This is a genomic window from Aeribacillus sp. FSL K6-1121 (assembly GCF_038003725.1).
In the GTDB taxonomy this organism is placed as follows: domain Bacteria; phylum Bacillota; class Bacilli; order Bacillales; family Aeribacillaceae; genus Aeribacillus; species Aeribacillus composti.
Map to the genome: position 1 here is coordinate 1 of NZ_JBBOPS010000002.1, position 47,443 is coordinate 47,443.

The 47,443-nt window shown below is 32.9% G+C and carries 48 protein-coding genes and 1 pseudogene; 45 read left to right on the forward strand and 4 right to left on the reverse strand.

All coding sequences use genetic code 11. The features are described 5' to 3' along the window. From NSQ61_RS19675 to NSQ61_RS19870, 42 genes are all read left to right on the forward strand, one after another. Nucleotides 1-312 (forward strand): recombinase family protein (locus NSQ61_RS19675; protein WP_340808225.1); only part of this gene is annotated, 312 nt, incomplete at its 5' end. Nucleotides 313-384: 72 nt separating this feature from the next. Further along, the gene (locus NSQ61_RS19680) at nucleotides 385-738 is read left to right on the forward strand and encodes a ribbon-helix-helix domain-containing protein (RefSeq protein WP_340808227.1); all 354 of its coding nucleotides are present in this window, start codon (nucleotides 385-387) and stop codon (nucleotides 736-738) included. Next, a complete protein-coding gene (locus tag NSQ61_RS19685) occupies nucleotides 735-935 on the forward strand; it encodes a hypothetical protein (protein WP_340808228.1) in 201 nt (66 codons plus the stop codon). The genes NSQ61_RS19680 and NSQ61_RS19685 overlap by 4 nt, the downstream gene beginning before the upstream one ends. 140 nt (nucleotides 936-1,075) lie before the next feature. Next, nucleotides 1,076-1,549, forward strand: coding sequence for a hypothetical protein (locus tag NSQ61_RS19690; protein WP_340808229.1), 474 nt, complete (start codon nucleotides 1,076-1,078; stop codon nucleotides 1,547-1,549). A gap of 425 nt (nucleotides 1,550-1,974) precedes the next feature. After that, on the forward strand, nucleotides 1,975-2,259 hold the full coding sequence (locus NSQ61_RS19695; protein WP_340808230.1) for a hypothetical protein: 285 nt from the start codon (nucleotides 1,975-1,977) through the stop codon (nucleotides 2,257-2,259). A 505-nt stretch (nucleotides 2,260-2,764) separates the two neighbouring features. Continuing rightward, nucleotides 2,765-3,001: a hypothetical protein gene (locus NSQ61_RS19700; protein ID WP_340808231.1), complete on the forward strand. Its 237-nt coding sequence runs from the start codon at nucleotides 2,765-2,767 to the stop codon at nucleotides 2,999-3,001. A 54-nt stretch (nucleotides 3,002-3,055) separates the two neighbouring features. After that, nucleotides 3,056-5,530 (forward strand): isopeptide-forming domain-containing fimbrial protein, encoded by a 2,475-nt coding sequence (locus NSQ61_RS19705; RefSeq protein ID WP_340808232.1) that lies wholly within the window; start codon nucleotides 3,056-3,058, stop codon nucleotides 5,528-5,530. 265 nt (nucleotides 5,531-5,795) lie between these two features. Beyond that, a complete protein-coding gene (locus NSQ61_RS19710; RefSeq protein WP_340808233.1) occupies nucleotides 5,796-6,125 on the forward strand; it encodes a hypothetical protein in 330 nt (109 codons plus the stop codon). Nucleotides 6,126-6,157: 32 nt separating this feature from the next. Continuing rightward, nucleotides 6,158-6,307 carry a hypothetical protein gene (locus tag NSQ61_RS19715; RefSeq protein WP_340808234.1) on the forward strand — a complete coding sequence of 50 codons (150 nt, stop codon included), beginning with the start codon at nucleotides 6,158-6,160 and terminating at the stop codon, nucleotides 6,305-6,307. A 103-nt stretch (nucleotides 6,308-6,410) separates the two neighbouring features. Beyond that, on the forward strand, nucleotides 6,411-6,791 hold the full coding sequence (locus NSQ61_RS19720) for a hypothetical protein (protein ID WP_340808236.1): 381 nt from the start codon (nucleotides 6,411-6,413) through the stop codon (nucleotides 6,789-6,791). 21 nt (nucleotides 6,792-6,812) lie between these two features. Then, the gene (locus tag NSQ61_RS19725; RefSeq protein WP_340808237.1) at nucleotides 6,813-8,021 is read left to right on the forward strand and encodes a CpaF/VirB11 family protein; all 1,209 of its coding nucleotides are present in this window, start codon (nucleotides 6,813-6,815) and stop codon (nucleotides 8,019-8,021) included. 23 nt (nucleotides 8,022-8,044) lie between these two features. Then, nucleotides 8,045-8,890, forward strand: coding sequence for a hypothetical protein (locus NSQ61_RS19730; protein WP_340808238.1), 846 nt, complete (start codon nucleotides 8,045-8,047; stop codon nucleotides 8,888-8,890). Continuing rightward, the gene (locus NSQ61_RS19735; protein ID WP_340808240.1) at nucleotides 8,887-9,642 is read left to right on the forward strand and encodes a hypothetical protein; all 756 of its coding nucleotides are present in this window, start codon (nucleotides 8,887-8,889) and stop codon (nucleotides 9,640-9,642) included. Before NSQ61_RS19730 ends, NSQ61_RS19735 begins: the two co-directional genes overlap by 4 nt. 21 nt (nucleotides 9,643-9,663) lie before the next feature. Continuing rightward, nucleotides 9,664-10,026, forward strand: a complete 363-nt coding sequence (locus NSQ61_RS19740; protein WP_340808242.1) for a hypothetical protein — start codon at nucleotides 9,664-9,666, stop codon at nucleotides 10,024-10,026. A 15-nt stretch (nucleotides 10,027-10,041) separates the two neighbouring features. After that, nucleotides 10,042-10,188, forward strand: coding sequence for a hypothetical protein (locus tag NSQ61_RS19745; protein WP_340808244.1), 147 nt, complete (start codon nucleotides 10,042-10,044; stop codon nucleotides 10,186-10,188). Between the two features lie 15 nt (nucleotides 10,189-10,203). Next, nucleotides 10,204-10,425, forward strand: a complete 222-nt coding sequence (locus tag NSQ61_RS19750) for a DUF5415 family protein (RefSeq protein ID WP_340808245.1) — start codon at nucleotides 10,204-10,206, stop codon at nucleotides 10,423-10,425. A gap of 36 nt (nucleotides 10,426-10,461) precedes the next feature. Next, a complete protein-coding gene (locus NSQ61_RS19755; protein ID WP_340808246.1) occupies nucleotides 10,462-10,725 on the forward strand; it encodes a TrbC/VirB2 family protein in 264 nt (87 codons plus the stop codon). 69 nt (nucleotides 10,726-10,794) lie between these two features. After that, nucleotides 10,795-13,179, forward strand: coding sequence for a hypothetical protein (locus tag NSQ61_RS19760; protein WP_340808247.1), 2,385 nt, complete (start codon nucleotides 10,795-10,797; stop codon nucleotides 13,177-13,179). 15 nt (nucleotides 13,180-13,194) lie between these two features. Next, nucleotides 13,195-15,810, forward strand: a complete 2,616-nt coding sequence (locus tag NSQ61_RS19765) for a VirD4-like conjugal transfer protein, CD1115 family (RefSeq protein WP_340808248.1) — start codon at nucleotides 13,195-13,197, stop codon at nucleotides 15,808-15,810. A gap of 18 nt (nucleotides 15,811-15,828) precedes the next feature. Further along, nucleotides 15,829-18,474 (forward strand): pLS20_p028 family conjugation system transmembrane protein, encoded by a 2,646-nt coding sequence (locus NSQ61_RS19770; protein ID WP_340808249.1) that lies wholly within the window; start codon nucleotides 15,829-15,831, stop codon nucleotides 18,472-18,474. Nucleotides 18,475-18,602: 128 nt separating this feature from the next. Continuing rightward, nucleotides 18,603-18,911: a DUF5592 family protein gene (locus NSQ61_RS19775; RefSeq protein WP_340808250.1), complete on the forward strand. Its 309-nt coding sequence runs from the start codon at nucleotides 18,603-18,605 to the stop codon at nucleotides 18,909-18,911. Continuing rightward, nucleotides 18,908-19,531: a hypothetical protein gene (locus NSQ61_RS19780; protein WP_340808252.1), complete on the forward strand. Its 624-nt coding sequence runs from the start codon at nucleotides 18,908-18,910 to the stop codon at nucleotides 19,529-19,531. The genes NSQ61_RS19775 and NSQ61_RS19780 overlap by 4 nt, the downstream gene beginning before the upstream one ends. 17 nt (nucleotides 19,532-19,548) lie before the next feature. Beyond that, on the forward strand, nucleotides 19,549-21,462 hold the full coding sequence (locus NSQ61_RS19785; protein ID WP_340808253.1) for a VirB4 family type IV secretion system protein: 1,914 nt from the start codon (nucleotides 19,549-19,551) through the stop codon (nucleotides 21,460-21,462). A gap of 22 nt (nucleotides 21,463-21,484) precedes the next feature. Then, entirely contained in the window at nucleotides 21,485-22,579 is a 1,095-nt protein-coding gene (locus tag NSQ61_RS19790) for a bifunctional lytic transglycosylase/C40 family peptidase (protein WP_340808254.1), read from the forward strand. A gap of 83 nt (nucleotides 22,580-22,662) precedes the next feature. After that, on the forward strand, nucleotides 22,663-23,277 hold the full coding sequence (locus tag NSQ61_RS19795) for a hypothetical protein (protein ID WP_340808255.1): 615 nt from the start codon (nucleotides 22,663-22,665) through the stop codon (nucleotides 23,275-23,277). Nucleotides 23,278-23,311: 34 nt separating this feature from the next. Next, nucleotides 23,312-23,575 (forward strand): DUF5513 family protein, encoded by a 264-nt coding sequence (locus NSQ61_RS19800; RefSeq protein ID WP_340808256.1) that lies wholly within the window; start codon nucleotides 23,312-23,314, stop codon nucleotides 23,573-23,575. Next, complete coding sequence (locus NSQ61_RS19805; RefSeq protein WP_340808258.1) at nucleotides 23,572-24,402, forward strand: hypothetical protein; 831 nt, start codon at nucleotides 23,572-23,574, stop codon at nucleotides 24,400-24,402. Before NSQ61_RS19800 ends, NSQ61_RS19805 begins: the two co-directional genes overlap by 4 nt. Before the next feature lie 216 nt (nucleotides 24,403-24,618). Continuing rightward, complete coding sequence (locus tag NSQ61_RS19810; RefSeq protein ID WP_340808259.1) at nucleotides 24,619-24,936, forward strand: hypothetical protein; 318 nt, start codon at nucleotides 24,619-24,621, stop codon at nucleotides 24,934-24,936. After that, nucleotides 24,933-25,349, forward strand: coding sequence for a hypothetical protein (locus NSQ61_RS19815; protein WP_340808260.1), 417 nt, complete (start codon nucleotides 24,933-24,935; stop codon nucleotides 25,347-25,349). Before NSQ61_RS19810 ends, NSQ61_RS19815 begins: the two co-directional genes overlap by 4 nt. Before the next feature lie 24 nt (nucleotides 25,350-25,373). After that, complete coding sequence (mobP2, locus tag NSQ61_RS19820; RefSeq protein WP_340808261.1) at nucleotides 25,374-26,909, forward strand: MobP2 family relaxase; 1,536 nt, start codon at nucleotides 25,374-25,376, stop codon at nucleotides 26,907-26,909. A gap of 161 nt (nucleotides 26,910-27,070) precedes the next feature. After that, complete coding sequence (locus NSQ61_RS19825) at nucleotides 27,071-27,319, forward strand: DUF5511 family protein (RefSeq protein WP_340808263.1); 249 nt, start codon at nucleotides 27,071-27,073, stop codon at nucleotides 27,317-27,319. Next, complete coding sequence (locus NSQ61_RS19830; RefSeq protein WP_340808264.1) at nucleotides 27,300-27,785, forward strand: hypothetical protein; 486 nt, start codon at nucleotides 27,300-27,302, stop codon at nucleotides 27,783-27,785. The genes NSQ61_RS19825 and NSQ61_RS19830 overlap by 20 nt, the downstream gene beginning before the upstream one ends. A 1,044-nt stretch (nucleotides 27,786-28,829) precedes the next feature. Continuing rightward, the gene (locus tag NSQ61_RS20415; protein ID WP_445659469.1) at nucleotides 28,830-29,120 is read left to right on the forward strand and encodes a TnpV protein; all 291 of its coding nucleotides are present in this window, start codon (nucleotides 28,830-28,832) and stop codon (nucleotides 29,118-29,120) included. A 2,486-nt stretch (nucleotides 29,121-31,606) separates the two neighbouring features. Then, nucleotides 31,607-34,084, forward strand: a complete 2,478-nt coding sequence (locus NSQ61_RS20420) for a helicase-related protein (RefSeq protein WP_445659470.1) — start codon at nucleotides 31,607-31,609, stop codon at nucleotides 34,082-34,084. Between the two features lie 74 nt (nucleotides 34,085-34,158). Then, nucleotides 34,159-34,647 carry a metal-dependent hydrolase gene (locus NSQ61_RS19840; RefSeq protein WP_340808266.1) on the forward strand — a complete coding sequence of 163 codons (489 nt, stop codon included), beginning with the start codon at nucleotides 34,159-34,161 and terminating at the stop codon, nucleotides 34,645-34,647. Nucleotides 34,648-34,742: 95 nt separating this feature from the next. Beyond that, the gene (locus NSQ61_RS19845) at nucleotides 34,743-35,726 is read left to right on the forward strand and encodes a DUF3991 domain-containing protein (RefSeq protein ID WP_340808268.1); all 984 of its coding nucleotides are present in this window, start codon (nucleotides 34,743-34,745) and stop codon (nucleotides 35,724-35,726) included. Nucleotides 35,727-35,790: 64 nt separating this feature from the next. Then, nucleotides 35,791-37,932 (forward strand): type IA DNA topoisomerase, encoded by a 2,142-nt coding sequence (locus NSQ61_RS19850; RefSeq protein WP_340808269.1) that lies wholly within the window; start codon nucleotides 35,791-35,793, stop codon nucleotides 37,930-37,932. Between the two features lie 101 nt (nucleotides 37,933-38,033). Then, nucleotides 38,034-38,207, forward strand: a complete 174-nt coding sequence (locus tag NSQ61_RS19855; protein ID WP_340808270.1) for a hypothetical protein — start codon at nucleotides 38,034-38,036, stop codon at nucleotides 38,205-38,207. A 141-nt stretch (nucleotides 38,208-38,348) separates the two neighbouring features. Then, nucleotides 38,349-38,750, forward strand: coding sequence for a lysostaphin resistance A-like protein (locus NSQ61_RS20425; protein ID WP_445659471.1), 402 nt, complete (start codon nucleotides 38,349-38,351; stop codon nucleotides 38,748-38,750). Between the two features lie 50 nt (nucleotides 38,751-38,800). Further along, nucleotides 38,801-39,457 (forward strand): recombinase family protein, encoded by a 657-nt coding sequence (locus tag NSQ61_RS19860; RefSeq protein ID WP_340808271.1) that lies wholly within the window; start codon nucleotides 38,801-38,803, stop codon nucleotides 39,455-39,457. A gap of 464 nt (nucleotides 39,458-39,921) precedes the next feature. Further along, nucleotides 39,922-40,986, forward strand: coding sequence for a ParM/StbA family protein (locus tag NSQ61_RS19865; protein ID WP_340808272.1), 1,065 nt, complete (start codon nucleotides 39,922-39,924; stop codon nucleotides 40,984-40,986). Beyond that, complete coding sequence (locus tag NSQ61_RS19870) at nucleotides 40,973-41,230, forward strand: hypothetical protein (protein ID WP_340808275.1); 258 nt, start codon at nucleotides 40,973-40,975, stop codon at nucleotides 41,228-41,230. Before NSQ61_RS19865 ends, NSQ61_RS19870 begins: the two co-directional genes overlap by 14 nt. 21 nt (nucleotides 41,231-41,251) lie before the next feature. Here NSQ61_RS19870 and NSQ61_RS19875 read toward each other — a convergent pair whose 3' ends face one another. From NSQ61_RS19875 to NSQ61_RS19885, 3 genes are all read right to left on the reverse strand, one after another. Continuing rightward, nucleotides 41,252-41,815 (reverse strand): hypothetical protein, encoded by a 564-nt coding sequence (locus NSQ61_RS19875; protein ID WP_340808277.1) that lies wholly within the window; start codon nucleotides 41,813-41,815, stop codon nucleotides 41,252-41,254. A gap of 129 nt (nucleotides 41,816-41,944) precedes the next feature. Continuing rightward, nucleotides 41,945-42,214, reverse strand: a complete 270-nt coding sequence (locus NSQ61_RS19880; RefSeq protein WP_340808278.1) for a helix-turn-helix domain-containing protein — start codon at nucleotides 42,212-42,214, stop codon at nucleotides 41,945-41,947. 91 nt (nucleotides 42,215-42,305) lie between these two features. Further along, nucleotides 42,306-42,674 carry a type II toxin-antitoxin system RelE/ParE family toxin gene (locus tag NSQ61_RS19885; protein WP_340808280.1) on the reverse strand — a complete coding sequence of 123 codons (369 nt, stop codon included), beginning with the start codon at nucleotides 42,672-42,674 and terminating at the stop codon, nucleotides 42,306-42,308. A gap of 719 nt (nucleotides 42,675-43,393) precedes the next feature. On the opposite strand from NSQ61_RS19885, the gene NSQ61_RS19890 reads away from it, so the two are divergent. The 3 genes and pseudogenes from NSQ61_RS19890 to NSQ61_RS19900 all read left to right on the forward strand — a co-directional run. Beyond that, on the forward strand, nucleotides 43,394-44,326 hold the full coding sequence (locus NSQ61_RS19890) for a hypothetical protein (protein WP_340808282.1): 933 nt from the start codon (nucleotides 43,394-43,396) through the stop codon (nucleotides 44,324-44,326). 52 nt (nucleotides 44,327-44,378) lie between these two features. Further along, a complete protein-coding gene (locus NSQ61_RS19895; RefSeq protein WP_340808284.1) occupies nucleotides 44,379-45,167 on the forward strand; it encodes an MmcB family DNA repair protein in 789 nt (262 codons plus the stop codon). Nucleotides 45,168-45,389: 222 nt separating this feature from the next. Continuing rightward, nucleotides 45,390-45,638 (forward strand): annotated as a pseudogene (locus NSQ61_RS19900) (recombinase family protein); the annotation flags it as partial. Nucleotides 45,639-45,790: 152 nt separating this feature from the next. On the opposite strand, the gene NSQ61_RS19905 reads toward NSQ61_RS19900, so the two are convergent. Beyond that, nucleotides 45,791-47,020, reverse strand: coding sequence for an IS110 family transposase (locus NSQ61_RS19905; RefSeq protein WP_027725928.1), 1,230 nt, complete (start codon nucleotides 47,018-47,020; stop codon nucleotides 45,791-45,793). Nucleotides 47,021-47,443 lie beyond the last annotated feature (423 nt).

Genomic DNA, 47,443 nt, shown 5'->3' on the forward strand with positions numbered 1-47,443 from the left:
GTTAAAGTTCATGTATTAAACATGGGCTTGGTAGAGAATACACCAACAGGAAGATTGATATTTAATGTGATGAGTGCTTTTGCTGAATTTGAAAGAGATTTAATTGTTGAGCGTACTCAAGAAGGAAAAGAAATTGCGAAACAAAAACCTGATTTTCGAGAAGGTAGACCAAATAAATATAGTAAGAAACAAATAGAACATGCTCTAAAGTTATTAGAGAATCATTCATATAAGCAAGTAGAAGAAATGACTGGTATTAGCAAAAGTACGCTGATTCGGGCAAAAAAGAAAGCTGAAATTAAAATTATTTAAATAAATCCTTTACTTATAGTTACTATTATTATATAATAAAGTTACTTAAATAAATTATATAAGGTGATTAAAATGGGAGAATTTAGAACTGAATTGATTGGCAAACGGTTCTTTAAAAATGGGGCCATATATACGGTTTATGCTGTTGCTGCAACGGGGTTATTTGCTCATGAAGGTACTCGTATGAATGTTAACGAAAGAGGGGAAGTAATAAATCCGAAATTTTTTTCCTACGAAGACGTGGAAGGAACCTTTATCGGTCCTGGTAGGCCGGCAAAAGGTACGACAAAAAAAGTAAGTCTCACTTTAACTGAAGATATTTGGAAAGAAATTCAGCAAATAAAAAAGGAAAAAGGAATTAGTCAATCTGCAGTGCTTAGAGATATTATCGAACACTATTTTATTGAACAGGAGGTCAGACAATGAAATTAAAAATTTATAAAGAGAACGGAGATTTTGTTATTGAGAGAGTCAATGATTTTAATCATTCTTTTAAGCGTTACTTTCTAACAGAGGAAGGACTAAAAGAGGGATTAGACGCATACAAAGACAAGGTTGATGATTATAAGGTTGAAGCATCTAAGGAAGTTTTCTCTCTTGTCGTGAATCATTTGAACGCATGATGTTGGATGAGATAGAAATAAATTAAATGCGTACTCGATCGAGACGCATTTATTTATTTCTATTAAAAATTTTCTGTTAATATAAAATAAATTTGTGTATTATAATTGTAATGTTCAATAAATAAAGTAGGGGTGGGTTTATGAAGAAAATAATAATTAGCATTTTATCTGTTGGATTGATTTCTTTATTTGTTTATGGATGTAATAGTAGTAGTACTAAATCAAGTTCAAAAATACTTGAAAAAGGAGTTTATCTTGGGAAAAATGCAACAAAAGAGATCATTGAAGTAAGTGAAGATACTACGTGGACAATTAAAAGTGATTTAAAAGACAGCTCAAATTTTAATACCGTCTCGGTATCCGATACCGGGAAAAAAATTGATGAATATCCAGTTGTTAAGCTTACGATTGAAGATACTAAAGGAGATATTGAAAGTTATTTTGGAACGAGGGAAGGTCGAAATTTCCTTGTTGCTAGAGAAAATGATAATGTTTATTTTATAGCTATTTCTGATGAAAATCGTGAGGAAATTGAAAAAAATATTGTAAAAGAAAAAGAGGATAAAATTGCTTATTTAAAACGTGTTTCAAAATATAGTTTTGAAAAAAGATAATTGTTTTTATGTTGTTTTTATGATAATTTGGAACTATAATTATTATTAATCATTTGGTAGAAATGAACTGTTGAATAAATGCGGTTTATTTCTGCACATTTGTGATTGACTGTCCAATTAAAATGTGCAATAATTATTTTAACTTGGAATTAATAGACAATTAAATGATCACCTGTTTATAATTTATAAAAAGAAGGAAAGAGTGACTGTATAAGAACGCCAATTCTTATACAGTCGTAACATTAACATGCGCCTGTTAATGCTACTTTTACTCTCTCTTTACTGTTCACCCATTATTATACTATAACTATTTACATATTGGCAACAAAGTTTCACAGTGGCTGAACTTAAGGGAAAAGGTAGTAGCTGATAATAGGGCTACTACCTTTTTAATTTTATAAATAAAAAGGAAAGGAGAAATGCATATGAATAGACCGCATGATAATTCGTACTGCGGCTGGACTGAGTACGACATCAAAGAGATGGGATGGCAAATTTACACATTCAGCGGAGAAACATATGTGAAAAAAGATTTTCGAGGAAACTTTTTCAATACCCGCACTGGTGAGGTTGTTCCAATTAACAAATTGTTTCGATTTATTCGGAACGTGACAAATAGCGAGGGATACATACTCGCTAAAAGAAAAAAAATTGGGAGCCCATTGTGGGAAGTAAAGCACAAAAAACGATTTAGGGTTCCAGTGTATTAGTTATTAGGTTTATATAGAGGTGTATATTTTTTAATTTGCAAATAATTTTTGATCAATTTCAAAAAATATTTGCTGTTCCTTGAAAACTGCTGTTCTTTGAAAACTGAATATAGGTAACGTACTGCATCTGGTCCTTCACAGATGTTCCCTGGTTGGTCACCAGGAGTACGAGGCGAAAAGGCAAGCAGTAGGAGTAGCATTTGCTACTTCGGTAGAAGGTATTTTTAAAGGTACGTCTTAGGTTTTCTGATCCAATTAGGAATTCTAAGAGAGGTTTTCTGATTCATGCCAGAAATCAGAATTCATTTAGGAGTCTTCGTCATGACCATAGATTATCCATGACCATAGATAATCGATGATTGAAAGCGAAGGGACGCATTGCCAAGATCCAATTTGTTTGGGGAGCATTACTCCTAATAAGGTGGCAACTCAATGCCTGAATGTTGCATTAAAAAATTGTTTGTAAATTAAAGAAATATACACTACTTTTAGAGAGGTATTTATTATGTGGTATGTTGATGTCAGCTTTGTTTCTGGAAAAAGTCGGTCTGTTTGTTTTAGAAGTCTTAGAGACGCTGAAGAATTTTGTGACTCTGTAAAAAGGGGAGCATTTTTTTTAGAATGCGATAAGGGGATAATAAATTTAAATAATGTTGAATGCATATCTGAAATAAAAGAACGTCAGGAAGAAAAAACTGCATTTGATGAATATATGAACAGGATAAAAGAAGCACTTGATTAAATAAAAATAATCGAGTGCTTTTTTTATTTATCACAAAGAGGAGGGGAGCTTGAAATGTTCAAGACATGTAGGTTTAGTAGGTTTATTTTAAGCGTTACTTTAATTATCATTGCATGTTTGATCAATGTTGTTAGAGTCGACGCAAAAATTGTTAAGGTAGATGAATTAGATCATCAGTATACTCAAGGTAACAAAATTACCATATTGAAGAATCCAAATATAAAAAAGTTTGAAATTACAACTAATATTGAATCAAATCGATTTTCTTTATACTCAAAACCTGCACATTCAAATTATGTGCGGGATGAAGATTGGAAAGCATTCATAACTCAAGGTCATTACAAAACTAAAAACTATCATAATTTTCAAGAAGAATATGGTGCGAAAAGTTTTGAAATTAAGAATCCAAAACCGACTGATATTATCAATATATATTATGGAAATATTGGTTTTTATGAAAACAAAGCAATTGACTTGAAAATACAGATTAGCAATATAAATTATGCTGTAAGATCGGGCCTGCCCGATAATGGAGTTGTGTATTTTGATGTATCAGAGAGCCCATATTCTGGCTACGCATACTACAATGCTTCCCATGCTTATATAGAATATTCGTTTTTTTATTCGGATACAGGACAAGCTGTTAATGTTAATGGAAACAGCTTTCTAACATTCAATTCATTAAATGGTTATGGACCGGGAAATGGAGAATTTATAAATTATTTGAATTACGACACATCAGATGAAAATAGTTTAGTAGATGCGTATCTGAAAAAAGAGACAAACGTATCACTACAGTCATTCGATAATAATCCGTATTTTTCTTATGATAAGCCTATATATATAGGCCTAAACAACAATTTCGAGGACAAATTGGGCAGCGATACTTTTACGAGAAATTCGGTATCCTTTCAAATACTAGGAGTAAAACATAAATTTGTTTTTGGTGCCGGACACCATTCTGCGTGGAATGCAGTTTCTAGTTCAACTCTTTTTTCTGTTACAGCTCCAACTCCTACGAAAAATGTAAAAAACACCAGTGGAGAGGACATAAACGGGAAAGATGTTTATTTTAATCAGGAAATTATATATAACATTGGCCAAAAAGTTAACATCTTAGGTCAAGATATCCTTGAAAAATATAAAAGTTTTGAAATTAGGGATAGGTTATCCCCATATGTAGAGTATAAAAATGCAATGCTTATTAGCGAAGATGGAAATGTAATCGAAAATGCAGGTAGTATTACTTATGATAAAAGCACTCATACGGTTAGATTCGTAGCAAATGAAGACTTTCTAAAAAACCGAATGCAATATAATGGAGAGACATATTTTCTACGAATCTATACAAAAGTTTTGTCTGTTAAAGACTTTAATTATGTTGATGGTATTCAAATAGAAAATAAAGGTACATCGATCATAAATTCTATTTCAAAAGACAGTAATATCGTTCGTAATAACATAAAACCGATGCTTGCTGAAATTGGAGTAAAAAAAATTCAAATATATACAGATAGACATGATTTAGGATTGCCTATTTATATTACCTTAGATCCAAGTTTTTTAGGTGCAAAGAACCAAAATGAGTTAAAAGATAAAAATATAGTACTAAAAGTCATTGATAAATCAACCAATCAATTAGTTTTATCAAAAAAGTACGATCTATCTGAAATCCCTTCTTTTATCATTCAAGATAAAATTCCAGGACAATTTCTGAAAACGAATAGTAAATCAACATATGAAGCTACTATATCTACTGAGGAACCAAAATTTATTTCTATTACGGATCCAACTATAAATACAGAGGGCTACACAGCTACAGAAGAGAACATTAGTGTTAAAGAATCTAAATCGTTATCGTATAAAGCTGTGGTTATGACTGAAAGAGTAATTCATCAAGATATGAAAAAGTATTATGAAACAATAAATTTTGAGAATACTTCATTACCTAAACAAAAAACCGGATATGGTTTTGCTATTGATTTTGATATAGAGTATACAAATGACCTGGGGAAAATAGATGATATTGCTATAAATGCTATTGTAGATGATAAACTTGTTGATTCTTACTTAGATTATGATTCAAAACTTGGTTATACAACTATACCACTTGAGTTACTTTCAGCTAAGATATCTGATAAAGAATCTACTTTTAATTTCAAATTACCTCATGTGAATGTAGAGGAAAAAACCGGATATTTATTTACAGATAAACAAGTTCAAGAAAATGATAAAAGAATAAAACATGACTTGTTTGATGGCAAAAGGAAATTATACGTCCCTATTTGGGCTGATTTAGATAAATATGACATTTATATTCAGCCTAAAAATACCATAGGGATCAATAGAGTTAAGTTCTCTGCAGAAAAAACACTAGATGTATATGCCTATATGTATGGACATATAGGTTCAGATACTATTGATAAGGATGAAATTATTATTGAACCTGTTGATCCTCAAAATCCATTTCCAGAAGGGCTACCTGAAGGATGGACTCAAAATGATCTTAATTGGTTAAAAAGAGAGTAAAAGAATTAAAAATATTCTTTTACTCTCTTTTATTTATAAAAAATTAAAAAAGGAAAGGAGGTTGAATGCATATCGCGTTCTGGTACTGTTTGAATCAAGATAAAAAATATTCTGAGTTGAAATTAAGATCCAAACTGTTAAACCTCTTAAAAAGAATTATCTTTCTAAAAACGACATTTTTGGTGATTAAAAAAATGTACAAACGCTATGAAGATGTCCCATGATACTTACTTATTGCAACTCCTTACTCTTTTGAAGGAGGGAAGTGAAAAATTTGGTCATACTATCGTATGATACAGCGAAAAGATATTTAATAATTATGTCGTTATATCTTATTTTGGCTTCAACCCTGATAAAAGGGTTAAGTTTTTTATTAGAAAGTAATTTTTTGTTGGTAGATTATTTGGGGAATTTTACCTCGGAAGATTTAAATTTATCGAAACTTCAAGAGTTCAACTTTGATTCTTTTAGCTTTGAATGGTTGCTTAATGCTTTGAAGGATAAAATAGACAGCTTTTTGGAAAATTTAATTCCTTTAACATTAGGATTTATTCAAACAGGTACAGGATTTTTTGCAATACGAAAAGTTGTCTAATTCAATAACAAGGTAAGAAAGAAGGTGAAAAAATGTTAGATCAAAACACGGATCGTTCCTGGTGGATGATTGGGGCAGTCATTGTCGGAGCAGGTCTAATTGCTGCAGCGAAGATTGCCTTTCCAGAAGTTTTCGATAACGTGATTGATTTCTTCTTATCAAACATTCCTAACTCGATTTAAAGTCGAAAGTGGAAGGGGGAGGAAATATTTTCTCTCCCTTTAATTAATTTTAATTCGAACTAAAACAGTAAGAGAGATGGTGAAAAAGAAAGAGGGATAAAAAGTGAGAGATTATCCATTTATGATCGGTTTGACTTTTTTTGGTATCCTACTTATGATTTTTATCTCTATATTTTATCATAGCAGTTATAGGCAGGATTCTATTGTATTAGGTATGACTGAAACTATACGTACCTCAGCTATTGCAAATGTTGATAATGTTTCTCGTATAAATGAAGGTGAGTTATTTCTTGATATAGAAAAGTTTGAAAAAGATTTTATGAATAGAATCTCTAAGAATAAAAATATTAATCTGAAAGATCCTAAGTATAAATTTGAATATCTTAAAAATGATAATGGTTCTATAAAAGCTATTAGAGTAGTTATTCAAGATGAGGATACTAGGTATCAAGCTACATGCAAGGTTGATATATCAAATTTATAAAGGAGGTATTTTTACTAGATTATGATCAAACCTACTCAACTAAGTAATATTCAAGACGATCTTATTCAAAATCACGCAGAGTTAATTGTTAAGGGTCTACTAGATAAAAAAGCTCGGGAAAAACTAAAATATGTCGTAATTAAGGAACATGGCCATGTTGTGAAAGGAAATGAAGACATAGCTGATTATATTGTTCAGGAAACAGTTGGTACAGGGATTATTGAGGACATTATAAAAGATAAAAGTATAACTGATATTGGTTATAACGGAGTAGATTTAATAATCGAAAGTAACGACAAAAAGAAAAAATATACCGGTGATAGAGAAATTTCGGAAGATTACATTATTCGTATCATTCAAAAATTTGCTAATGCGGTTGGGGAAGATTTTACTCCCAAAAAACCGATTTTGAATGCGGTGTTTGAAAACATCCGTATTAACGCTGTTCATAAAGCTAGAAGTCCGTATGGTACAACAATGAGCATGAGGATCGTGAGGCCACGGCTAGCCTTGAATGAAAATAACTTTAATAAGTTTGCTCCATCGTTTATGTATGACTTTTTTAAATCATCTGTACTTGCTCAGACTAACATCGCAATTTCAGGTGAGGTTGGAACTGGGAAAACAGAATTACAAAAATTATTGATTTCTTTTGTTCCTTTCAATGACAAAATCATCATGATCGAAGACGTACTTGAGTCTCATGTGAAAGAAATATTCCCTGAAAAAGATATTTATTCCTGGACAACCAGTGGAGATACAACTATCACAGTTTTGGTGAAAGAAGCACTACGCAATAACCCAAGATGGATTATTATTTCTGAGACTAGAGGAGAAGAAGCATATGAGATGATTCAAGCTGTTCTAAGTGGACACCATATTGTTACCACTTTGCACGCTGTTAATGCAGCAGCGATTCCACGGCGGTTTGTAAACATGGCAAAAATTGGATATTCTGTATCGGAAGAAACCTTAGAGCAAGATATTAGGAGATATTTCGATTTTGGTGTTCACTTAAAGCGTATTAACTTCAAAGGATATACTTATCGATATTTGTCTGAAGTGATTGAGTTTGGTGAAAAGGACCGTACTATATTTAAACAACGTTTTCATAATGGACAATTGATTTATGAAACAGGAAAGTTGTCGGATGAATTTAGGGAAAAGCTAGAAGAAAAAAATATTCATCTTGATTTTCCTGAAAATGATAAAGGGATAATTATGCTTTAAAAGTGAAAGGCGGTGTTTAAAATTTGCAAGTTGTTACAAGGAGGAATGTAAAGAGGTTAGGTACGAAAAAGAAAAACGTATTGAATGTAGATGAATTAAACGCTTATAAAGCTGCCTATGAAAAACCATTGGGAACAAAAGATTATTTTTACTATATTGGTTATCCAGCAATTTTATCAGGCGTTTTTTCTTTTTTACTACTCTATTATTGGTGGTTATCACTGATTTTCAGCGTGATAGGAGCAATATACGGTTGGAAAACGTTTCTCCCAAAAAGCGTTAAAAAAAATTACGAAGCTTATTCCTTTAATGAAAGGAATAAGTTTGTGAATAACATGACCCAAATACTTACTGATGAGACTAAAACAGTACCGAAAGCTCTTCATTTTGCTAGTCAAAGATCATCTGGTGAATTTAGGGATGATCTTACGAAATTACAAGCCCGAGTAATGGGTACTGATAACGAAATGATTAAAGAGGGATTTCGTGAACTAAGTGATAAATATAGTGACGATGTTATCTTTGTTCAATACTTAGAACAGTTAGAAACTGCCATGTTAGAAGGCCTTGCAAATATTGATACTTTAAAAGATATCAAATCGTACCACAATGATATGAAGAAAAAGCAAAATGAATATGAAGTAAAAAAACAGCGTCATTTACGCGATATGAGAATGCTAGCAGGAGTTATCGCTATCTTTCTTTTGTCTATAACGTTTTCCTTTGGATTTGACACGTATATAAATGCTTTTGCTCGTCATCCTATAGGATGGGTTACATGCGGCATCTATATGTTGCTTATGCTCCATTTTTTTAGGAAGTTCTCAATATATATGTTTGATGACTCAATTTTGGAGGTGAAGCTTTGAAAATTGTTAGTCAAACAGAACGAAAAAAGAAATTTATTCGCTTTGTTGCTGAAAAAGATTTATACCTAATGTTGAGAAATATGGGAAATACTATACAAAAAATCGATAAGTTTCAAAAACAGAGAATTGTTCAAACTGTTTTTGTTTTTATTTTCCTATTTTTCTTTGCATTAGTTTTTTCTAGCTGGTTTTACATGCTAGCTTTTATTGCACCGATTTTTTACTACCGGACAAAATACAGAAAGGTGAAGTCAAAATATACAATTTGGAGGTTCCAAAGAAAACTGCAGTTTTCAAAATTCGCTAGGTTACTTATTCCTTACTTGAAGCAAAGTAAAGGGGAAGTATCTTTATATTCGACATTCAATAAACTTTTACGAAGATTTGATAACCAAGCTGATAAAAACTCACTCTACACACTGATGACAGAGATGAGTAACAAGCCAAACGATATTCAACCTTTTGTTGATTTTGCCATGAGACAAAGTGGCACTGATATGTCAGTATTGTTTATGACGACTGTGTATGATTTTCGTCAATCTACAAAAGATACTTCAGTAATTGATGAATTAGGCAAAATCGCTAGTGAAGAATTAATGAATGGTATTGACGAAATTATTAGATATAAATTACAAAGATTCACTTTTTTCCCTACCAAAATCGTAATGTCTTCGTTCATCATTGTTCTTGGATTCGCTGTATCTGTATTAGTTTATAACTTATCGAATAGTCAATTTTTTTTAGGAGGTTAGTTAGGAGGTGACCTAACGTAAATGACAGAAGGAGCAATTTGGGAATTTGTGAAATGGTTTATCGGATTACTTTTGTTACTGATGCTTATTTCAGTAACTATTTTTTTTATCGAATTGGAAGGCGTCAACTCATATAAACAGCAAGTGAACTATCAAATCGAACGAAAGGGTGGGCTTACTGCGGATGCAGTTGCCTATTTAGATTCTTATTCAAAAACTTATTACAAGGGTCGTTTTACGATTGAAAGCGACAAGCTTAATGAAAAAGTCTCATATGGTGAGATGGTCGACTATGAAATAAAAGGAAAATTTGATATAAAAATTTTCCCTATACCGGATGTTGAATTGACATTTAAAGGTACCGGCGTTTCACAAGTGCGTTAAAAGGTGGGAGGGAAGTTGCTAGAAAATAATGTCTTTCGATTTATTATGTTGATTGGTTCTATTATCGTTGTTTCTTTTCTGATCAATTCATTGTTAGTTCATTTTGATGATGTTAAGCATGTGTTTAACCAGTATTTTTTGCAGCGATTAACAAAGTATTAAAAAGGAGGTTGAAATATGGCAGGAAGAAAGAAAGAAAATCCATTACAAAAGGCTGTTGAACAAATTTTACGAAAAAAAAATCTGGATTATAACGAGTGGAAAAAGGAAGTTATTTACAAAAGAAAATTGGCTGTTATGGCTGATGAAGATAAGGAATGGATACAAAATATTCTAAAGGAAGAGTCTTTACAAGTTATTATGAATGATTTTTTGGAAAAAGATTCTCAAATATCTTAATAATATATCAATCTATCAATGAAGGAGAGTTTAGGTATGAAACATGTGATTAATAACTTACCTTATAACGATTTTTTCTCAAATGTTTCAAATGCAGTTTCTACATTTACGGGAAAACTGCAAGGGATATCGTTAGTCGTTATTATTTGCTGTATTGCAATTACGGGTTTTATGTTTTTGTTTGGTGAAGGACCAAGCCGCACAGCAAAAAAATGGCTCATTTACATCATTACTGGAGCTGTATTAATCTTTGGTGCTTCAACATTGGGTAGTACTATAAAGTCTGTATCTGGATTCTAATTAAGAACGAAAGGGAGGTTAACCTGTTGGTTTCTCCCTTTTTATTTTTAGAAAGGGGATATGTTGTAAATGTTTGTAGTCACTTTTAGTGATATTGATAGAGACATATTGAAAATTAACAAAGGTTTTAAATCGAAAAAGGGCCATTCATTAGTGAAGGCTGAAAATATGTTAAAAGAGCTACATCAAAATATAAATAATACAAAAAAAATAACACTAGTTCTAACAGATACTGATAATGAACTAGACTATATTTTTGAAAATATTAAAATTGATCCTTCTCAATCCATTCCAAACTTACTAGAAATTCTTAATGGGGAAATTTCCTCTTCTGGTCATGAAGATGCCCAGAGGTTAATTAGTGATCTTGAAAAAACTTATCAGATGGAACTGCGTGATCATTCATTTTCATCAAGAGAGGTTAAAAACAAACGTAAGTTAGGAGGATTATCGAAATATCTCAAAAAAGCAAAAAATTATGTAATTAAAAATCCGGATTCTGAATTAGAGAATAATAACAATTCAATCTCAAATTCAAATGATGATTTTGCTGAAATAGAAGAATTACAGTCTTTCGAAAATGATTTTGAAGAAATAACTGAGACAGAAACAGATAGTGATTTTAGCGATTTTGTAAGTGTATCTGAGGAAAATACTTTTAATGAACAATGGATTGAAAATGATTCTGTTTTAATAGAATCTGAAGAAACAAACTTTCACAACCAGAATGTCCCAAGGGAACAAACTGTAGAAAATGAAAATGTTATTGGGGCTGCTGATGATGTAGAAATCGAAATTTATGACGATCTCCCTGTTGCTCATCAGAAGCATCAAGATACGAATCAAGAGGAACAAAGAAATGATGTGGTTTTCCCTACTTATGAAAGTTATTTGGATATGTCCGCAGTAGAAAAAACGATAGAGCGTTATAAACAAAGATTTAATAAAGAACATTTAGTGAAATTTTTAGGAATATCACAGGATACCGATTTAGATAAACTCAAATTAAAGTATGCTATGAATGCATTGGATGAATCAGACTTTGTACTCCTGAAAGATTTTTTCTATAACAGTGTTGAAAATATTAGAGATAAGATACAAAGACAACTGATAGAAGTATATGAATCGTGTATGCTTTTTAATTATGAAGAGGAGGCAAAAAAAAGGGTTGAAGATTCTGTTAATGCGTTGGCAAATGAATTTGAACAAACTTTAGAAAAGTATATAAATGAACAAGAGGATGAATATAATCATAAATTGGAAAAATTTGATTATGAACAAGAAAAAGCTTTACAAGAATTTAAACAACGACAACAATTGGAGAGAAATTCTTTTATTATGGATTTAGATCAAAAAAAATCTTCTAGAATTTCATTGTATAAAGATAATATGCAAAACGACTTTAAGAAGAAAAAGGAAGATCTTATTGATAATAAATCTTCCGAATTAAAATATCAATTCCTCAATCAACTTACAGAAACAAAACGTGTAGCTACGCGAAATTTTGAACAAGAAATTGAATCCGTTATGGACAACATATGGGATAAGCTGCAAGAATCCTTAACTAAGTTAAGAGATGATATTGAAGGTCGTGTTCCAGGATGGAAAGCTGAAATTGAAGAAAAACGGAGATTAGAAGCTGAAAAACGAGAGGAAGAACGAAAAAGAGAAGTTCTAGAATTGGAAAAACAACGATTAGAACTACAGCGTAGACAATTAGAAGAAAGTAACAAAAACAATAGTAACGTTGTTGAGGAAATTATTGATAGAAAGCTAGCTGATTTTGATGGAAAAATAAATCGTTTATTTCAAACTCAGTCTCAGTTTCTTAACTCTAATAGCTTTAATAACTTCCAACAGCAACAACATCATGAAACGCAACAACATCATGAAACGTCAAAAGATAAAAAACTTAATAAATCTGTTAATATATTTTTGCTAAGTATCGCAGCAATAATTATTGCGACAGCCGGGGTAGTCATTGGTAAATCAACTTCAACAGAAGAGCACGTTAATGCTCAGACAATGTCATATGGTGAAATATCCAGAATTATTGATGAAAAATTGAGTGTACAAGATCAAGATTCGGATGCAAAATCAAATCATCAAGAAGATGATGTAAATGATGATTTGGATACACTTTTGATGAAAAAAGAGTATTCAAAAGCTATGAGCCTATATAATGATAAAGAAAGTTTGGATAAAATTGAAACTGCACTTTTTGAAAGTGATGATTTAGCTACATTGATCGTTTTTAACAAAACAAAAGATTCCACGTATGGACCTTTAGACGAAGCTATCCTATCGAAAGATGGGAAAAAGGCTCTAAATATTTATCAAAATATGAATGATGAAGAAAAAAATAATTTGACAAAAAACAGACGGAAAGAATTATCTTTATTGCTATTTGAACTAGGTGAAAATAAACTAGCTAAAAATCTTTTGGCTAAGTAAAGGGTGAGAAATACTTTGTTAAAAAAGATAAAAAAAAGTAAGTATTTGTCACACTCTTATCGATATGATGTAGAGGGAGAAGAACTTCCGAAAAAGGGAAAGATTAATAAAAAAGCGTTGTTGATCTCCGTATCCGCAGCGCTTTTTTATTTGATGCTTTTTAACTTTATATCTAGTTTTTTTAAAAATTTCTTCAACATGATAGCAAAATTAGAGAATCCAACTTTGGTAGATATTTTTAGTGTTGATTGGAGTTTTTTGTTTCAAATAACTAATTTTGTTACACCTGTTTTTAGTTTGAAAGTATATCTTTTGTTGTTTGTTATATCAATAATAATCGGACTACTTGTTTATTCGAAACTGAACTATAAAAGTGAAAAAGAGATTTCCTACGGTCAAAAAGGAGATTCTAGATTTACAACTATAGAAGAAATTCAAGAGCAATATGTAGAGATTCCCGAAAAAGGGGAGACCTTTAAGGGAATTGGAGGGGTGCCGATTTCACATTATAAAGATAAATATTATATTGATACGGATACTGTGAATACTTGCATCTTAGGAGTCTCGAGATCAGGAAAAGGTGAAATTATTATTACTGTCATGATTGATATTTTGAGTCGGGCAGAAACAAAATCTAGTATGATTATAAACGATCCAAAGGGTGAGCTATTTGCGGCTGCCAAAGATACTTTAGAGAAACGTGGCTATGATGTACAAGTCTTAAATCTGCAAGATCCATTACAATCAATGTCGTATAATGTTTTGCAATCTGTAAAAAATGCGTGGTTGGAAGGAAATGAGCAGGAAGCTGGAAAAAGAGCTACTTCAATTGCTTTTTCTTTATACAATAAACCTGATGCAGGGGAAAATAAATGGGCATATGATGGGGCGCAAAACGCTGTAACAGCAATTATTTTAGCATTAGTTGAATATTGTATAAAAAACAATTGTCCAGAAAAGATTACTATGGCTAATGTTGCCGATATGTTAAATGAATTAGGTGCTTTTTACTATAAGGAAAATGAAGATGATTTTATTGAGAAAAATGCCCTTGATGAGTTTTTTAAAAATCTACCTCAAGGTCATGTTGCAAAATTGCGATATGGTTCAACTTCATTTTCTGGTGAAAAAGCTAGAGGAACAATACTTTCTACTGCAAATGAAGGGTTACAACCTTTTATAGATCCTTTATTTGCAAAAATGACATCTAAGAATTCTATTGATTTAAAACAAATAGGGTTTCCTAAATATTTGATGGGTCAACTCAATAATTCATTTATGAATAAACGAATCCATATAGCTTTCCATAAAAATGATAAGGAAAAAACATTAATTGGATCTTATAAGGTGAAAGTGAAGTCGCAAGGCATGTATAATCTCAATTTTGATGAAAAACTTGAAACAGGAGATTTAATTCTAATTAAATATGAAGATGAAAAAGTAAAATATAAATTAATATACGAGATCAAATTTGAAGAAGAAACTGATAAGGATGGAAATGTTATATATCAAAAGAAAGAAGGATGTGAACACCTTCCTGAATATAAACGGGAAGTAACAATAAAAGAGCTTTTAAATACTTTTCCTGGAGTACAAAAAAAATTGCAAATGAGATATTCAGATAAACCTACAGCTGTATTTATGATTATTCCTGATTATGATTCGTCTAATCATACACTAGCCTCAATCTTTACGAAACAGCTTTATACAGAGCTCGCGCAAAATTGCGTTGAAACAAAAGGAAAGAAATGTTTTACAAGAGTACATTTCATTCTTGATGAATTTGGAAATATGCCGGCAATAGATGACATGGACCAAGTCATGACTGTTTGCTTAGGAAGGAATATTCTTTTTAATCTAGTTGTCCAATCATATTCGCAAATAAAAAGAAGATATGGAGATGCAGCAGAAACCATAAAAGAAAATTGTCAAAACCATATATACATCATGTCAACAAATGATGAAACCATTGAAGAATTGTCTAAAAAAGCTGGCCATAAAACAATTATTTCTAGATCAAGCAATGAATCACATTTAGATTTGGATAATAAAATTACTAAAGGTGCAGATCAGCAAAGAATTATTACTTTTGAAAGACTTTCCCAATTAATTGAAGGCGAAACTCTAGTTATTCGTTCTCTGCATAGACAGGATAGGCAACGTAAAAAAGTACGTCCTTACCCTATTTTTAATACAAAAGAGACCGTGATGCCTTATCGTTGGCAATTTCTATCAAATTGGCTGGATACTTCAAAAGATTTGAACGACATCGATATTAAATCAGAACATTCTAACCTAAATTTGGAAAAATTGAGAATAAATTTTGCTGATTTTATCGTTGATGAAAAAGCAAGAAAAATGTATCTTAAAAGAAATCAATTAAGTTTAAATAATGTTCAAAGTCAAGAGAATGTTCAAAGTCAAGAAGAAAAAATTGTAAATGAGATTGAAAAATTATTAATTGATACAGAATTGGATAAAAATACAGAATATTTAATGCATATAGTTGAAAATTATAAAAATTATAAAGTTTTACCAGAAAATAGAGTGTTAATCAATTTATCAGTAAATATTGACAGTCCTACTATTGTGCAGAAAATTAGGGAACTGGCAGAAATGAGGAAAAATTAGCAGAGAAAGGAGTTTCAAATGAGAAATAAGAAAAAAATCATATTTTTTATGCTACCGTTTTTAGCTATAACGGTAGCTTTTTTTATTCCTGATACTGCAAACGCAAGTATCTGGGATTCCCTTTTTGGAGAAGGAGAAGACACAAAAGAGATTGTGAAATTTTTACGCGAACATTCTGAGTGGCTACAATATGCCAGTTTTATGGGAGTAATTTTACATGCTATTGCATGGTTTATTGTGAAAGGTCTTTATGTACTGGTAGCTTTTATGGAAAGCTTGATCCCTGAATCTATGAACTTATTAAATTTTTTAGATGATTCGGGGATGCAAGGTTTGGTGAAAGCTGTAGTTAGTGATCTTGTTGTAGTTCTGATTATTCTTACACTTGTCTATTTAGGTTTTAAAACTGTTATAGCAAAAGAACCTCCGAAATTTAAAAATGTAGGAGTAAATATTTTTATTTCTGCTTTTTTAATTATAGGGCTACCTACCCTTATGGATACCATGGAGGATATTTCCACGAAGTTTTATGATGCAACTCAAAAAAGCAACAATAATGGGAGTGTTTCTAGTCTTTCATGGAATTTAATTCAAAATAATACAGCAGATTTAATGTATGTAGCTGAAAGTAATTTTGATTTAATCAAAAATGGTGCGAATTCTTCTGAGCCAAAAAATAAATTAACACCCGAAACTTTCAAATCAGTTGATCTGAATGAAGTTATTACACCGGATGCGGTCGATAAAATTGACAGTGCTGATCACATTAATAGTCTTAAATATACATTATCGGTAGACAGTCAAGGTAACTTTACAGCAACAAAAATTGATGGAAGTTTATTATCTTTCTTTAGTGATAAATTTGATGGAGGATATTTTAGATATCCTGCAAAATTTTTCCCTATTATTGTTGGTTTAGTTGCTTTATTTGTCGCTTATTTATTTACGATTTTTGTTTTTGCTTCAACAGCGATTGAAATAGGCTTTAAACAAATACTCGCTCCGATCATTTTTTCAACCGATTTAGAATCGGGACAAAGAACAAAAATGGTTATTCAAGATATTGGAAATGCTTTTATGCTTATAGCCTTTACTGGCTTGAGTCTTAAATTATATACTGTGTTTCTTTCTTTTTTAGCTAATAGTGATATTAATATTTTGGTTTATGTAATTGCGATGATTGCAGCTACTTTTATTTTGATTAAAGGATCTAGTACAATTATGCGATATTTTGGAGTTGATGTTGGCGTTAAAGATGGTTTTGCTCAACTCACGGCAGCATTTGCGCTTGGACGTAGTACAGCTAATCTTTTTAGTGCAGGAAAGGGAATGAAGAATCTAAATAATGCAAAAGACGGGTTACAGAAAAATGGTTTACAGGATGCACAAGGAGATGAACAAGGTGAATCTTTAAGAAAAGACTTTGGTAACACATTAAAAAATAGTGTGAATTCAGCCGGTAAAACATTTGGTTACCTAAGAAATAGAGGGGTTAGAGGTGCTGTTGAAGATAGTATTAGAGGATCCGCAGAAAAGATAGGAAACAATATTAGTGATAAGGGAGAAAGGCTTTCTAAAACTCTGAAAGATATCAAAACTCAATGGAACCAAGGTGTTGAAGAAGGGGGTGCAATGGGCCAATCAAATAGAGAAAAATGGCAAGGAAATGAAAATAAAAAAGTTAAATCCATTAATGATCAAAATGGAGATCAATCAGAACTGAATAAAACGTTATCTGATAATGATAAGTCTTTATCGCCTATATCTTCACAAGGCGTCGAAGATAATTCAGCTGTAACTACCCAAAAACAAAAATTACAAAAAGATTTAAATTCAATTGAATCTGAATCTAATAATCTTAAATCTAACAGTGGTCCTGATTTAGCCGGAACGGCTCGGTTTAAAGCAGAAGAGATAGAAAATCCAAAATTCAATGATAAAGATACTATTCAACGAATGAAATTGAGTCCTTCTACACCTTCTATAAACGAATCACAGGGCGTTTCAGGAAATATGAAGATAAATACTTCACAGGTTTCTCCATCGGTACAGAAGATTTTACAACAAGTTGAACAGACTTCTTTTACGAATCCTGAAATTGCTAAACAAAGTCTAATTCAAGAAGTTCAAAGAGGTTCTTTTGGTAATAATGAAGTAAAACAACGAATTATACAGGAAGTTGAACAATCAAGTTTTCCTACACCACAACAATTAGAGCAAAATGTTCGTCAAGTACTGACAGCTGCAAATGTTCCAGGAACGACACAAAATGCAATTCAAAAAGTGATTCAAGAAGTTCAGAATACTTCTCAAAATCCGGAAACAGTTAAAGCTAAAGTGATTCAAGAGATTCAAAATGCTTCTTTCGGTAATGATTCAATCAAACAGTCAGTTATACAAGATGTTCAAAAGGCATTTACAGCTACGCCGGAGCAAATTCAGCAAAATATTAAACAGTCTGTGGAAAACATTATAAGTCACTCCGGTTCCGGTATCGGTAGTGTAAATACAGAACAAAAGGAAATAAAAACAGTAGTTGAGAGTAATATCGTAAATCAGGAAGTTAGTAAAAAAGATAAATATTTTGGATCTCTAATAAAAGATGAAGAGAATAATGTAAAAAGCAAAAAACCTTCTAGGTTTGATAAGTTTTTTAAAAGTTAGGTGAGGAGTTTCAAAATGTGAAAAAAGGCGACAAAGTATTGGTTCGTGTCATTAATAATCATTCGAGTTTTGTAATCAATTAGTTTAGAGGGGGAAATCCGATTGGAATATAGAGGGAGGGATTAAATATGTATCGTAACCCTAAAAATACAAAACAGGAAATAAAGTTATGGGCTTTTTTCTTGTTGGATATAGGGATAGTAGGAGGAATGCTTCTCCTAGCTAATTACATCAACAAAATTGTCCCAATATCGGCAACTATGCAAATTGTAAATTACATTTTATTTGCATGTTTTGGAATATTTTTATGTGCCCGAAGCCCAAGTTATCCAATAGACAGAAATTTTAAACTTATATTTTATATTTTCAGGATGGATAGAAATAAATACCATCCAATAGATATAAAAGATTTTAATAAAAGGAGCGATTTAATTTGAAGGTAGCTGAGAGTAAGAAGTATCATCGACAAAAATCATTGTCTGATACTTTTTTTTCTTTATTTAGAAAAAATGACTTGCCTATTGTAGATGTTATTCCTTACAAACGAATTACAGATGAGGACTATTTAGTTGATGGATTCAATGAATATCAAGCATATTTAAAAGTCACGACAACAGATTTAATTTCTTTAAATGCGAGTGATTTAAAAAAATTTATCTATCAGTTATCTACTTTGTGCCGACTATATACGGATTGTTTCAAAATTCTATCAATGACGTATCCGACTGAAACAAAGAATCAGCAACTATATTGGAAATCAAAAATTAGTGAATACAGAAAAAAATTATTAAGAAATCTCAGTGATACGGAATATAAGCGATACCAATCTATGTTAAAGCTCGCTTCCGATAATCTGAGAAGAGTGACGTGGGTGGAAGAACAACTTTCTGAACTTACTTTTTTCATCGTAGTCTATGGAAAAAACAAAAAGGAATTGGATAATCACGTAAGGGACATGATAAGGTTTGGCGGTAAGCCGTTCTCTTTGAAACTCGTAAGACGCGACGAATTAGAAAAGATAGTTTTTAAATTAAATAACATGAATACGGAAATTTAAGTTAGGGGTGATTCAGGATGAAATTAACAGAAAAAGATAAAATACGACTGAAAGAACAAGGATACGATTTAGAATTCATCCAAAAGATTCAACCAAAAGGTGGAATTAGGTTTGGAGAGAAATATGTGTTTACCGGAGACGGATATATAGGCTGCCTTCATATATATTCATTTGCTGAAGACGTTAGCGAACTTTGGTTGACAGCTATCATGAACAATGAAAACACTGTAGCTACATTTGATGTAGCAACGAGTAATAAAGAGGAAATTATTCGGGATATAAATCGATCGATTGGCGAACTCCGAGATCGTGCGGAGACTGCCAGAACAAGTGTAGAAAAACAAGATGCAACGTATGAACTGCACAATCTGCGAGAATTCGCTCATCAGATTACACAAGGCGGAGAAGTCGTAAAATTAGTGCATGCTAGAATTTATGTTTATGATTTTTCATTGGATGCGCTAGAAAAGCGCATTAGCGATCTTAGAAAAGAGCTGAATGGGCTGAATCATAAATCTTGTATCTTTCTTTTCCAAACGAAACAAGAATGGTTGTCACTATTCTCTAGCTATGATCAACAGAAAGTATATCAAATTGGACATTCTGCGGTGCTGCCTTCATCTTCTATAGGTGGAGGGATACCTTTTCATCATAAATCATTGAAGGATCCTCGAGGTATATATTTAGGACAAACTTCAACTGGCGGCGCATTTATTTTTGATCCTTTCTATTCGACTAATACTAGACGTAGCTTTAACGGCTTTGGACTTGGAATGATGGGTTCAGGTAAATCAACATTTATGAAGATGTTAGAAGAGGGCCTAGTAGCAAAAAATTGTTTTATTAGAGGTTTTGATAAAGCTAGAGAATATTATGATTTAGTTAAATATCAGGGGGGGAAAATTATTGATCTGAGTGGCGGCGAAGGTATGATAAATCCCTTGGAAATTTTTGCTACCAAAACGGATGTAAAAGGAGAAAAGGTTGATGAATATGGTTCATTCATGCAACATTTATCTAAAGTAGCTAATATGATTCGATTCTTAAATCCAAGAATTACAGAAATAGAAATCACGGAGTTTAAAAGTTTATTGAGAAATTTTTACATTGATTATGGATTATTAACTCCTGATTATCGCGAACATCCTGAAAAAGTAAAAGTAACTGGATTAAGGCCTACGGATTATCCAACTTTGAGTGATTTTAGCAAGTATCTTCATTCGGTGAAATATGCAAAACCTACCCCGCAAAGGGTTAGGACACTTGAAGTTATTCGAATAATGGTAGATGAAATGGTTAGTCAATACGGACCTTTATTTGATGGCCATTCTACTCTTGAAAATTTTGAAAACGAGCAAATTGTGTTTTTCGACATAGACGGAATATCTCAATTAGACAGAGAAGTGTTTAATTGTCAGCTATTCACAGCACTGACGATGAATTGGACACATGCGCTCAAAAATGGGAGGAAAATGAAACGCTTATTAGAGGAAGGAAAGCTTTCTCCTAAAGATTTGAACTATTTTATGGTCCTCGTTGATGAGTGCCATAATATTATTAATTCGAATAATCTTTTTGCTGTCGAATATGTGGTTTCTTTCCAAAGAGAAATGCGTAAATATAGTGCTGGTGTGTTTTTTGCTACTCAGTCGCCGAATGAAATTTTACCTGAGGGTGCATCTGATGCAAGTGTTTCCGTTGTTAAAACCGTGTTTGAATTATGCCAGTATAAAATATTTTTCAACTTGGATAATTCTGTGATGGGCAGAATGAAAGAAGTGTTAGGCGATTCTTTGACCGAAACAGAATACGCAATGCTGCCCGAATTAAAAATGGGGCAAGCAATTGTACAAACAAGTAGCACTGAATCTTATTTAGTGAATTTCGATCCAGAACACGAACAGTTGGCACGTTTTAAAGGGGGCCAATAATTAAAAAAAGGTTGTGATAATATTGGAAACGTTTGAAAGAATTACAGGTGCTGCAAATGTGTTTTTAAAGAGGAAAAAAAAAATCAAAATATTAATAGGATTGTTCAGTACTAAAACACTTCTTATAGTGTTTATTTTTTTTCTCTTAGTAATAGCAATTGGGATGTTCGCAGGTTCTTCAACAAACTCACCAAGTGGCCCGATTTCAAATCTTAATTTATCTGAGACAACCTTACAATGGATGGATAAAGTGAGTGCTGAAGCTAAAAATCAAGGGGTACCCGAATTAGTTCCTTATATTTTAGCTATTATTGAGGTTGAAACAAGAGGTGTTGGAAATGATATTATGCAATCTGGTGAAAGTTTAGGATTAGGAGCAGGTAGTTTGACTCCTGAGAAGAGCATTGAACAGGGGATTAAATATCTTAAAAATAGTATGATGTTGGGTAAATCTTTAGGTTTTACAGATGTTTGGGGGATAATACAAAGTTATAATTTTGGTACTAATTATGTTTATTATTTAGCAACGGAGGGAAAAATCCATTCAGTTGATATAGCAGAAAAATACTCTCGGGATGTTGTTGCACCGAGCTTAGGAAACTATACTGGTGAAACATATTCGTATGTAAATGCTGTGTCCCAATCATATGGAAAAACTTATTTATACCGGAATGGAGGAAACTTTTTCTATGCTGATCTAGTGAAACAATATGTAACTTCAGGTGTTGCTGTTGGAAATGAAACGTTTAAAACAATAATGGAAGAAGCCTCTAAATATATAGGTTGGGAATATGTGTGGGGGGGCTCAAACCCAAATGTAGGGTTTGACTGTTCTGGCCTAACACAGTGGACCTATTCAAAAGCAGGAATTACACTTCCTCGTACTGCAGCTGAACAATGGAAGGCAACTCAAGAAGTATCTATAGAAGATGCACAACCTGGCGATCTTATTTTCTTTAAAGGCACTTATGGCGGTCCTCAACATATTAGCCATGTTGGGATCTACATTAATGAAACAACTATGTTTGATTCAAATAATAGTGGTGTCGGTTATCACAATTGGTCTAGTGGTTATTGGATGGAACATTTTGATTCAATTCGTAGGGTGAAACAATAATAATATTCGGTTTTTATAAGAACTTGCAGCTGCAAGTTCTTATAAAATGTTCGGGATATTTAAAGAAAAAAGGGATGGTACGCATGACTAAATTTAATCTAATTTTATCAGGCTGTTTAACTGTTTCAATTATTTTAAATGGAGTTTTATTTTATAATTTGGCCACACAAGAAAGAGAAATTCAATCAAAATTTCAAGAGCAATATAAAGATGAAATTAACAAAAAAAATAAAATAATAACAGCTTTAAAAACAGAGAATATTAATCTAAAAAATAGTGAAAATGACAAAGAAAAAAACTCTGAATTAGAAGCCCAAAGAAAATTTAAAAGTGTGGCCAATCAATTTGTTAAATTTTATTTGGAATATTCAAATAAACAGCTGTCTGAAAGAAGAAATAATTTATTATCTTTGAGTTCAAAAGACGTAGTAGATAAAATTGCACCCGAAGTGAATGAAGAATCAGATAATAAAGTATTAAGCTCTGATCCAGTTTTTACATCTAAACTTAAAGAATCAAATATCTTTGTTAGTGAAACAAATAATATAACTAATAGTGTCAATGCTATTGCAGTTGTTACTTATTTTGCGAAAGGTTCAGAGGGTGAAACAGAAATTAGAGCGTTCATCTACATGAACCTTAAAAAAGAAAGTGATAATTCAATTAAAGTAACTGATTTTGAATATTATCCTATGTAATTTTGAATTTTTGAATTAGAAAGGAAAGATTAATATGATTACAACATTAGATTGTTTAAAAGCTAATTATAATTACTCACAAGATAATTGCTATTTAGTTTTTATACACCAAGTCAAACCACGGCATAAAGAAAAAATTAAAGCTGATTGGTTTGACTTTAATTATGGCGGAAAGGTCTTGTGGTTACTTGTAAGGGAATTGTCTGATGATGAGTTCATGAAACCTAAATATAGAAGAATTAAATTTAAAAACATAAAACCTGAAGTAGAAATTGTTCGAAAGGATAGTGTTTTATGAGAAAAAAGAAATTTTCATTTTCACATACACAAGCTTATCTTTTTACATTATCTTTTTTTGGTTTGTGTTTTTTTTCAGTTTTCATTTCACCAATATTTACTGGAAAATCATATTCTTTTGAAGATGCAACTTTAAATGAATATGATTTTTTAACTAATACTACGGAAATTGCTTTAGTCAAGAAAGAATATAACCCTGATCGACAACTTATGAGATTAGACTTTTCTTTAAGAGAAGCAACTGCAGATTCTAAATTGTCAAACATGGAATATGAAATAGAAAGTAAATATATTACTGATAGTAGTAAGAAACTTAAAACAAAAATAATTAGAGTAGATGATAATTATTTAGTTGTATTTGTGAAAAATATTCCGGAAGGATTCAGTGTTTTATCTACAACAATTTTTCCAAAATACATTCATCCAGAAATTGAAGTAAGTAATGATTTACAGGATAGAAGTTTTAAGATATATGTGAAAGAATCAGATAAGATTATAAATAATTCATTAGCCATTCAATCAAAAGATAAATATCAAAAGGAGTATATTTCTTTTGAACAAGATTTAGTTAGAAATGAAATACAAAAAAAGTTAAAAGAAATTAAAAATAGGGAAATTGCGATTAGTGATTTAAGTAAATCTATATCTAATCTTGAAACTGACATTAATTATCAGACGGAAAGTGAAAAGTTAGAAACAAACAACCAAATTAACTCACACAAAACGAAAATTAGTCAGTATGAGGATGAAATAGATACACTAAAAAATGAAGTAGAAGATTTAAAACAAAAAATATTGTTATTAGAGAAAAAGAAAGTTAACTTCTGAAAAAAGACATGTATCTAAAGAGTATCTAAAGAGATATTTGACTATATCTTTTGTATATCAAGAGTATATCGGTAGTATATCTGAAAAGAATAAAAATGACACCTTGGGAAGAGCTACGAAAACTCAACAGGCACAGCCTGTTTGCCATCCTTTTTTTAAAGGATGGCACCGAGTTTCCTTATGCTCTTTCCTTCTTTATGGGGGAGTGATTCGATAATGGATATAAAAGTCACCAATGTGGACGTTGCCTATGTCAAAGAGATTGATCGAAAAGCAGCAGAACTGTCCAAACGTTTAGGAAGAAAATTCAGCCGAAACGAATATATTAAGATGCTGATTCAGAATGATTGTGAATTAAGACTTCTCGAATTAAAGGAAGACAAATTTGATGAAGCTGTTAAAAACCTTATCGCTACGTTGAAACATCAAGAATCAACGTTACAAAATTTCATTGATAGTAACAATCGACTTTTTCATTTATTAGCAAGTGGAATTGATATTGAAGATATTGAAAATGAGGCTGATAAATTATGAAACCCAAATATTTAAAACATATAAGATTTTCACAGGTTCATATTGATATCTTAGAAGAACTAATAAAGAAAACACCAGGAATCAATAATTATGCAGAAGCAGTTAGATATGCTGTGCTTTTGCTAAAAGATAAGGAACATATTTCAGATATTACGAACGACTTTCAAAGAAAGATAAATGTAATGTCAAAAAATATTGATATGATGGTCGAAATGATTGCCGGGGGTTTTCATGCTCAAGGAGTCAAAGTGATCCCTAAAGCAGAAGATACTTATATATACATGGATGCACAAAAAAATATTGAAAACAAAATACAACGTGCGGTAACGATTCAATCTAATTTAAAAAAATCGAATTTTAATAAAGAACTATTAAATGAAAAAAATGAAAAAGAATCCAGAAACTTTTTTTAAAAAAATTAAGAAAGGGTGATAAAATTGGGCAGTCCTTCGATAATTTTAACTTCTCAGTTTACCACACCGGATGCAAAGAGTTTTAGTTCATATCTGAAATACATGACTCGAAAAAATGCTTTAAGTCAAAAGAATATTTCTAGAGAAAATGATGAGATCAAAAGGATTGAAACAGTGATTGAAAGATACGATATGAGAGGGAAAACTTTTTCATCATTAAACAATAAAGAAACGTTATCTGAAAAAGAGGTCGAAGCAAATTTCATATTAAATTCAAACAGTTTACTTTTTAATTCATCAGAAGTCGATTATGAAAAATATATAGCTTATATGAGTAGACAATATGCTTTAGAAAAGAAAAAAAACAAAACAGATGATGAATTGAAAGAACTTAAAGTTATTAAAGATAAAATTTCGGATTTTATTAAGGTCGAACAAGATATTACTGAACGTCCTGGATTTATTCCGGGCGTTTTTTCTATTGATAAGGAAAAAATGACAAGAGAGGATATAAAAAATGTTCATAAAATCATCCATAATGCACAACAAAACGGTTCGGTGTTTTATCAGGATGTCATATCATTTGATACCGAATTTCTTATAAAAGAAGGGATATATAATCCGGAAAATAATGAACTAGACGAACAGAGGATTCAACAAGCAAGTAGAAAAATGATGGAGAAAATGTTTAAGGATGAAGAAATAGAATCTGGATATTGGTTTGCCAGTATACACAGAAATACTGAGCATATTCACATTCATTTTGGAACAGTTGAAGCACGAAATACTAGACCACTAATTAAGGTCAAGGATGAGACAACAGGTATTGAATATTTGGCTCCTAAAGGGAAACGAAAGCAATCAACTCTTGATAATATGAAAAGTATCTTTGCAAATGCACTTGTTGACCGTACAGCAGAATTATCGAGGATTTCAGAATTGAGAAATACACTTGTTAGTGAGATTAAAAAATATTTTTCGCAAAACAGAGAAGACCTAGAGCAAACAAAGCTATTACAAGAAATTTATATGGAATTACCTTCTAACAAGAAATATTGGCAGTATGGTAGTCGGCACATGCCTGAAAAAACTAGAAGAAAAATTGATCTTATAACAAAATCCTTAATGAAAGATAACCCTGACTACCAGGAATATATCTCTTTAATTGAAAAAGAAAGTGTTTATAGAAAAGAGTTATTTGGAGAATCGCAGCGTAAAGAAAAAGATTATGCTCAAAACCAGATGAAAGACATCCAAAAAAGGTTAGGCAATTCATTGTTAAAGGAAATAAAAAAACATATCAATACTTTAGAAATGTATAGAAATAAGTATGAAAATAGAGAAACAAATGGTTTTCAAGAAAAGGATAAAAATTTCGGAAATAAAAATTCAAAACTTATAGAGAAAAAGCGTTATTATATTAAACCACTTTTAAATTCTAAAAATCTTTATCAAATTAAAAAGGCATTATTTTGTGACTACGAAAAATATCGTGCACAAAAGGATTATGAGTACCTTCAACAAAAAATTGCAATGGAACAAGAAAGAAATTCTCTCTAATGTTAAAAAAATACTAATGAGTGAGGTAGGTGTGTGTCGTGCCAGAAGAAGAGTTAGGTTGGGGTCCTTTGATTTTGATTATGGCAATTTATGGGTTAGTTGTACTTATTGTTGATACCTTCTTTGGGTGAGTATAAAAATCTTATGAAAGGGTGATAAAATTGGATAATTTGCTTAAAGATTATATTGAAGAATCTTTTGACTTATATATGATTGAGGAAATTAATGCTGAAGCAAATGAACTAACATTAGCAAATTATATTTTTGATAAAACTGTAACGCTGCGTGTTTCTGATGATGAAATTCGATTTTATTCTAAGGCTTTTGACGATGCTTTGTCGCATAATATGTTTTTGTTTGTAGAGTACGACGAAAAGAGAGGTGTTATCATTGGCCGACAAAAAATTTAATCGGAAACTTAGTGAGGAACGAATTGCTGAAATTAAAGAAATGTATGATTATGCAGAATTGATGTCAAGAGCAAGAGTAACAGCATATGTACCTAATAATGTACCAGATCGATATATAAATGAACCCATGATATATATACACGGAGTATCTCAAGAATTTGAACCATTTGGTGTAGGTAACAATCGTGATTTAGAACTGAATAAAAACAGTACTGTGACTTATACATTAGCCATACCAGAAGGGAAAAAGTTAATAACAACTTTTACTTGTACGTATGAAAATGATCAGTATGTTCAACCACTACACCATATTTTTGACAAACAACTAGTTGACAGAGAGACTTTCTTGAAACTTGAAAAAAGCTCAAATACTTTTCTGAAAGAAAAAAATAAAACTCTAGAGAAAAGACAAAAAAATATTGATGTTTTAAAAATGATGGTAAGAAGCAAAGATAAAGAGATTTAAGAAAGAAGGTGCATAATATGGGTAAGGTAAATAATATTCAACACCTATTATATGCAAAGGTAAATGAAATCGTTGAAACAGGAGACAATTGGATCAGTTTTCTTGATAGTGCTTGCTATACAAACAAATATTCATTTCAAAATCAGTTACTTATTTATGCACAAAGACCTACTGCTACTGCGGTGGCAAGTATGGATCTATGGAATAAGAGATTTCATCGATGGGTCAATAAGGGAGCAAAAGGGATACAAATTTTGGATCATTCTTCTTATCCTCCCAAAATACGATATGTTTTTGATATATCTGATACACATAAAACTAAGTACACTACTCAAGATGCCACAATATGGAAATTTAATAAAGATCAACATGAGACGGTATTGGCTGGGTTAGAAATTGACAGAGGGTTACCAAACACAAATTTGTCACTTGAAGATAGAGTGGCAAGATATGTTCAAAAAAGTGTAGATGTATCTAGTTTAGACGATAAGTTAACTTCTTCAAAGAAAGAACTATCTTCAGAAACAAAAAAAATGTTGCAGGAGTTAGAAATTCAGTCCATTACTTACATGATTTTGAAAAGAATGGGACTGAATCCTAGTCTTTATTATCAAAATAGGGATGTTTTTGATAATATTAAATACTTTTCTAACAAAAAAATTCCATTAGAGATATTAGGTGTATTAGTTGCTGAAACCATGAGTAATTACACCAACATTTCAACTAAGATTCAAGATAAGATTCAAGAATTTGAAAAACAGTCCCTAGAAAAAACAAATAAAAACTTGCGGGAAAATGTTGCCGCAAGTTATAATACAAGCACAGAAAAAGAACGGCTTAGAAGCGAAAATGAAGCCTCTAAAAGGCATATTAAAGAGAGGGGTAATGAAGAAAATGAAAAAAGTGACTCTGGGAGAAAAGGAATATTACGTGGAGAACGGGATATACACTCCAGTAGTGAAGGAATCGAGTTTCGAGAAAGAGGGCGGGACTTATCGCTTAGAGGGAGAGGGGGAATATCTAATTCCCAACTTGGAGTTAACAATGAACGAAAAGCCGATAGGGAAGTATGGCAGCTTAAGGAGAAAACATCTGATGGAAAACAACACGATTCTCTACGAGAGTCTATCGATTCAAGGTCAGCTTCATCAACATCTAGTCGACATCAACGAGCAAGCGAACAAGCGAATGGAAATAATGACGAAAAAGTTGATGGAACAATACGGAGTGACAGAGGAACTCAAAGCCGAAGATCAGATGAAATGGATCCAAGAAGTGAACAATATCCGGGGGATGGCAGAAGAAGTCATCTTACGGGAAATGATTTACGTATAGATGAAAAAGAAGAAGAACAATTGAGTTTATTCCCAGTAGCAGTGGAGGAAAATTCCACTGCTTTTTCTATTACGGAAAAAGAAATCAATAAAACAGCAGTGGAACAAAATGCCACTGCTGTTTCTATTTCTAAAAATTTTCACATTACCAATAATGAATTAGGTGCTGCAGGTCCTAAAACCAAATTTAATTGGAATATAGAAGCTATTAAGACTTTGAAGAAGATAGAAGCAGAAAATAGATTAGCCACTCCTGAAGAACAAGAAGTATTATCGCGTTATGTTGGATGGGGAGGGCTATCTTCGGCTTTTGATAGAGATAATGAAGCATGGGCAAATGAATATATTGAATTAAAGGAATTGTTAACTGATGCAGAATATGCAAGTGCTAGAGAATCTACTTTAAACTCGCATTATACTTCTCCGGTTATTATTAAAGCTATGTATCAGGCTCTTGAAAATATGGGATTTAAAAAAGGAAATATTTTGGAACCTTCTTGCGGGATTGGAAATTTCATGGGCCTTTTACCGGAAACTTTATCAGACAGTGTTTTTTATGGTGTTGAATTAGATGATTTATCCGGTCGGATCGCTAAACAGTTATATCAAAAAGCTAATATTACTATTGACGGATTTGAAAATACTGATTTTCCTGATTACTTCTTTGATGTTGCCATAGGTAATGTACCTTTTGGTCAATATCAAGTAGCTGATTCTCGTTATGATAAATATGGTTTTCTTATTCATGATTATTTCTTTGCCAAAACATTAGATAAAGTACGTCCTGGTGGTATTATTGCTCTCATTACCTCGAAAGGTACAATGGATAAAGAGAATGAAGAAGTACGCAAATATATTGCACAAAGAGCTGATTTAATAGGTGCAATTCGACTTCCTAATAACGCATTTAAGAACGCAGGAACAGAAGTTACCGCAGATATTATTTTCTTACAAAAAAGAGAGCACTTATCAGAGGATATACCTGACTGGGTACATGTTGGGACTACAGAAGATGGTATTCGTATGAATCGATATTTTATCGAACATCCCGAAATGGTTTTAGGCACTATGAAAATGAAAACTACACAGTACGGTCGTACAGAAAGTACATGTGAACCTTTTGAAAATATTAGTTTAGACGATCAATTAGAAAAGGCTATTTCAAATATTCGAGGTTCATATAAAGAGAATGAACATGAGATAGATGAACAAATAAGTGATGAAATTTCTGTTATACCTGCGTCTGTTCGAAATTTTAGTTATGCGATTGTTAATAATGATGTCTATTACAGGGAAAACTCTCAAATGATTAAACAAGATCTAAATCAAAATGAAAAAGAACGAGTAATAGGATTGATTAAATTAAGAGACACCGTTCGGGAACTTATTGAATATCAGACAAATGATTACGATGATTCTTATATTAAAAAATCACAAGAAAAGTTAAATCATCAATATGATGATTTTGTCGGAAAATTCGGAAGATTGAACGATAAAAAGAACATGAAAGCATTTGAAGGCGATTCTTCTTATGCTTTATTAGCTTCTCTTGAAGTTCTGGACTCTAATAATAACTTCAAGAGAAAAGCAGATATATTTACGAAAAGAACTATTAGGAAGCATATAATCCCAACGCATGTTGATACCGCAAGTGAGGCCTTAGCTTTGTCCCTAAGCGAGAAAGGGAAAGTAGATCTTAACTACATGTCACAGCTTACAAATATGGACCAAACGGAAATAATAAATGAGCTAAAAGGAGTTATTTTCCGTAATCCAGGAACAAATGACTTTGAAACAGCAGACGCTTATCTTAGTGGGAACATTAGGGAAAAACTGAAAGTAGCTTCTGAAAAGAAAAACGAATTAGAAAGAGTATTACGAAGCCTTCATTCTGAATACCCGGTTGACTATGCTGAAACAAAAAAAGTAGAGAAAGAGATTGAAGCATTAAATTATAACATTCAGTCTTTAGAAAAAGCTTTACCTAAAGAATTAGATGCAAGCGAAATTTTTGTGAAATTAGGCTCTACCTGGATTCCTCCTAAAGATATCGAAGATTTTATGTTCGAGGTCCTAAAAACACCTAATTATTCTAAATTTGATATGGGTGTTAGTTATTCCCCAATAACATCTAGTTGGTATATAAAAGGAAAGTCAAAAGATAAAGGTAATATCTTAGCAGAGAGTACATTTGGCACAACTCGAATGAACGCCTATAAGATATTAGAAGAAACATTAAATTTAAAAGACGTCCGTATTATGGATAAGGTTACTGATGAACATGGTAACGAAAAATATGTGATAAATCAGCGAGAGACTATGTTAGCACGGCAAAAACAAGATGCCCTCAAACAAGCTTTTACAGATTGGATATGGCGAGATCCAGAGAGACGTAATCGGCTTGTAAAATTATATAATGAGAAATTTAATTCAATCCGTCCACGTGAGTATGATGGGAGTCATCTTTCTTTCCCTGGAATGAATCCAATGATTAGTTTACGGGAACATCAAAGAAATGCTGTAGCACATATTCTGTATGGTGGAAATACTTTATTAGCGCATGTTGTAGGGGCAGGAAAAACTTATGAAATGATTGCTGCAGCAATGGAAAGCAAGAGGTTAGGATTGTGTCAAAAATCTTTATTTGTAGTGCCGAATCACCTTACAGAGCAATGGGGAGCTGAATTTTTACAGCTTTACCCATCGGCTAATATCTTAGTTGCGACAAAAAAAGATTTTGAACCTAAAAATCGGAAAAAGTTTTGTAGCCGTATTGCTACTGGTGATTATGATGCAGTTATCATTGGCCATAGTCAATTTGAAAAAATTCCAATGTCCATTGAGCATCAAAAAAAGGTACTTAATGAACAAATTGAGGACATTACAAATGGAATAGAACGTTTAAAAAGGGAAAATGGAGATAAATTTAGTATTAAAGAGTTGGAAAGAACAAAAAAGAGTCTTAATGCACGACTGGCTAAATTAAATGATCAAAGTCGTAAAGATGATGTGGTAACCTTCGAGGAATTAGGGATTGATCGTCTCTTTGTTGATGAAGCACATAGCTATAAAAATCTATTTTTATACACTAAAATGCGAAATGTTGCCGGAGTTGGGCAAACAGAAGCAAAAAAATCGACAGATATGTTCATGAAATGTCGCTATATGAGCGAAATAACAGGAGGAAAAGGGGTTGTTTTTGCAACCGGAACGCCGATTAGTAATAGTATGACTGAACTATATACTATGCAGCGCTATTTACAATACGATGTTTTAAAGAAACATGGGTTAGAAAATTTTGATGCTTGGGCAAGTACTTTTGGGGAAACTGAAACGGCGATTGAGCTGGCTCCGGAAGGTACAGGTTATCGCTTGAAGACACGTTTTTCTAAATTTTACAACCTTCCTGAGCTAATGAATATGTTCAAGGAAATAGCAGACATTAAAACTGCAGATATGTTAAATCTACCCGTACCGGAAGCCGAGTTTTCAACAATTGTTGCAAAACCATCTGAGTATCAACAGAGTATAGTTAAAAGTTTGGCTGAGCGTGCGGAATTAGTCAGGAATGGTTTAGTAAATCCTAGTGAAGACAACATGTTAAAGATTACGAATGATGGAAGAAAGCTTGCACTTGATCAACGACTCATTAATGAAAATCTACCGGATGATGAAAATAGTAAAGTCTCTGCCTGTGTGCAAAACGCTTTTGATATTTGGAAAGAAACTAAAGATAAACGTTCAACACAGATTATATTTTGTGATTTATCAACGCCTAAAGGAGATGGGGAATTTAATGTATATGATGATATTAAAAATAAATTAATTGAAAAAGGTGTACCATCTGATGAAATAGCTTTTATTCATGATGCTAAAAACGAAAAGCAAAAAGATGAACTCTTTGCAAAAGTCCGGACTGGGGAAATTCGTTTTCTCCTTGGTTCTACACAAAAAATGGGTGCCGGAACAAATGTTCAAGATAAGCTAATTGCTCTACACGATCTTGATTGTCCATGGAAGCCTTCAGATCTGGAACAAAGAATGGGTAGAATTGTAAGACAGGGAAATGAAAATAAAAAAGTGAAAATATTTCGGTATGTAACTGAAAATACATTTGACGCTTATTTATATCAGCTAGTGGAAAATAAACAAAAATTTATCTCTCAAATTATGACGAGTAAATCACCTGCAAGAAGTGCTCAAGATGTTGATGAAGCTGCCCTTTCTTATGCGGAGATCAAAGCACTTGCAACTGGAAATCCACTCATAAAAGAAAAAATGGACTTGGAAGTTCAAGTTACAAAGTTAAAAACCTTGAAATCTAGTTATTTAAGTCAAAAACATATGCTAGAGGATAAAGTTCTAAAAACATATCCTCAACAAATTAAACAACTTTCTGAAAAACTTAAAGGATTTGAGAAAGATCTCGATGTTCTTTCTAAAAATAGAGGAGATGATAACAAAAAGTTTTCAAGTATGGAAATAAACGGAAAAACCTACACTGATAAAGAAACCGCCGGAAAAGCTATCTTAGAAGCCTGTAAAAATATGGATGGTATTGGTCCTAAAGAAATAGGTTCTTACTGCGGTTTTAAAATGAATTTATCTTATGACGCTTTTTCAAGCGAATTTATTATTGAACTTAAAAATGCAGTTAGTCACCGTACAATTTTAGGTAAAGATGTCTACGGAAATATTACTCGTTTAGACAACACATTAGACACTATGCCTGAACGATACAAAAAAACAAAAGCAGATTTAAGTAACGTACAAGAACAGCTGGAAAATGCGAAACTAGAACTGACAAAACCTTTTCCTCAGGAAGAAGAACTAAAAGAAAAGGAAAAGCGCCTTACCGAATTAGAAGATTTATTAAATATAGAATCTCCAACAAAGAATAAGACAAATAACTTAAAAAAATTACAAGCGTTGAATCATTTTAAACAACTAGGTCTAGAACGATAAGAGTCTTTTAAAGGTGAGTCTTTAAATTAAGTCTCACCTTTTTTTATTTTTGAAATTAGAGTGGAGGGACAAAAATGAGACATAGAACTCATTTAGCTACAGCTATGAGCATTGGTTTACCTCTCATGGCTACTACCGACACGCTCAGTGCCGGTACAATAACAGCTTTGGCAATAGGAACGTTGCTCCCGGATATTGATGAAGAAGTTTCATGGATTGGTTGTAGGACCAGAAAAATATCAAACTTCTTAAGTACAATATTTGGCCATCGAGGTGTGACTCATTCGATGTTTTTTCTAGTTTTAGTTTTGATGACATTAGTGTTATTAGTGAGCTTCCTTAATTTTAGTGTTATGTTTACATTTTATTTTATTTTGGGATACCTGATCCATCTTGTGGCAGATGGATTCAGTAAGCCAGGTATCAAATTACTTTTACCTATGAGTGATAAGCAAATTCGTTTTGGAAATTTCTATTACATCAATGGCGGAAAAATTGAGAGCTTGATCTTTTTTGCTGCAATTTTCATCATTATTTTCGAATGTTCAATATTGTTTTGGTAAGGCATTCGAGAAAAGACTTTCGTTTATAGATTGCATTCGTTCTTTTGTTTTTTTGTCTTTTATGGTTTGGAAAAGATAAAGGGAGGAAATTTATTATGTATTCAAAAGAAACTATTGAAAAAGCCATGTCTATTGATATTATAGATTATTGTCTTACTAATGGGATTCCTATAAAACGCGATACTGATCGATACTATAGATTAGTAGATCATGATAGTTGTGTGATAGACAGAAAGAAAAATGCTTTTTTCTGGAATAGCCGAGGGGTAAGTGGCAATATTATTAATTTTATAAGGGAATTTGAAGGTTTATCATTTAAAAACTCCATTAAAAAATTATTAGAAGGGAATTATCAAGATAGCAAAAAAGTTACCTTTGTAGTTGAACCATTTGAATACTCTCCAGAAAAAGAAGTTCCGAATTTCGATAAGGCTAGAGAATATCTCATAAAAGAGAGAAAAATTGATGCTGCATTAGTAGACAAATTACATGAAGAAGGCTTGATTAAACAGGATAAATTCAATAATGTTCTTTTTATTTGGAAATATAAAGAAAACATTTTAGGATGTTTTGAACAAGGAACCATTCGGTCCGATAAATATAAACGTGGCACTTGGAAGAATATCCAAAAAAATTCTACACTTGGATTTGGATTTAATTTTCTGTTTGGCCAGCCTAAACATTTAAAATTTTTTGAATCGTCTATTGACGCACTTAGTTATGCTACCTTATATAAAAAAAATACTAAAGATACTTGGTTTATAAGTATGGAGGGACTTAAACATACAACTGTTTTTAATTATTTTGTTAAGGCAAAGGAAATATTAAAAGATGTTCCCGAAAGTATTTCTCTATGTGTAGATAATGATGCAGGTGGACTCAATTTTTTAGAAAAATTTAAATTCTTGGAAGTTAAGAGAAAGGATGGAACCACGTATAGTTTCCAACCGGAGATTCCAGATAAACCAAAAAACATCGAAAAAGAAAAAAGCTGGGATTGGAATGACCAATTAAAATATGTGGTAAAAATGAAGAAGCTACAAAGAGAAAAAGAGCTTAATTATATTTTAGAAAGGTAAAATGGATTCTTATTGATAACAAAAGAATCCATTTTATTTTTATTTTTTAAAGGAGGATAAACACATGAAAAAAACAGTCATCCTTGCAGAAAAACCTAGTCAAGCGAAAGCATATGCAGATGCATTCCAAAACACAAAAATGAAAGACGGTTACATCGAAGTGGTTGATAACCGTTTTTTTAATGATAAAGCTTTTATTACGTGGGGTATTGGACATTTAGTGGAATTAAAAGAGCCGCACGAATACAACTCGGATTGGAAAAAATGGTCTTTAGACCATTTGCCGATCATTCCAGAGCGATTTGAGTATCGCGTTAAACAATCTGTATCCAAACAATTTAATGTTGTGAAGAAACTATTTGTTGAAGCTGATATATTAATCAACGCTTGTGATATAGATCGGGAAGGATCCAATATTTTTTACTCCATTTATTACATGACCGGTGCAAAAAATAAGACAATAAAAAGGTTGTGGATCAACTCATTGGAAGTGGATGAAATCCGTAAAGGATTCAGCAACCTGAAAGATAATAAAAAAGACTTGCTCATGTATAATGAAGCGAGAACTCGTCAAATATCCGATTGGCTTGTAGGAATGAACGCAAGCAGACTTTACACCATGTTATTGAGAAATAAAGGCTTAAATACGGTTCTAAGTGTAGGTCGCTGTCAATCACCACTCGTTTACATGATTTATCAACGGCAAAAAGAAATCGAAAATTTTGTATCGAAGCCCTTCTTTGAACTAATTGGGCAATTTAAAGCACAAAACGGCACTTATGAAGGGAAAGCAAACATCAAAAAAGATACAATCGAGGAATTAACAGAATTTTTAAAAGAAAAACTCTTGTCTCTTGAATCCGAAATCGAAGGATCTATTCATAAAGTTGAGAAAAAGGAAAAACGGATAAAATCGCCTAAATTACACTCTTTGTCAACTCTACAAACAGTTGCCAACAAGAAATGGAAATACAGTCCTTCCAAAGTGTTAGAAACAATGCAATCGCTGTACGAAAAAAAAATGGTTACATACCCTCGTACAGACTGCAATTTCATTACAGAAAATGAATTTTCTTACTTAGTTAGCAAACTCGATGATTATAAAAAGATTCTGAATGTCGAATTTGAAGCGAATCCAAATAAACGCTACGTTGATGGATCGAAAGTTCAGGAACACTACGCAATTATTCCAACTAAAACGATACCTGATGAGAATGCCATCAGTTCATTATCAAACGAGGAAAGGAACATTTATTTTGAAATCGTCCGGAATACGTTAGCTATGTTTCATTCGGATTATCGTTATGTTGAAACACGGATTCTTACAGTAGTCAATGGAGTTGAGTTTGAAACTGTGGGGAAAATTGAACTTGATGAAGGTTGGAAATCGCTATTTTCAAATGAGCAAGTTATCGAAAAAGAAAGTGAGAATAGTGAAAATAACGAAATAAAAGCCCTTCCTAGCGTTTCTGATGGCGAAAAGGTATTATCTATCCTAAAAAGAAAAAAAGGGCATACAAGGCCTCCTAAGCCCTTTACAGAAGGTGGTTTAATTAATTTGATGAAAACTGCGGGAAAAATGGTAGACGACGAAGCTGACAGCGAAATCTTAAAAGAAGTTGAAGGAATCGGAACAGAAGCGACAAGGGCAGGGATCATCGAAGCTGTAAAAAATAGTGGCTATATCGAAGTGAAAAAGAACATCGTTTACGTGACGAAAAAAGGCGAAATTTTATGCGAAGCAATCGAAGGAACACTTCTTTCAAGCCCTTCAATGACAGCAAAATGGGAAAGTTATTTGCGAAAAATAGCAGAAAGCAACGGATCTACGGAAACATTTATCGCCAATATTAATAAATTTATAGTCGATTTGATTCAAAAAGCACCTGGAAAAATTAATTCGACAAAAGTTGAAAATGCAGTAAATGATGAAAAAAAGAGTCATAGCAAAGGTACTTGTCCTTGCTGCAAAAAAGGTGAAATGGTGGATCGAAAGACTTTTATCGGGTGCAGCGAGTATAAAAACGGCTGTAAATTCTCTATTAATCGTACTATTGCTGGCAAAAAGCTCACAGAAAAGAACATCAAGGATTTGCTAGAAAAAGGACGAACAACCAAAATTAAAGGTTTTAAGAGTAAATCAGGCAAAACATTTGAAGCTGCACTCGTAATTAAAGAGGGAAAAGTCTTCTTTGAATTTGAGTGATCATCTATCCGTGTATCTTTTGTGTACCTTTTACGTATGAAAAAAGCCAAAAAGAATTTTGGCGGCGATGAAGGAATTTGGAAAAACAGGAGTGATTAGGAATGAAAATCATGAAAATTGTAACGGTAGAATGTAGAAATTGTAAGAAAAATTTTTATGTAAACACAGATATAAATGACAAACCTGCATGTTGTCCTTTTTGTGGTGAAGATAATATTTATTTCACATATTCTTATATTGCCGAGCCAACATACGAGGAAGAACCAATTTTATAAAACGCATCCTTTAATTTTTGAAAATGATTAAGAAAAAAGGAAATACCATTGTGACAACAAATATAAGAGTGTATATTCTTATATTTGTTGTCTCTTTTCAAGGAGGATAATAAATTGTTCAATAAACTATATAAACCTTTTATGATCATAAAAGGGACTTTAATCATAATTATATTTAGTTTAGTATTTTCATATATAAGATGCCTTTTACAGTTAAACGTATCATCGACAGAAAACATTAACCAAGGTATTAATCATAATTATATAAAAATTATTTTACCATTACTTATATCTCCAATACTGGAAGAATTTATTTTTCGAAAATGGCTTCCTTTTGTATTTGAGGATGTCTTAGGAAAAAAAATAGCTATTTTTTTTTCAAATTTACTTTTTGCAATTCTGCACTTTGATATATTTTTTATTCCTTTCTTGGTGAATGGGTTAGTTTATTCTTATTTCTACGAAATCACTAAGGATATTAGAATAATTATCATTATACATATGTTTTATAACATGTTTGTTTTTTTATCAACGTTTGAATGAATATTATGTACTTGCGTCAAGATAACAAATATAGCAAAGGAGGTGAATATATGAGCGAATACAGGAAAGTTGGTTATATAAGGAATATTTCTACTCAAACAATAGAAGAACAGTTCGAAAGTTTAAAAAAACATAATGTTGATAAAATTATCACTGAAATAAAGGAAAAGTCCAATGAAAATCATTATCAAGATAATTTAAAAGAGTGTATAGAAACGTTAAATACCAATGACTTTTTAGTTGTTAACAGTATAGATGTTCTTGGGGATAATACAAATGATATTGTAGAGATCCTGCGTCAACTTGACATGAAAAATATAGGTCTTTTAATTTTAGAAATACCTATTGATGATATAAACATTGAGGATATTAATGTACAGAAAATATTCATCCGACAACTTATTTATATTTTGACATGGATAAATAACAGAGAAATTGAATATATCAGAGAAGGTATCAGAAAGAGACAAGCACTGGGCGTTTGTAAAGCAAAAGGTACAAAAGGTAGACCCAAAAAGTACTCTCAGTTTGCAGATGATCCAAACGATCGAAAAATATACTACAAGGTTCTCTCAATGCTTAATAATAATGTACCGATTAAGCAAATTGCTGAAACAACAGGCCTATCCAGAAATACAGTTTACAACATAAGAAATGAAATGATAAGTAATGAAATGAGGGAAGCTGAAAAGAATGATGATGGTTAATAAATACATTACATATAGTTATAAAAAAAATACATATAAAAGAGTAAGAAAAAAATAAGTTTTTCTTACTTTTTTTTAATTATTTTAAAAACATTATCCATCCTACAAGACTTAGTAAAACTATACCAGAAGCTATTTTTATTAGCCCATGGATTAAAGAAGAACTTAATTTTAAAATACATTTAAATACTGTGTACAGAATAACAATTCCTACAAATAATATTAAAAATAATGTCAACAATTGAAATAACATAAAATTCCTTCCTTCTTTCATTTTGTTTTGTCAGACAAATCAATATGCATTAATTAATACGGTAAAATTAACGGTTTATTAAAAAAACATCTTGACTATACGTATATATTACCGTATTATTTGTCGTATAGTCAAGATATTACGGTTTATATTCCGTATTAATTCACGTATTATCTTAATTTACAAATTGAAAGAGAAGGGATGAATTTTAATGGAATTATTCGCATTGGACTTAGGGAACAAACAAGTCAAAATAAAGTCAGCCAAAAAAACGAAGGTGCTGCCAAGTAGGTTTGTTGAAGCTTCCCAATACGGAAACAGAAATTTGCTTAGATTTGCAAAATCCGAGAAAGATGTTCGTGATTTCATTTCGAGTAAAGACGACTTTACTTATGTATGGGGAACGGAACTGGATGAAGATGTTGTTGATATTGTAGTGGACACAATCGGCTTTGGTTCTGCGCGTTATTCTAGTAGAGAATTTAAACTGTTAGCCGATTTTGCATTAGCGGAATTGGCTCTAGACTTTCCAGACGCTCAAGACGGAATACTTGAGGTTGCTGTTGTAACAGGTGTTCCAACAAGCGACTACACTCAAGAATCAGCCCTTGAAAAAATTAAAAAAGCTTTAAAGGGAGACCATAATGTTACAGTTGATGAGAAATCATTGAATATTCGTGTAAAGAAATTATTTGTATTACCGCAGCCGATCGGAACCGTTATTAACGTTGTCACAGATGAAGAAGGTATTTTAAAAGATACCCCTCTTTTAAATGCCAATATAGGAGTTGTTGACATAGGTGGGGGTACAGTTTTAATTGATGCGCTTAAAAAAATGAATATGGTTGATGATAGACGAAACCAGTTATCTCAAGGTGCCTACACTCTTTATGAGACGGTAAAAAAACATTTAACAGCAAAAGGGTATACTATTAGTGAATATGAAGTGGAAAAAGTTATAAGAGATGGGAATGATCAAGGGAAATACTTGTGGTCTCCGGATGGGATACAAAAGATCGACATAACTGATATTGTTATGGAGCAACGAAAAATCTTCACTAGAAACATCTCAAGTGCTATTAAAACTACATATAAAGGTTTTGGCCGTATGCAAAAGATTTTAGTTACAGGTGGAGCTGCAAATCTTTTGATTAAAAAATTATTCGATGATGAAATAGGTATCGCTGAATATATGGATAACAGCGAATTGGCTAATGTGTTGGGTTTTTATAAATACGGATTAATGGAAGGAATTGGTCAAGATGAACAACAATGAGCCATTTAAAAAACGAGTAGAAATTGTTTTTGGTGAAAGCGATCGAGACATTTGGGAATGGCTAGAAGGAAAAAAGAGAAAAGCTACTTTCATAAAAAAAATGCTGCGTGAGCAAAAAATTAAAGAGGAAGTGGAACGTAAGATAAATAAAGAAGAAGAGGAAGTGGAACGCAAAATTAATAATACTACTTATAAATATAAAAAAAGAACTAATGGTTTTATTGGTATTGGGAAAGAGTTCTAAAAAGATAAAGACAGCTCATTTTCAATTAGCTGTCTTTTTTTTTATTTTGAAGAATCTACTCCAAAAAGATTCTTTCTTTTTTGCCTCGAGGCTCGCCTTTAATGAAGCTGTTAGTAGCTTATCATGCTCATCAAGCCTTTTATTTATATATTGCTTTTGCTGATCCAAACGACGTAAAAGTTCTTCATTAAATTTTTCTTGCTTTTTCATGTATTCTTCCTGCGTTCTTATGTGTTCTAACAGTTGCTGATTTATCCTCTCATTAGAACGTTCATTAGAACGGTTGAAATCACGCCGTTCTACTGGAACGATATCCGTTCTTTCCTGGAACGGACCTTTTCCGAATCTATCTACAACGATTCTTGCTGCGTCATCCAATTGCATATTGTGATTTTGGACTAGTTGCTGAAAGTGTTTGAGTGTAATTAAATCGCTATCTACAAATAAACGCTGTTCTCTGTCGTTCCTAAAGAACTTATATCCGTTCTTTTCAAGAGCTAGACACCATTTTCTAAGTGTACTATTACCGATTCCCAATGTTACACTAATCTCTTTTGTGCTATAAGCTTTTTCAATGTTTTCCAACTTATGTAACTCCTTTCTTATGCGTTACAGTAAACGTTCTACATGCTATAATCCTTCTCCTTCTTTAAATGATATAAAAAAAATCCACCCTTGGATAAATTAGGGTGGATTTTTTGTTTAGACATATGTTTAGACATAAGTACAAGCTTCTTCATCTACCAAAGCTAATTTTAAGCCGAGTGCTCTTGCAATCTTCTCGAGTGTATCCAATCGCGGAATCACTGCTTCTCGCTCGAGTCGTGCAATAGCTGACTGCTTTAATCCGGCTTTTTTCGCTAAATCACTTTGCGTCAGACCCATTTGTTTTCTACGTGCTATGAGTTGGGCGACAATTTCGATCTGTTCTAGTTCCTCCCTATCAATTGCAGTTATTTCTTTTTTATATTCTTCCCAATTCATTAACGGCACCTCCGTAATCCTATACTTTATAAATTTTTAAGTAATCTTCATTCATCCAGAGGGTATGCACCCCCCTGGATAAATGAGTGTGTTATAACCGATTTTTCCCATTCTTGATCCAATCAGCCATTTCTTTGATCGCTTTGTCTATCTCTTTTTGTGGCGTTTTTTGAGTAGTCTTTCGACAGGTATGTAACAAAACAATTTTGTTACCATCCCATCCGAAAAAGAAAACTCTATAATCTTTTGGACGAAGCTCCCAAATTCCATTTCCTATATATCGAGTGTATGGAAGACCTGCCCTTGTTCCGGATTGAACTAATACTTCTATATACAAAATAAATTTTTTGTACAGTTGTTTTGCTTGTTTGTTCGTTTTGGCTTTAGATTGGAGTTTGTCAAGGAAATCTTTTACAGGAGAACGGCCACGGTTATCTTGATAAAAGATTACTTCATACATATTATGTCCTCCACAGAGAATTGATAACACTTTTGATATTATTATAACAAAAATGTTATAAAAACACAAAAGAAATGTTGTGAATCACAACAAAACATGTTTTAATTGTTGTAAATCACAACCGTGATTGTGTGGTAATTGTAATAAAGAAATAGATGTTTCAATGGAAATTGAATACAGCGATCAATAAACGAATTTTTTTGTAGCCCAGACTGTGTTACAAACAGATACTTCGAATATATGGGGAGTTCCTTTTTTGATGTGACAGATAAAGAGAGTGATGACCAGAAGTACTAAGAAATAAGGTTTTGATTTTGATTATTGGGCTAAATGGGAAGAATTTTGGATGGTATTGTATTGCAAAAAAGTTTTTAAATCAATCAAAATTTTGATTGTACATTTCATCTAATAGAGTTAAAATAAAAAATAACTTAATAATGTTCGGAAAAAGAAAAAGAGCCTTAAAGCGTGTATAAGGATGCTGCCAACATCCTTATACCGTGTTCGTCGTGTCCACCCCACGACAAACACTTGCCTCAAGACTCTTTTGAAATCTTTCACTCTATTCTTTAATTTTAATGCATAGATGAAAGTATTTCAAGAGGTTAAATATTGTCATTTTATTATGTTGAGCGCTTGTTTGTCGTACCCAAAACACGAAAACACGACAGGCAGGCGCTTTTTCCTTTTCCTAAATAGTAAATAGGAGGAGGAGAATAATGACACAGAGAAAAGAAAGTTATAGAAACGTAAGAAAAGAGAAATACACACAAATTTCCAATTCACTTTTAAACGATAAAGAAGCAACGCTGCAAGCAAAAGGGTTGCTGTCCATTTTCTTGTCTAATACAAAAGATTGGGAAATACATATGAAAGAAATTATTAGTCGTTCTAAAAATGGCCGTGATGCTCATTACAAAGTTATAAACGAGTTGATCGAATTAGGGTATTTCGCAAGAATTCAAGTCGTTGGTAAACACTTTGAAGAAATGATTTATCTTTTTTCAGATGAAAAAGAGGATGTTGCAAATGAAATAGAAAATCTAAAAAAATGGGCAGAAGAGAACGGGAAGACTTTACTTATTGAGTACAAAACCGTGAAAACCGTGAAAAAAAGAAAAAGAGAAAAAGCTGTGGATTCAAACGAAAACCCGTTTCCTGAAAATCAGGATACGGAAACAACGAATACGGAAAACAAGGATAATAATAATACTAAGACTAATAATCCTAAGAAGAAAGTTAATAATAATAATAATAATATATATATAAATTATGATGATGATAAGCGAATTTCTTCTAATAACGAAGAAATTTCGCCTATTTCTCATAACGATGAAATGATTAATTTAATCATTAGCAATTTTAGAGAAGCTACTAAGGACGAATTATCTGAACGAAGCTTTAAAGCTGTTGTCCGGAAAGTTATAGATAAATATAATCAAGGAAAAGTTAACTCCTTTAGGGATTACCTTGCAACAGCACTAGCAAATAAAATTTACGATCTGGAATTACGCCGAGCAAAAGATAAAGCAAGAGAAAATTTAAAAACAGCCAAAGAACAACTGATTCAAGAGAAAATTCAGAAGCTAGAACAACTAGAAAAGAAGCCATATGTAAGAAGAGTACCACTTTACAATTGGCTGGAAGATTAATGATTTGTTTAAACTGCGGAAAGTTGGTCGTTATTGAGAACGGAAAGATTGATTGGAATTTGGAAAACGGAATGTTATTCGCTATGATGAAAACGATTATGTCTACTATATTTGTGACTTAGATGGGCTAGTTATTTCGTATGAAAAACGTGTTAAGCAGGGAAAGAAATGTCTATGGGATTACGATATTGATATTAATCGGATTAGGGGAGATATATTTTCGATTCCGAAAGATGGCCGTTATCGACTTCCAACCGGTTTAGCCGAAGACTTACAATCTGAATTGAAACGGCTGCAGAAGGAATTGAAGCGTATTAGAAATGAACAGAAAGAGATTGAAAATGAGTTGAAGAATCTCAAGAAAAGCACGATAAAGACTTATATGGAGTCGGTAGAAGCTTCTAATACGTTGTCTGTTAAAGAATTGAAAAGGCATGGGGAGCTTCAAAATAAAGCTATGAAATGGCTTTATCAGCAAGGATATGTCGTAGCAAGTGAATGGACGCTGCCGAATGGCCGGCGTGCGGATGTGGTTGGATTTAATGAAAATGGGAGAATTGTGATTATTGAAGTAAAGGTATCGCAAGTTGATTTTCTTCAAGATCATAAGTGGAGGACGTATTTAGATTATTGTGATGAATTTTACTTTCTTTTACATGATGATGCTGTTAAAGCATTTTGGAAGATACCGGAGCATCCGCAATGCGGATTGTTGTCAGAACATAGACAGGGCTTAGAGATACGGAACCTAGATCAACTTCAGCACAATATCCAGAAAAGAGAAGAACTATTATTTAATATCTCGCGCTCATTGGCCAAAAAGATAGTGTACGGTTATTAGTGCTCCGTGCACTTTTACTTATATGTAACAAATAGCATGCCTTACCTCTCCTAATCAAGGGAGGGGAACCATGCTATTTTTTATATTCTCTATATGATTTATTTAGACATTTAGTATCATAACTTTTAAGTTTTGACCCCGATTCATGAGTGTAGTAATATCAGTATATAAAGAAGTGTCATAACTTAGTGTCATAAATTGGGCTGATAGGAGGCTACACTCATGAAATATGGCTATGCGAGGGTATCAACTGTTTATCAAGATTTGGAAGCTCAAATACAGGCGCTGGAAAAAGAAGGATGTGACATAATCTATAAAGAAAAGTTTACTGGAACAAAAAAAGATCGACCGGAGTTCCAAAAACTGTTAAGCGTATTGGAAGAAGGAGATACTTTAGTTGTAACTAAGCTAGATAGGTTCGCAAGATCTACTACAGATGCTATTCAAACAGTTAAAGAACTGTTTGATAAAGTCCTGCGGTAATATGTCAAGGTGAAAAATCATAGAAATTGGAAATTCCCTTGTCCGATGATCCGAAAAAAGGCAATACTGAAGAAACCCAGTATTGGTACATGTAATAAACTGGGTCTAAAGGTTGATATTGGTATACCAGATCGATCCTCTTATCGATCTTCCCCCTTTCTTGGCGTGTAGATTTGACCGTTGCGTAGCAGCGCATCGATCACACGCACGAGTTTTCTAGCGGTGAGGACGAGGGCTCGTTTATGTTGGTGTTTGGGCACTTCCTCATACTTCTTCCGGTAGTACGCACGAAACGTCGCATCATGCCGTTGCACCGAGTTGGCAGCCTCCACTAGGTAGTAACGGAGATAGCGATTGCCGGAACGAATGAGGGAGGTGTCCTCGGCTTGAAAACGGCCCGATTGGTGCTTGGACCATGTCAAGCCGGCATATTTTGCCAAGGCGGCCTGGTTGTGAAACCGCTCGATTTGCCCGATTTCGGCCAGGATGCCTGCGGTATAAACCGGTCCGATGCCTGGGATGGTTTGCAGTGTGTTCGGAATGCCTTCAAGATGGCGGGTAATGGCTTTATCGAGCTCTTTGAGCTGCGATTGCAGGCTGCGGATTGATTGAATCGACAGCCCTAACAGCAAGTCGATGGAATCCTCGACACACTTGGACAACCGATACGACGAACGGGCCGCCTTTTGAATCGACTTGGCGATGCATTCCGGATCGGCAAAGCGATTGCGCCCTTTTTGGCGCAGGAAGTCGGCCAACTGCTTGACATCCATTTGGCAGATGTCATCGAGGCTCCACGACTCAAGCAGCAGTTCGAGAATGGCATGTCCGAAGATCGAACTGTCCACCTCTTGGGTAAAGGAACTGCATTTGTAAAACAAGTGCTGGAGAAAATACTGTTTCTCACGGGTTAACTGGTGGACGAGATGATATCGCATGCGTGTCAGTCGCTGAAGCGCGAGAAACTGCTCCTTGAGGACAGCCGTCATCTTCAGACGGCCGAAGCGAAGCCGATCCGCAATGATCCAAGCATCGATGTCATCCGTTTTCTCCAAGTCGACATAGGCTTCTTTAAACTTGCGAATGAGCTTTGGATTGATCGTAAACACCTTGACGTTCCAAGCCTGCAAGGCCTCCTGCTGGTGGAAAAACATAGCTGGATGCCAACTGTAGACCGAGGTGGCTTCCATCCCGATCAGAATTTCGGTTGGCTTTCGCTTGTTAGCCCACAGGAGGATTTGATCCCGAAGGAAGGTGGCGCCCAGAAGATGATTATCCACTTTGAAGCGTGCGCACGTATTTCCTTCATGATCCATAATGCAGGTGGCTAAGTCGCGTGAGCTCACGTCGATCCCGACGTAGAGTTTCATGAGATCACCTCCTATTGTTGTAGGATCGAGGGGTAGGACTCTTCGGGATGCCCCCGGATCGCGCCTGTTGACCAGTCACCCTCGCATATGAGAACTCACGTTGGACCATGGGCTGCCCTGGAAGCTGCTCCTTCCAGCATGGGGAAAACCAACGGGAACAGCCTGCGGGTTAGACGTCCAAACAGGGGCCGAGGAGACAGACTTTACAAGTAGTCAAAGCTACAGGAGTGAGAAGAGTATCCCCGATGATCCTAAGACCATTATCCAGGAACATTGCGAAAAGTCCAACCCCGGTACGCTCAACCCTTTGTGGGAGGGGCGCGCCCCTCCCACAAAGGCAACCACCCAAGATATGCGATTGTCAAGGAGCGTATCGGACTGGAAATTCGATAAAAAAACTTTCTGAAACTTAGTATACGAGGA

Coding starts and splice junctions, on each gene's coding strand:
- NSQ61_RS20420 (WP_445659470.1), top strand. CDS start 31,607: ATGATTAGTTTACGGGAACATCAAAGAAATGCTGTAGCACATATTCTG.
- NSQ61_RS19715 (WP_340808234.1), top strand. CDS start 6,158: ATGTTAGATCAAAACACGGATCGTTCCTGGTGGATGATTGGGGCAGTC.
- NSQ61_RS19890 (WP_340808282.1), top strand. CDS start 43,394: ATGACACAGAGAAAAGAAAGTTATAGAAACGTAAGAAAAGAGAAATAC.
- NSQ61_RS19695 (WP_340808230.1), top strand. CDS start 1,975: ATGAATAGACCGCATGATAATTCGTACTGCGGCTGGACTGAGTACGAC.
- NSQ61_RS19805 (WP_340808258.1), top strand. CDS start 23,572: ATGAGAAAAAAGAAATTTTCATTTTCACATACACAAGCTTATCTTTTT.
- NSQ61_RS20425 (WP_445659471.1), top strand. CDS start 38,349: ATGATCATAAAAGGGACTTTAATCATAATTATATTTAGTTTAGTATTT.
- NSQ61_RS19845 (WP_340808268.1), top strand. CDS start 34,743: ATGTATTCAAAAGAAACTATTGAAAAAGCCATGTCTATTGATATTATA.
- NSQ61_RS19755 (WP_340808246.1), top strand. CDS start 10,462: ATGAAACATGTGATTAATAACTTACCTTATAACGATTTTTTCTCAAAT.
- NSQ61_RS19740 (WP_340808242.1), top strand. CDS start 9,664: ATGACAGAAGGAGCAATTTGGGAATTTGTGAAATGGTTTATCGGATTA.
- NSQ61_RS19760 (WP_340808247.1), top strand. CDS start 10,795: ATGTTTGTAGTCACTTTTAGTGATATTGATAGAGACATATTGAAAATT.
- NSQ61_RS19855 (WP_340808270.1), top strand. CDS start 38,034: ATGAAAATCATGAAAATTGTAACGGTAGAATGTAGAAATTGTAAGAAA.
- NSQ61_RS19840 (WP_340808266.1), top strand. CDS start 34,159: ATGAGACATAGAACTCATTTAGCTACAGCTATGAGCATTGGTTTACCT.
- NSQ61_RS19795 (WP_340808255.1), top strand. CDS start 22,663: ATGACTAAATTTAATCTAATTTTATCAGGCTGTTTAACTGTTTCAATT.
- NSQ61_RS19800 (WP_340808256.1), top strand. CDS start 23,312: ATGATTACAACATTAGATTGTTTAAAAGCTAATTATAATTACTCACAA.
- NSQ61_RS19680 (WP_340808227.1), top strand. CDS start 385: ATGGGAGAATTTAGAACTGAATTGATTGGCAAACGGTTCTTTAAAAAT.
- NSQ61_RS19775 (WP_340808250.1), top strand. CDS start 18,603: ATGTATCGTAACCCTAAAAATACAAAACAGGAAATAAAGTTATGGGCT.
- NSQ61_RS19810 (WP_340808259.1), top strand. CDS start 24,619: ATGGATATAAAAGTCACCAATGTGGACGTTGCCTATGTCAAAGAGATT.
- NSQ61_RS19700 (WP_340808231.1), top strand. CDS start 2,765: ATGTGGTATGTTGATGTCAGCTTTGTTTCTGGAAAAAGTCGGTCTGTT.
- NSQ61_RS19885 (WP_340808280.1), bottom strand. CDS start 42,674: ATGTATGAAGTAATCTTTTATCAAGATAACCGTGGCCGTTCTCCTGTA.
- NSQ61_RS19705 (WP_340808232.1), top strand. CDS start 3,056: ATGTTCAAGACATGTAGGTTTAGTAGGTTTATTTTAAGCGTTACTTTA.
- NSQ61_RS19870 (WP_340808275.1), top strand. CDS start 40,973: ATGAACAACAATGAGCCATTTAAAAAACGAGTAGAAATTGTTTTTGGT.
- NSQ61_RS19785 (WP_340808253.1), top strand. CDS start 19,549: ATGAAATTAACAGAAAAAGATAAAATACGACTGAAAGAACAAGGATAC.
- NSQ61_RS19860 (WP_340808271.1), top strand. CDS start 38,801: ATGAGCGAATACAGGAAAGTTGGTTATATAAGGAATATTTCTACTCAA.
- NSQ61_RS19690 (WP_340808229.1), top strand. CDS start 1,076: ATGAAGAAAATAATAATTAGCATTTTATCTGTTGGATTGATTTCTTTA.
- NSQ61_RS19880 (WP_340808278.1), bottom strand. CDS start 42,214: ATGAATTGGGAAGAATATAAAAAAGAAATAACTGCAATTGATAGGGAG.
- NSQ61_RS19815 (WP_340808260.1), top strand. CDS start 24,933: ATGAAACCCAAATATTTAAAACATATAAGATTTTCACAGGTTCATATT.
- NSQ61_RS19850 (WP_340808269.1), top strand. CDS start 35,791: ATGAAAAAAACAGTCATCCTTGCAGAAAAACCTAGTCAAGCGAAAGCA.
- NSQ61_RS19685 (WP_340808228.1), top strand. CDS start 735: ATGAAATTAAAAATTTATAAAGAGAACGGAGATTTTGTTATTGAGAGA.
- NSQ61_RS19865 (WP_340808272.1), top strand. CDS start 39,922: ATGGAATTATTCGCATTGGACTTAGGGAACAAACAAGTCAAAATAAAG.
- NSQ61_RS19725 (WP_340808237.1), top strand. CDS start 6,813: ATGATCAAACCTACTCAACTAAGTAATATTCAAGACGATCTTATTCAA.
- NSQ61_RS19750 (WP_340808245.1), top strand. CDS start 10,204: ATGGCAGGAAGAAAGAAAGAAAATCCATTACAAAAGGCTGTTGAACAA.
- NSQ61_RS19770 (WP_340808249.1), top strand. CDS start 15,829: ATGAGAAATAAGAAAAAAATCATATTTTTTATGCTACCGTTTTTAGCT.
- NSQ61_RS20415 (WP_445659469.1), top strand. CDS start 28,830: ATGAACGAAAAGCCGATAGGGAAGTATGGCAGCTTAAGGAGAAAACAT.
- NSQ61_RS19905 (WP_027725928.1), bottom strand. CDS start 47,020: ATGAAACTCTACGTCGGGATCGACGTGAGCTCACGCGACTTAGCCACC.